Genomic DNA, 57,671 nt, shown 5'->3' with positions numbered 1-57,671 from the left:
GTGTAGGCGTGCAAGTCGGCGATCAGGCCTTCTGTGTCTACCGCAGCCCGGCTCAGCAGGTGCTGGAAGCGGTAGGGGCTGGGCTGGCCGACGTGTTCGGCCAAAGTCCAGCAGTTCTTGCGTGCCAGCGGCGCGAGCAGGCCGCGCAGGAGGTCGCCGGCGGTGTGCCGGGTCTCAGGGCGGGCCAAGCGGGGGCAGATGGTGTGGATCAGTTCGTTCAGCCGGTGCGGCCGGCGCTGGGCCGCTACGCTGAGTTCAGCGGCCACCGCGGGGCTCTTCGTTGTCTTCACAACCACCGATGATCACGCGGTGGCCGTCCGTGTGTCCGGCGAATCCCCAAATCAACGGCTTGCCGTGCTGCCATCTTCGGCAAATGGTTCCAGGTCACAACAAACCGGATCTACAACTGGAGTACTTTTCCCGCGGGGTGTCCTCACGCTCGATGGGGCCGGTGTGAGGACATCCGGCACCTCCCAACCTCATGGAAAACACGATGTTCCTTGATGCTCGTGCTGCCTGCCGTGACACCGACCCTGACGAGTTGTTCGTCTCTGGTGCGGAGCAGCACCGCGCCAAGCGCATATGCCGAGGCTGTCCGGTGCGCCTGCCCTGCCTGCGAGAAGCACTGGAGAACCGGATCCAGTTCGGTGTGTGGGGCGGCATGACCGAACGTGAACGTCGTGCTCTGCTACGCCGCCACCCCACCACCTGAGACCAGGTGCTCACCACCAACGTGATGACGGCAGGAAGCCGATGACCCGAACGCACGAGTTGCCCCTGGCCTTGGTCAACCTCAAGGACAGGCTCGCCAGCGGCACGAACCTGCACCTGCTCAACTCCATCATGGAGCCGGTCCGCGGTATCCGGCCCGCCATCATCGCGATCAACGAGGCCCGGTGGCGAATGCCCCGCGGCCGCCCGGAGAGACAAGCCGCCGCTTTGCTGTCGCAGCTGTGCAACGTCCGGTACGAGATCAGCGTCGGGCAGATCGAACGCTCCGACCACCCGCCCGCCTTGCTGTGGAACACCCAGCACTTGGACCTGGTGGAGTACTCCCTCGCCGACACCGACCCCAGTCGGTGGAAGCGCAACACCTGGACCGTGGCGGTGCGCGACTCACCCTCCTGTGCGGTGCGGGTGATCGTGCCGCACTTCGACTACGCCTCCGGTACCCGAAGGCTGATGGAGGCCGAGACACTGGCCTCCCAGGTCGGCGCCGCCCTCCCGGTCGTGGTCGCCGGCGACCTCAACTCCACCGTCTCGGGCCCTCACCTGCCGGATCGTGACTACACCCGGGTGCCTGCGCACAAACGCCGTCAGAAGGGCCGGTTGACCCCCGACGGGTGAGTGACCGACACCCGTGCCCTGGACACACCGATCGGACCGTGGGACCCGACCACGAACACCCGACGCCACCAGGACGGCGCCGGCCTGGTGGCGTTGGCCGAACGCGACTGGCAGCAACGCGACCGCCAGGGGGTTGGCGTCGACCACCGATATCGCCATCACCTCCGTCATGGTCCTGGACCAGGACGAGGCACTCGACTTCTACGTCGGCAAACTCGGCTTCCAGGTCACCAACGACGTCGACATGGGTTTCATGCGCTGGTTGACCGTGGCCCTGCCGGGGGACCCTCAACGCCAACTGCTGTTGGAGGTTCCAGGCCCGCCCTCGCTCAGCGAGCAGACCGCGGCGCAGGTCCGCGACCTGGTGACCAAGGGCGCGTTGGGAGCGGCCTGCATACTGAACACGGACGACTGCCGGGCCACCTACGACAAGCTCAGGGCCAGGGGTGTGGAGTTCACCCAGGACGTGGTCGAACAGCCCTACGGCATCGACTGCGCGCTACGCGACCCGTTCGGTAACCACATCCGCATCACCCAGCCCCTCGGCGGTGAGGTACGCGTCACCGACCAGGACCGGGAACGTTGGACGTGCGAGGCCGAGGACGAGCGGGTGTAGGGCCTCGCGTGCCGCCGTCTTCCGCCACGTCCGACACGAGGGGAGGCGGCGGCACGCCGTACCGGCTCTCATGCACGCTCCTGCTCGCCTTCGGCCGAGAGCTCCCCCTCCACCGCCCCCACGCCGGAAGTCCGTTCTCGACGCAGCGAGAGCAGTCCGCCCAGAGCGAGCGTGATGGACGTGCCGATGGCCGTGTACCAGGTGAACCCGACGAGCCCGGGTTGGAAGAGGAAGAGCCAGGACATGGTCGCCACCGCGACGCCGAAGGCGATGATCGCGTCCCGCTGACGCGCCCGGCGTACCCACAGTCCCAGGAAGAACGCGCCGAGCAGTCCACCGTAGGTCAGACTCGCCACCGACAGGCCGAGCTCGACCACAGGGTCGTCGGTGCCGGTGAACATCACGGCCGCCCCGATGAACACCAGTCCCCAGCCGAGGGTGAACAGTCGACCCAGCCGCAGCCCCTGGGCGTCGGTGAGGGGACGGGAGACGAACCGCTCGTACAGGTCCGCCATCGTCGAGGACGACAGCGCGGCCAACGACGAGGACAGGGTGCTCATGGCGCTGGCCATGATCCCGGCCAGAAGCAGGCCCGACAGTCCGGCGGGCAGCCCCTCGACGATGAACACCGGGAAGAGCTCGTCGGGGCCGGCCAGTCCCAGCTGCTCGATCGTGGCGGCCTCGAAGTAGGAGTACAGCGCCAGGCCGACGGTGAGGAAGAGGGCGAACTGCAAGAACACCACGGCGCCGCTGACGATCACCGCCTTCTGCGCGTCACGCAGGCTGCGACAACCCAACAGCCGCTGCACGATGATCTGGTCGGCGCCGTGGGAGGCCGTGGACAGCAGCGCACCGCCCAGCACCGCGGTCACCGTCGCGTACGGGGCCGAGATCGGATCGGACGTGAAGTCCACGAACCGGGTCTTGCCCTCCGCCGCCGCGACCTCCAGGAAGTTCACGTCCAGGCTGCTCACGATCAGACTCAGCGCGATCACGCCGCCGACCACGTACAGCGCCATCTGGACCACGTCGACCCAGACCACGGCTCGGATACCGCCGATGAAGGTGTACAGGACCGTCACCACGCCGAGCACGGCGATGATGCCGAAGTAGGACATTTCCAGCCCGTAGGCGTCCAGGACGATCTTCATCGGGATGGCCGCCGCGAACAGGCGCACCCCGTCGGCGAGCAGCCGGGTGAACAGGAACGTGACCGCGGCCGTGCTCTGCATACCGCGACCGAAGCGCAGCCCGAGGTAGGCGTAGGCCGTGGTCATCTCGCCCCGGTAGTACCGGGGCAGCAGCACGAAGGCGACGACCACGCGACCGATCATGTAGCCGACCGCGACCTGTAGGAAGGTGACGTCGCCGAGGTAGGCCACGCCGGGGATGCTGATCACGGTCAGGGCGCTGGTCTCGGTGGCCACCACCGACAGGCACACCGCCCACCAGGGCAGTCGCCGGTCACCGATGAAATAGTCCTTGGTGTCGCGTTGGCGGCCGGACAGCCGCAGCCCGAGCCATGCCGAGCACAGCAGGTACGCCGCGATGACCACGAGGTCGATGGGTTGCACTGTGGGCCTCTCTGGAACGGGGTGGGCGGAGGGTCAGGTCTCCGGAGCCTCCACGCGCAGGCGTCGTGGGAGGACGTCCACCGGTGCGGGGAGTCGCAGGGGTCTGATTCCGGGGGTGATGCGTCCTGCCGGCGACGCCCGGCGGGCTCCGGTGCACGCGGGCACGGAACCGGGGATCCCGTGCCAGGTCAGGAAGCCGATCAGGGCGAACAAATAGGCCTCCTTCGCCTCACCGTCCAGGCCAAGGGCGTCGAAGGTGTCCAGGCGCGCGGGGCGAAGACGTGCGGCGAGGCGCTCCATGAGGAAGAGGTTGCGGACGCCCCCGCCCGAGGCGAACACCTCGGCCACCCCGTGGGGGCGCAACGCGTCCGCGACGGAGACCGCGGTGAGTTCGACCAGGGTGGCCAACAGGTCGGCGGCGTCGGGTGTACCGGCCCGCCTCAACGCCGTGTCGAGGTGACCGGGACCGAACAGCTCCGGTCCGGTGCTCTTCGGCGGGGGCAGCCGGTAGTACGGCTCGGCGAGCAGGTGTTCCAAGAGCGTGGGGTCGATCCTGCCCGACCGGGCGAGCGTCCCGGCCGCGTCGAAGTCGGCGCGGCCGTTGGTCACCCGGCGCACCGCGGCGTCGATCAGTGCGTTGCCGGGTCCTGTGTCGAAGGCCTGCGGCGGGGCTCCGTCCCGCACGATGGTGGCGTTGGCCATGCCCCCGAGATTCAGCGCGGCGGCCGGTTCCGCCCGCCCATCGAGCAGGAGGGTGTCGAAAAGAGCGGCCAGGGGTGCACCGTGCCCGCCCGCGGCCACGTCGGCCGCCCTCAGGTCCGAGACGACGGGCAGGCCGGTGGCCTCGGCGATCCACGCGGGCTGTCCCATCTGTAGGGTGCCGTGCACCGTCGTGCCGTCGACCCAGTGGAACAGGGTCTGGCCGTGGGAGGCGACCAGGTCGGCCCTCCCTCCAGTGAGTTCCTCGTTCGCGGTCCGCGCCGCGTCGGCGAACTCACGGCCGATGCCGGTGTCGAGGCGGCACACTGCCTCCATCGTGACCGACCCGGGCGGCAGTGCGTCGCGGATCGCCCGCCGCAGTCGTGTCGAGTAGGGCACGGTGCGGTGTCCCAGCGGGGTCAGGAGCACCAGGGGGCCGTCCAGGTCGATGCGCGCGGCGGCGACGTCGATCCCGTCCACGGAGGTGCCGGAGGACAGACCGAGGACGATCACGTGGTCCCCGTCCCAGGCCGGTGAGGACGGTCGCCCGGAGGGCAGGGCGAGGACCGGCCCTTCGTTTCCCTCCGCGGTCTCCACAAGCGCGTGCGAACATACATGGACACCATGCACACCCCAGGTAGTCGACTCACTACCAGACGTACATCGCGCACGACGCCCCGCGCAATCCCCCTTTCCTTCGGGGTCGGTGATTCGTTGGCGTACGCACCCATCGGAGCGCCTTGAACCGGGGGCCGTTCCATGGAGAGAACACGCCAGCGGTCGGACAGGCGCCCAGGCGCCGCGGTCGGGCCCTCCGAGCACTGCCCCGAGGGCGTCGCGCCCCGGACGGGGGTGCGGGCATCGGCACGGTGACGTCGCCCGCCGCGGTGGACATGCGAAGAGCCCCTCGAATTGCATGCTCATTCATAGTGGCGCATACTTATTGCCATGTCCAAGGTACTCACTTCCCTTCCCGTCGGCGAGCGCGTCGGAATCGCCTTCTCCGGTGGCCTCGACACCTCGGTGGCGGTCGCGTGGATGCGCGACAAGGGCGCCGTTCCGTGCGCCTACACCGCCGACATCGGCCAGTACGACGAGCCCGACATCGCCTCGGTGCCCGGCCGCGCCGCCGCCTACGGCGCGGAGGTCGCCCGGCTCGTCGACTGCCGGGAGGCCCTGGTGGAGGAGGGGCTCGCGGCCCTGGCCTGTGGAGCGTTCCACATCCGCTCCGGTGGCCGCACCTACTTCAACACCACCCCCCTGGGGCGCGCCGTCACCGGGACCCTGCTGGTACGCGCCATGCTCGAGGACGGCGTGCAGATCTGGGGAGACGGGTCCACCTACAAGGGCAACGACATCGAGCGGTTCTACCGCTATGGCCTCCTCGCCAACCCCGCCCTGCGCATCTACAAGCCGTGGTTGGACGCCGAGTTCGTCAACGAGCTCGGCGGCCGCAAGGAGATGTCGGAGTGGCTGCTCGCCCACGACCTGCCCTACCGGGACAGCACGGAGAAGGCCTACTCCACCGACGCCAACATCTGGGGCGCCACGCACGAGGCCAAGGCGCTCGAACACCTCGACGTCGGCATCGAACTCGTCGAGCCCATCATGGGCGTACGGTTCTGGGACCCCGAGGTGGAGATCACCCCCGAGGACGTCACGATCGGCTTCGAGCAGGGCCGGCCGGTCACCATCAACGGCAAGACCTTCCCCTCCGCCGTGGACCTGGTGATGGAGGCCAACGCCATCGGCGGCCGTCACGGCATGGGCATGTCGGACCAGATCGAGAACCGGGTCATCGAGGCCAAGAGCCGGGGCATCTACGAGGCACCGGGCATGGCGCTGCTGCACGCGGCCTACGAGCGACTGGTCAACGCCATCCACAACGAGGACACCCTCGCCAATTACCACGACGACGGCCGGCGGCTCGGCAGGTTGATGTACGAGGGCCGGTGGTTGGAACCGCAGGCGTTGATGATGCGCGAGGCCCTACAGCGCTGGGTGGGCACGGCGATCACCGGCGAGGTGACCCTGCGACTGCGGCGCGGTGACGACTACTCCATCATGGACACCTCCGGACCGGCGTTCAGCTACCACCCGGACAAGCTGTCCATGGAGCGCACGGAGGACTCCGCGTTCGGGCCGAACGACCGCATCGGCCAGCTGACCATGCGCAACCTCGACATCGCCGACTCCCGGTCCAAGCTGGAGGAGTACTCCAGGCTCGGCATGGTCGGCAGCGACCGGCAGATCACGACCGGCGCCGCACAGGCGGCCTCGACCGGCCTGATCGGCTCGATGCCCGAGGGCGGAGCCGAGACGATCGCCTCCCGTGGCCAGGCCGCGGAGAGCGACCTGCTCGACCAGGCCGCCATCGAGTCCGGCAACGACTGAGCGGGCTCGGGGCGGCCGCGCCGACCGGGACCGCCCCCGTCCGTCTCGCTCCGCATCACGCACGACCGTCTCCGGGGGCACACCTTCCGGAGGCGGTCGTGGCCGTCAGTGTGACTTCCCCGGCTCCGAGGCGGTACGCACACGGGACTCGACGCCGTCCAGCAGCCACTCCAGCCCCTGGGCGAAGACCTCCTCGGGGTCGGGGCCGTCCGTGTCCAGACGTTCGATGGCTTGGTAACGGCCCGCCTCGCCCGCACGTGTGACCAGGAAGGCCTCCTGGACCGTGTTCCACGTCCGACCGTCGGGGGTCGTCCGTTCCCGGGACCGGTCGGCCCGGACCACCTTGGCGGCGTGCCCTCGGATGTACCCCTCCACGGTCTCCACGACGGTGAGCGCCTCGTGAGCGGTCAATCCGGTGTCCTCGAAGATCCTGAGCGCGGAGTCGGTCCAGGCGAAGGCGTGGGGCCCGACCGGCTGCCCGGTGGCGGTGAGCTCGATCAACCAGGGGTGTTCGCGGTAGGAACGCAGGTCCTCGTGCGCCCAGGACCGGACCTTCTCCCGCCAGGTCCCCGGACGGGTGTGCGGCAGGGGTGCCCGACCGATCATCGTGTCCACCATCAGCGCCAGCAACGCGGCCTTGCCGGGGACGTAAGTGTAAAGGGTGGCCGCGCCCACGCCGAGCAGGGAGGCGACCCCGCGCATGGACAGCGCACCGACCCCCTCCTCCTCCGCGACACGGGTGGCCGCGTCCACGATCTCCTCCACGGTGAGGTTGTGCCGTGGGCCGCGTCGAGGCCGTGTCGGCCCGTCCCACAGCAGAGCGAGCGTGGCCTCGGGGTCGTGCGCGCGGACCACCGTCGTCCCCTCCCTAGAACTCCGTACGTTGTTCGAAGTAAGATCGAACGCCGTACGGAGTTTACGTCGGAAAAAGGCCCATGCCCGATCGCCCGCCCGACCACCCGCCCGCTCCTGGCATGTCCCACCTCGGCCGTGCCCTGCTTATGGCCGCGTCCGTCACTCTCGTGGGCCTGCTCGCCTCCCTCGCCACCGGCTCACCGCCCGATGCGGCCGAAGCCCCCGGTTCACCCTGGGCCTTGTTGACGCGGGGCCTGCTCACCTTGGGGCCGGTGACGGCTCTGCTCTGGGCGGCGTGCCGTTTCCTGGACCGCCGACCGATGCGCACCCTCGTGCTCACCACCGCCTCTCCGGCCTGGGCGGGTCCGCTGACCGCCGCGCTCGCCGTCACGCTCGGCTCCTCCCTGGCCCTGGGCGGGGCCGACGTCGACAAGGACGTGCTCGCACAGGCCATGGCGACCGCCGCCGTCATGGTGCCGTTGCTGTTGGTGGCCCATGTGCTCCCCGAGGAACTGGTCTTTCGGGGTTATGTGCTCCACCTCCTGGGACGGAGTCTTTCCCGGTGGACGCTCGTCCTGGCCCAAGCCGCCCTGTTCACGGTCTCGGCCGCCCTGGTCGGCCGCTCCTCCGAAGACATGGCCGGACTGTTCCTCCTGGGCGTCTTCGCCGGCGTTCTGCGGACCACCACCGGCGAGGTCTGGACGGCCGTCGCAGCCCGCGCCGCCCTGACCGCCGTGGGCCTCCTGAGCGAGGGAATCGACCTCGGGTCGACCGGCGCACCCGGGCCGTGGGAGGCCCTGCTGTCCTTCGCGCCGGTGCCGGTCGTGCTCTGGGCCGTGCACCTCCTCGGCCCCCGCCTCCCCGGCACCGGCTCCGACCTGTCCGCCCACCCCGCGCCCAGGCCTCGCCGCGAACTCGTCCAGAAGGGGATCCTGTACGACGTCGGTTCCACGTACGCGCCCGGCCAGCACACCCGTGAGCGGTGGCGGACCGAGGTGGTGGACGAGGAGATGAGGGTGATCGGTGAGGACCTGCACTGCACCGCGGTGACCGTGTTCGGCCAGGACCCGGCGAGGTTGACGGAAGCGGCCCGTCTGGCCCTGGAGCGGGGACTGTTCGTGTGGTTGCAACCCCGGTCGGTCGACGCGGCCCCCACGGAACTCGTGTCCCTCCTGGACCGGACCGCCCAGGCGGCCGAACGGTTACGCCGGGAACACCCCGAACGGGTCGGCCTCAACGTCGGGTGCGAGCTCAGCCTCTTCGTCAGCGGAATCCTGCCCGGCCGCGACTTCTCACGGCGCACCCGGGCCCTGGGACTGCTCTTTCCTCTGCTCCCCCTGTTCAACGCACGCCTCGACCGACTGCTACGGAAACTGACGGGCACCGCCCGTGCCCGCTTCCACGGCCCGCTCACCTACGGTTCGGGTACCTGGGAGACCGTGGACTGGGAGCCGTTCGACGTCGTCGGCGTCGACTACTACCTGGACGCCTCCACCCGTGGCCGCTACCGCCAAGGGCTGCGTGGGCTCCGCGCCCACGGCAGGCCGATCGTGGTCACCGAGTTCGGCTGCTGCTCCTACCAGGGCGCCCGCGAAAAGGGCGGCGCGGGGGCGGACGTCCTGGACTGGAGCGACCTGGACGACCGACGCGTCAGGGGCGGGTACGTGCGCGACGAGCGTGTGCAGGCCGACTACATCGACGAGCTTTTGGACGTGTTCGAGACCGAGGACGTGCACGGGGCGTTCGTGTGCATGTTCATCGAGGGTGACTGCCGTTACTCCCCCGACCCCACCCGGGACTGTGACATGGCCTCCTTCGGGATCGTGCGTCCGCCCTCGCTGGAGTCGGGGCTCTCCCCCGACGACGGCCACTGGGAGCCCAAGGCGGCCTTCCACACCCTGGCCGAACGCTACGCCCGAACGTTCCCCGTCGAACCGGCTCCGAAGGATCGCCCCTCCTGAGACCGCCATCCGAGCCCACCGTCCACCGTGGTGGGCGACCGCGGGATCACGGAGCCTCATGGCGCGGTCGAGCCCGCGGGCATGCCGCGAACGCGCCCGAGCCCTCCACCCCGCTCGGGGAACGGGATGGCCGGAACCGACGAAGACCTCAGAGCGCCTCCCCCTCATCGGACGCGAACGCACATGTGCGGAGGGATCTCGCCATCGTTCCCCCGAAGGAACGGGGGTGAAACCCTGAAGGCAGATGCTCCGCCCACCCCAGCAGGACGAACAGAGCCGGAAGGAAGAACAGAAAATGATCGACGTCGCGTCAGCCGCATCCGACACCCCCGGATGTCAGGGGGACCACATCTTCCTGGACAGCGCGGGTTCGTCTCTTCCACCCAGGCAGGTGGTCGACACCGTCGTCGACCACCTTCGCCGAGAGGCGAAGGTCGGGGGATACCGGGCCGCCCAGGAGAAGGCCGAGGAGGTGGAGAGCGGCTACTCCGTCTTCGCCGACCTGTTGGGATGCGCCCCCGAGGAGATCGCGTTCAGCGACAGCGCCACGAGGTCCTGGCTCTCCGTGTTCCAGGCCATCCCGCTGACCGAGGGCGACCGCATCCTGATCACCGAGGTCGAGTACGCGGGTAACGCCATCCCGATCCTGCGCAGGGCGGAGTCCGTCGGGGCGAGCGTGGACATCGTTCCCTCACTCCCTTCGGGTGACGTCTCCCTGCCGGCTCTCGACCGCTTGCTCGACGAACGCGTCAGACTCGTCTCCCTCGTGCACGCACCGACCAACGGCGGTCTGCTCACCTCGGCACGGGAGGTGGCCAGGGCGGCACACGAGGTCGGCGCCTACGTCCTTTTGGACGCCTGTCAGTCCGTCGGCCAGGTCCCCTGTCGAGCGGACGACCTGGAGGTCGACTTCATGACGGGGACCGGCCGCAAATGGGTGCGCGGCCCTCGCGGAACCGGTTTCCTCTACGCCAAAAGGTCCACCCTGCACAACCTGATCAGGGACAACGTCGACCTCAGGGGCGGATCGTGGATCACCCAGGACCGCGTGGCCCTGCGCGACGACGCCAGGTCGTTCGAACTCTGGGAGCACAGTGTCGCGGACCGGCTGGGCCTCGTGGCGGCCGGACGATACATCCAGGAACTGGGGATGCGCGAGATCCACTCGGCCGTCCAGAACATCAGCGGTCGGCTCCGCGACGGTCTCTCGCAGATCCGGGGCGTACAGGTGCACGACCTGGGGGAACGGCATTCGGGGATCGTCTCCTTCAGTGTGGAGGGGACCCCGGCTTCCGAGGTGATGAGTCTCCTGCGACGAAGAAACGTCACGGTGACCGTGAGCCGGGCCCCGTCGACGCTGATCGACATGTCGCGCCGCGGGCTGGAAGAGGTCGTCCGAGCCTCCCCTCACTACTTCGTCGCGCCCGAGCAGGTGGACACCACAGTGGAGTTCGTCCAGGACATCCTGGACGGAAAGACACCCGCCGGATGACGGGACGAGCCGTGTTCTCCTCGCCGGAGCCGGAAAGTCGGTCCCACCGTGAGCGCGTCGTACCGCGCCGGATCGTCCGCCCCGGCGCTCCTGGTGAATGCGCGCCCCGCCCCCAGAGGCGGGGCGCGCTCGTGGAGGTCGCGCGACGTCCGAAGACCGAAGAGGTCATGACCTGGGGTGAACTCCATGTTCCGACACCGGGACAGGCCCTCTGAGAACCCCGCTCCGCCCCGGTGTGGACACCGAGGCCCCGCCCCGGGCCGGGACGATGCGCCCCTACGGGCGGGGACGCAAAGAGCACGGAGCGCCCTGGCGGGCCACCTCCAAGGCGACGTGGCGCCCTACGAGCCCGACCCGGGACGTGCGAACCCACACCCGATACGTCCTCGTGGTGACAGGGGCACCCGGGGCGACGGCCCCGCGGCGCCCTTGTCACCACAGATCCCATGGCCCTACCTTGTGCACTGTTCACGCACTACCGAGTGGGAGAGACATGAAGATCCTCGTCGTGGGAGCCGGAGCCGTCGGCGGCTATTTCGGCGCACACCTGGCCCGGGCCGGCCTCAACGTCGACTTCCTCGTGCGTCCCGCCCGCGCCGAATCGCTGCGTGAGCGCGGTCTGGTCGTCCGCGACGTGGACGGACGCTCCCATGCGGTACCGGTGTCGGCCCTCACCGCCGACCAGTTGGAGGCAGGCTACGACCTGATCCTCGTCACCGTGAAGTCGTACGGGTTCGACGCCGCGCTGAAGGACCTGACCCCGGCCGTGGGTCCGCGCACCGTGGTACTGCCCTTCCTCAACGGCATGCGCCACATCGATCTCCTGGTCGACCGCTTCGGCGCCGAACGGGTCTACGGCGGGGTCGCCATGGTGATGACACGGTTGGGCGCCGAGGGTGAGATCGTCGAGATCGGCACGATGGGCGAGCTGATCTTCGGCCCGGTGGGCGAGAGTCCCGTCCTCGCCCTGGAGGACGTGCGCGCCGCACTGGACACCGGGACCTACCAGGCCACGGCGGTCACCGACATCCGGCAGCAGCTGTGGAACAAGTGGGTGTTCCTGGCGACCTTGGGAGCGTGCACCTGCCTGATGCGCGCCCCCATCGGACGCGTCAACAGCGCCCCCGGAGGACAGGAGTTCACCTCCGGGATGTTCGAGGAGGCCATCGCCGTGGCGACCGCCTCGGGGTTTCCCCCCGACCAGGAGGCTCGGGAGCGGGCCAACGCCCTCGTCGCCACCACCACGGCCGCGACCACCACGTCCCTGTACTGGGACCTGACCCATGGCAACCCCGTGGAGGCCGAGCACGTCATCGGCGACCTCGTCGCCCGGGGTCGAGAACTGGGCGTGCCCACACCCCTGTTCTCCCTGGCCTACACCCACCTGTGCGTGTACGAGGCCGGGCGCGACTAGATGAGTGATTCCAAGGGGTGCGTGGTCTGAGCATGAAGCGAAGTGGGTGGCGTGGCAGGTGTCCCCTGACCCTGCGTGACGACAGTGGCCCCAGCGTCACTATGGGCCGTGGAAAGTGACGCTGGGAGCAAGATCATCGCCCCCACCGCATCCTGGCGCCGAGAGAGCGCACACCTGCGACCGGTGGGCCCGCGGGCCCGTCCTCGGTGCTCCGGTGTCCGTGGACACGGTGGTAGCTGGTGGATATCGTCCTGGCATCCGGGTAATGGCGAAGAGGCGGCCGAGCCCTGCGGGTACGCGGAGACCGAGCCCGCACCACCGACGGGTGGCGCACGGCCCCGCCGCCTCCGCAGCGTGCCCGGAACCGATGCCGAGAAAGGTGGGAACACATGGCCGACCAGCAGATCCCCTCCCCCAAGGTGGTGGTGGGCGTCGACGGTTCGGAGTCGGCGCACCGCGCCTTGGAGTGGGGCGCCACGGAGGCGGCGCGTACGGGCCTGCCTCTGTACATCGTGCACGCCCTGTCCATGCCACTGGTGATGTCGAGGTACGCCGGTGCCACCCGCTTCCCCCCGACCGAGGAGATGTCCGCCCAGGGGCGCGAACTCCTGGACGACGCCACCCGACACGTGCGCTCCTCCCACCCCGAACTGGAGGTGGAGACGGAACTGGCCTTGGAGGAACCTCCTTCGGCCCTGCTGCGCCGCATAGACCACGGGGACATGGTGGTCGTCGGTTCGCGCGGACTGGGACCGGTACGTTCGGCGCTGGCCGGCTCGGCGGGGACGCGCCTGGCCTCCAAGGCGATCTGCCCGGTCGTGGTCGTCCCCCACCGACAGGAAGGACCGATCTCGCACACGGGCCCGGAACGGATCGTGGTGGGTGTGGACGGTTCGGTGGACTCCCGGCGTGCACTGCGTTTCGCCCTGAGCCGGGCCGCCTCCCGCGGGGGCTCCTCGGTCGTGGCGGTGCACAGTTGGCGGACCCCTCCGACCTTCGCCGCCCGGTCGACGACCGCCGAGGGCTGGGCGTCGCCGCCCGACGACCTGCTGGACCGTCACTCCGAGGAGATGGTGTCGGGGATCCTCGCCGAGCTCATGGACGACACCGTCGAGGACGTGGACATCACCGTCGTGCGTACCGGGAACGATCCGGTGGACGCCTTGGTGGAGGCGGGCGGTCAAGCCGACCTGATCGTGGTCGGGTCGCGTGGCCGGGGCGGTGTCAGCGGCCTGCTGTTGGGGTCGGTCACCCAGGGTCTGCTGCACACCGCGACCATCCCCGTCGCGGTTCTGCCCCGGGGCTCGGAGGAGGACTGAGCACGGCGAGACCGTCCCCGCCGACATCGCGGTCACCGCGCCGTCGACCGCGCACCTTCCGAAAGGAGATCCGTGGACTCCGCAGACGAACGCCTCTCGCCGAGAGCGTCGGGGAGGACGCCCCGTCCGAGCAGGGAGGAGCTGGAGGCGGCGCGGGACAAGGTGGTCCCCGACATCCTGGCGGAAGGCCTCGACGTCCTCTTCTGCGGGATCAACCCCGGCCTGATCTCGGGAGCCGTCGGACACCACTTCGCCAATCCGGGCACCCGTTTTTGGCCCGCGCTGCACAGGTCCGGCTTCACCCCGCACCGACTGCGCCCCGAGCAGGAGGACGTACTCCTCGGTCTCGGCCTGGGGATCACCAACGTCGTCGCCCGGACCACCGCGCAGGCGAGCGGGCTGAGTCGGCCGGAGATCGTGGAGGGCGGCCGGGAACTGCGTCGTAAGGTACTGCGGTGGCGTCCTCGTTGGCTGGCGGTCCTGGGCGTCACCGTCTACCGGGAGGCCTTCGACGACCGCGGTGCGGCCGTGGGGCCTCAGACCATGCGGATCGGGGGCACACGGGTGTGGTTGTTGCCCAACCCCAGCGGTAGGAACGCGCACTGGCAGATGGGGCCCATGGCCGAGGAGTTCGCGCGCCTCCGACGGGCCGCCGGACTCCCCGACCGTTCCTCGACCCCGTGAACCCCTCCGGGAGGGGCCGGGGCGGACGAAGGGAGACCGCGACGTGGAGCACGTGCACGACGTGGTGGTGATCGGCGGCGGTCAGGCCGGTCTGGCCGCCGGGTACTACCTTCGACGGGCCGGTCTCGACTTCGTGATCCTGGACGGCAGGGAAGGGCCGGGCGGGTCGTGGGCGGAGTACTGGGACTCGCTGCGGCTGTTCTCTCCCGCCGAGCACAGCATGCTGCCCGGCTGGTGGATGCCCGCTGAGGAAGGGCACGAGTACCCCGGCGCACGGCACGTGACCTGGTACCTGAGCCAGTACGAGCGCCGTTACGGACTACCGGTGCGCCGCCCCGTCCACGTCGACCGAGTCGAACGCGCCGACGAAACGCTACGGGTGCTCTCACGGAAGGGCACCTGGACGGCCGGATACGTCATCAGCGCCACCGGAACCTGGCGTGCCCCCCACGTGCCCGACGTCCCCGGCCGCGACCTGTTCCAGGGCGGGCAACTGCACACCGTGGACTACCGCTCTCCGGAGGAGTTCGCCGGGCAGCGGGTGGTGGTCGTGGGCGGAGGGAACTCCGCGGCCCAGATCCTCGCCGAGCTCTCCAAGGTCGCCCAGACCACCTGGGCCGTTCGACGTCCTCCCCGGTTCCTCCCCGACCACCTGGACGGCCGCGCCCTGTTCGACATCGCCACCCGCCGTCAACGGGCCGAACAGAGCGGTGCCCGCGTCCCACCGGGTATCGGCGACCTGGGCGACATCGCGGTGGTGCCGCCCGTGCGCGAGGCCCGCGAACGAGGCGCGCTCAAGACCGAACCGATGTTCGAGCGGCTCACACGCACCGGTGTGGCCTGGGCGGACGGCTCCCGCATGGACTGCGACACGATCCTGTGGTGCACCGGCTTCCGTCCCGCCCTGGACCACCTCGCCCCGCTGGAACTCCGGGACGATCATGGTCGGATCGCGTTGGAGGGCACCCGGGCGGTCGACGAACCACGCCTGTTCCTGCTGGGCTACGGCGACTGGACCGGCCTGGCCTCGGCCACCCTCATCGGCGTCGGACGCACGGCCAAGGCCACGGTCGCCCAGATCACCGACTCCCTCGCCCACCGAAGGTAGGGCCCGTGGTACACCGTGGTCTTCGGCACGCCACGAAGCCGGTCCGTTCCCCGCGCCTTCTCCCGGCACCCCTCAGGTCTTCTCCGACCCGTCCTCCACGGCCGCCTCGGCCAGGGCGTCACGCCGGGTGGCCGGGGAGATCGGAGTACCCGCGAGGTAGCCCGCCCGGGCCATCGCGTTACCTCCCACGGCGGCCGTACCCAACTGCACGAGCAGGGCCAGACCGATCTTCAGGGCGTTCTCCCACGAGGGAAACCGCAACAACAGCCCCAGGAGGACCAAGGCCGTCCCCAGTCCCCCCGCGAGGGTGATCGCGCTCATGCGCGCGTAGAAGTCACGCAGCCGCAGCAGGCCGAAGGCCCCGGTGGCGAAGACGAACGCTCCCGCGATCACGCAGACCACACTGAGCGTCTCCAACACTGTGCTCATCGCTTTCCTCCGGCGACCAGACGGGCCAGGGACAGGGCGGACATGAAACCGACCAGCGTGCATACGAGCACGATGTCGACCACCAGTTCCGTGGTCAGCCGCAGACCGAGGACGCTGACGAAACTGACGAAACCGAAGAAGACCAGATCGGCGCCAGCCCCTCGGTCGGCCTTGGCCGGACCGGCGAGGATCCGATAGGTGGCCACGACCATCGACACCACGATGAGCGCCAAGGCCACATCGATGGGATTCATCGCGTCTCCCCCTCCCCGACATCGGGCCGCGGCGGAGGCCCCTTCCGTCGGGTCACGCCCAACAGACGGTCCTCCATCGCGTAGACGGTGTCACGGAAGGCCTCGTCGGTGGGGGCGTACATGCCGTGCACCCACAAGGTGGGCGGATCCATCCGGGTGGCGACGGTCACCGACCCGGGGGCCAAGGAGACCATGTTGGCGATCGTCGTGACCTCGAACGCGGTCCTGCAACGCAGCGGCACCTCGACGAAGGCCGGGGTGGAAGCGCTGCCCGGCGTGAGAACGTCCCAGGACATGCGAACCGAGGCGCTCACCACGTGCCCCGCGTAGGCGAAGGGGAACCACAGGGTGCGCGCTCCCCTGAGCAGAAGGGAGGTCATCGTCCCGTCACCGCCTCGACGTAGGCGGAGGTGTCCAACAGGTGAGCGGCGGCCTGCGCGCTCAGGGCCAACAGCACCTCGGCGCCCAACCCCACGCACAACGTCACGCCGGCCAGCACCACGGCCGGTAGCAGCACCGCCGTGGGCACCCTCGTTCGCACCGGGGACCCGGTGGTCAACGTCGTGGAGGCACCGGTACCCGACACGGGTTCCGGTTCGGGTTCGGGGGGCCGGCTCCAGAAGGCGCCACCCCAGATCTTGAGCATCGACATGAGCGTGATGAGGCTGACCGCGACGGCCACCGCCGCCACGAGCCACTGTCCGGCCTCGAACGCCGCCGCCACCAGGGTGAGCTTGGCGACGAACCCCGAGAACGGCGGCATCCCGGCCAGGGACAGCGCCGCCACCAGGAACGCCAGGGCGACGAGCGGCTCGCGCCGTGCTAGCTCGCCCAACCGGTCCAGCTCACCGGTACCGTACGTGTACTCCACGGCACCGGTGGACAGGAACAACGACGCCTTCACCACCATGTGGTGGACGAGGTAGAAGATCCCCGCCATGAGGCCCGCTTCGGTGAACAGGGCGACCCCGAGCAGGATGTAGCCGATCTGGCTGATCATGTGGAACACCAGGATCGAACGGGTGTCGTTCTCCCCCACCGCGCCCAGGACTCCGATCAGCATCGTCACGGTGAACGCCACCAGCCCCATCCACAGCAGCGAGGCGTCGCCGTCGAAGACCACCGCGTACAGGCGGTAGATCGCGTAGATCGCGACCTTGGTGTGCAGGCCCGAGAGCAGCGCCGTCACCGCGGGCGAGGGCGCCGTGTAGGCACGCGCCAGCCAACCGTGCATCGGGACCACGGCCGTCTTGATCGACAGCGCCAGCAGTACCACGCCCATGCCCACGGCCACCAGCGGCGACTGCCGGGCCGCCCCGGCCAACTCACCCACCTGCACCGTGCCGGCCACACCGTAGACCAACGCCACACCGGCCAGGAAGATCGTCGAGGTCAGCAGGTTGACCGTGACGTAGACCCGTCCGCCCAGCAGGCCCCGCACCGTGCCCGCGATCGCCAACAACCCGTAGGCGGGCAACAGCATGACCTCCACGAACACGAACAGGTTGAACAGGTCTCCGGTGAGCAGAGCCCCGTACACCCCTGCCGACAGCACCAGGACCAACGGCGGGAAGAGGCGTCGCGTGGTCTCGCCCGTGGCCACGGCGAAGAGCGAGCACACCAGCAACAGCAGGGCGGTGGTGGTCACCATCAGCGCGCTGAAGGTGTCGGCCACGAAGGGGATGGCCACCCCGTCCCGCCACAGTCCGAGATTGTGCGCGTGGACGCGGCCCCCACGGGTGAGCCAGGTCAGGAACACGCCCGCGGCCAGGGCACCGATGTTGGGACCCAGCAGCACGGCCCGGCCCAGCCACCGAGGCCGATCCACGACGATGAGCAGGGCGGCCCCCAGAAGCGGAACCGCGATCAACAGCGGTAGGAGCGCGGTGTTCACGGGGACCCCCCGGTGTCGTCGTCCTTGCCGGTGGCCGCGAGGGTGAGCATGTAGATGGTGATGGAGAAGGCGATGACGATGGCGGTCAACGCAAGGGCCTGCGGCAGGGGGTCCGCCGCCGACTCGGGCGAGACCACGCCCAGGAGCGGCTGTTCGCGCCGGAACGCGCCACCCGCCGACAGCAACAACAGGTTCACGCCATGGCTCAACAGCACGAACCCCAGGACCACACGGACCATGCCGCGTTGCAGGATCAGGTACACGGCTCCCGCGATCAGGACACCGATCGTGATGGCGAGGGTCATCGGGCGCCTCCCGCGGACGAACTGTCGTGGGTGGGTTCTCGGGGCTCGTCCTCCCTCCCCAGGTGCTCCCCCGAACTCTGGCCGGGAGGTTCCAGTCCCAACTGGTTGAGGGCGCTCAACAGCACACCGACCACCGCCAGGTACACGCCCACGTCGAAGACCAGGGCGGTGGTGAAGTGGAAGTGACCGCCCCAGGGCAGCGGGACGTCGGCGTGCAGCGGACGCAGGAACGAGCCGTCGACGTAACCGAGCAGCCCCGCCCCCACCGCCACGGCCACGCCCGCGGCGAGGGTGATCGTGTAGGACACCTGGATCCGAGCGACCGACGCGCTGGGCGCGGTGAGGTAGGCCAGGGCGAAGGCCGAACCTCCCACCAGTCCGGCGATGAACCCGCCTCCCGCCGCGTTGTGCCCCCGCAACAACAGGTAGGCCGACCACAGCACCAACAGCGGGATCAGCCAGCGTGCCACGGTGCGCATGATCACGGTGTTGTCGTCGGTGTCCCAGACCGGGTTCGTCCTTCGCACGCTCAGGCGTGCACCGCCCTTGGCGGTGAGTCCGGCGGAGTTCAGGACGGCGACGATGATCAGCCCGGCCGCGCCCAGGACCGTGAGCTCGCCCAGCGTGTCCATGGCCCGGTAGTCGACCAGGATGGTGTTGACCACGTTGGTCCCACCGGTGTCCTCTTGGGCGTTGGACAGGAAGTACTCGGAGACCGAGGACAGCTCCCTGCGGCCGGTGAACAGGTACGCGGCCGACCCCGCCGCGCAACCGGCCGCGACCGCGACCACGGCGGACGCCACCGTGCGCGAACGTCGGACCCGGTGGAACCCCCGGGGCAGGCGGCGCAGCACCAGCACCGCCACGACCACCGTCAACACCTCCACCAGGAACTGCGTCAGGGCCACGTCGAACGCACCGAGCAGAACGAACCACAGCGCGGTGGTGAAACCCGCGACCCCGACCAGGGCCAGGGCGGCCATGCGCGAGAGGGTCGTCACCGCGGCGACCACGGAGGCCGCCACCAACGCCACCAGGACCCAGTCCAGGGAGAGCGAGGCGGGCGCGGGTCGAGCCCCGTACTCCAGGCCGGAGAAGGACACCACCACGGACAGCAGGACGACCATCACCAGGGGTACGGCCAGATGGCGGGTGGGAGAGTCAGTACGCGTCAGGTCCCCCGTACGTACACCGAGGGCGACCACACCCGCGTGCAGCCTCTCGAAGACCGTGGTGCCCGGTACGGGGAAGAGCCGCCTGCCGGCCCATGTCCCACCCGCACGGGTACGCCAGGCCAGCAGGGCCCCGAGCAGGATCGTCATGGCCGACATCCCCAGCGCCGGATTGAGCCCGTGCCACAGCGCCAGGTGCGGCTCCGCCTCCACATGGGTGGCATCGGTCCCCACCCGTCCGGCCACCGGGTTCAGCGTGGTCACGAACAGACCCAGCACCAGTCCCGCGACGGAGGAGATCATCGGTGCGGCCAGGAAGGCCCACCCCGCCTCCTCCACGGGCGACTCACCGGTCCCGGCTCCCCCGTCGGGCCGGCCACCGAAGGTCAGATGGACGAAACGGAACGCGTAGGCGAAGGTCAGGGCGGCCGCGGCCACCGCGACCGCCCCCGCCACGGGCCCGGACCAGGCAGGCCCCGGGGTCTCCAGCATGGCTTCGAAGAGGTTCTCCTTCGTGACGAAACCCAACAGCGGCGGCACTCCGGCCATGGACAACGCGGCGAGCGCGCTCACCGCCGCGGTGACCGGCATGGCCCGGCGCAGACCGCCCAACTCACGTAGGTCACGGCTACCCGTCTGGTGTTCGACGACACCCACCACCATGAACAGCGCCGACTTGAACAGTGCGTGGGCCAAGGTGTGCACACCCGCGGCGATGAGCGCCTGCGGAGTACCCACGCCGATCACCGCCACCAACAGGCCCAACTGGCCGACGGTGGAGTAGGCGGTCAGTTCCTTCAGGTCGTGTTTTTGCAGGGCGAACACCGCGCCGAGCACGGCCGTGACCAGCCCCAGGCAGACCAGGACCGTGTTCCACACCGCCAGTTCGCCGAAGGCCGGCGAGAACCGCATCGCCAGGTACACACCCGCCTTGACCATCGCCGCGGCGTGCAGGTAGGCGCTCACCGGTGTGCTGGCGGCCATGGCGTCGGGCAGCCAGTAGTGGAAGGGGAACTGCGCCGACTTGGTCAGGACCGCGACGATGACCAGCAGCGCCACCACGGTGGTGAACCCCCCGTCCTGCGTCCAGGAGGTGTCGTCCAGCACCTCACTGACCCGGGTGGTTCCGGTACGCGTCCACAACAGCACCACGGCCGCGAGCAACGCCAGGCCGCCCATCGCGGTCAGCAGGTACGTACGTATCGCCGGTCTGCTCGCGTCGGGGCCCGACAGGCCGATCAGGTAGAAGGAGCAGATCGTGGTGAGCTCCCAGAAGACGAAGAGCAGGACGAGGTCGTCCGCCAGGACCAGCCCCGTCATCGTCATGGTGAAGAGGCTCATCAGGAAGAAGAACCCGGTACGACGCCCCGGCGGGAAGTAACGCGCGGAGTAGGCCATGACCAACGCCCCCACGCCGAGGACGATCACGCAGAACAACCAGGCCAGACCGTCCATGCGCAGGTACAGGCCCACCCCGATCGTGGGCATCCAGGGCAGGGCGCTCTCCAGGGTCTGCCCTTGGGCGAACAGTCGGTGTCCCTGTGACAGGACCAGTCCGGTCGACAGGGCGAACACGGCCGCCACCGGCCATCCGGTCGCGCGACCCAGCACCCGGTCCAGGAACGGGGTCGAGAGCGCGACCACGGTGAGTACGGCAAGGAGGGACAACAACACACCGCCGTCCTTTCGAGGTCCTGTCCGCCCCGCCCCGAACACGCGGGTGGGTCGAGGACGACCACGTCCGCCGTGACGGTGCGGTCGACGGCCGTCGGGTGGGGAGGAGAACGGGCACGATGCCCATGTTCCGGCCACCAAGGGCCGCTCGTCGGTCGGACACACCGCTGCGAGGGCGAGAACTCGAAGTTCCCGTACCCCAAGGCGCGACCGAGATGGGTTCGGCCGTCAAGGAACGGAGAGGGGTTCCCTGCCGAGGGGGTGGTCGGCCTGTCCGGGCGGGTGCCCGCCCGCCGTGAGCGTCGGCGCCCGTGGGAGGAGGACGCGGCACGGGAGTCCGTGGGCGCCCACGAAACGAGAACGGTCCATGACCGAGGGCGCGGGCCGGAAGAAGGAAGACCCGTCAGGGGCGTTCGAGGGAGGGTGCGTCGAAAGCGGGGCGGGACACGATCACGGCGGCTCCTCCGCACACGCGATCATAGAGGGGCCCGAGAACATCGATCGGTCACCGGGGCGGTCGCGGAGGGCGCCTTCCGGCCACGGCCGGGTGGCCCCTCGGCCACGCCCGTGCGAACCCCGCCGAGCCGCCGATATTCCAGTCGTCGCGCCTGAGGTCGTCACCCCTAGGAGAGGAGTCCGCCCTCAGGGACGACCGGTGGTCATCGCTCGGCCCAGACCCCCAACTCGTTGCCGTCGGGGTCGGCGAAGTGGAAACGGCGCCCGCCCGGAAAGGCGTAGGGCCCACGGACCACACGCCCTCCGGCGCGCTCCACGGCCTCGACCGAACGATCCAGGTCGGTCGAGTACAACAGCACGAAGGGACCACCGGGCCGGGGGTCCTCCTCCCCCAGGGCCAGACCTCCCACCTCCGGAGCGTCCGCTCCCCGCGGATTCTGGATCCCCGCGTACTGGGGCCCGTAGTCGTTGAACCGCCACCCGAAGGCCTCGGAGTAGAAGTTCCGCGCCCGGTCCAGGTCGGTGACGGTCAGTTCCAGGTAGTCGATGGCGTGGTGCTCGTGCGAGGTGTGGCTCATGTGTCGATGTTAGGGAGGGCACACGACATTCCGTCGACGTCGGCGAGGTGCTTCGGGAACTCGCGCGGAAGAGTTTCCTCGTGATCCTCTCGTCGCACCACAAGAGCACCTTTACGACGTAGATTTACTTTTACGGCAGAACGGACACGCGGATCACGGCCCCGCCCGGCCTCCGCCGAGGAACACCTCCCATGAAGGGGTGCCGCAGCGCCGCATCTCCCCTCCTGCAAGCGCTTGCGACGCCCCCGCCGAGCGGGGTGGCCAGTGGGGCGAGGGTGGCCGCCATCCGGACCGCGTGACCCTGCCCCACCCCTCAAAGCTCGTCCGACCCTGTTCTGGGTTACCGAGACAGCGGCGGGACAGCGGAGCGCGAGCGGACACGGGACCGGTTTCGCGGCACCGGCCTCCTCCGGGACCGTGCTCGGCCCGCGCACCGCAAGCGCTGGCGGAAACGTGCCGTCGATTCGGGAACAGGCACATTTCCACCCCCGCCCTCCTGTCGCCCGAAGGCGAGGTTGGTTAGGCTAACCTCAGATATCTCCCCCGCCCACGATCCACGGAGGAAGGGCTCCCTTGCGCGTCGAACAGCCCGGCCACCGCGCCATGATCCGCACCCGGGTGCTGCGGACCGAGCGCCTGACCAAGCACTTCGTCCTGGTGACCCTGGGCGGAGCCGAACTGACCGACTTCGAGTTCCTCGGCCGCGACCAGTTCGTGCGCCTCTTCCTGCCCCGCAGAGGACAGGACCGGTTGTACATGCCCGAGGCCGCGGACAGGCGGTGGGTGGAGCAGTTGTACGCGATGCCGCCGAGTCGTCAGCCGCACGTTCGCAACTACTCGGTCCGCCGTTTCGACCCCGAGGCGTTGGAGATGGACCTGGAGTTCGTGGACCACGGCGACGCCGGCCCGGCCTCGGCCTGGGCGAGCGCCGCCTGCCCCGGCGACGAGGTGGGGGTGCTCGCCGACGGCGTGTACTACCAGCCTCCCGAGGGCGTGGACCGGCATCTGCTGGTGGGCGACGAGAGCGCCGTGCCCGCGCTGCTGTCCATCCTGGAACAGGCCCCCGAGAACCTGCGCGGGCACGCCTACCTGGAGGTGCCCTCCGTCGACGACGTCCGCCCGGTCATCGCCCCGTCCGGTGTCCGGGTGCACTGGCTGCCCCGCGCCGACCCCCACACCGTCCCCGGACGGCTGGCCCTGGAGACCGTGAGCGCGGCACCTCTCCCCCAGGGACGCCCCTACTGTTTCGTCGCGGGGGAGAACGCCCTTCCCACCGGCCTGCGTCGGGTTCTCGTACGTGAACACGGCGTGCCCAAGGACGACATCACCTTCGTCGGCTACTGGCGCCACGGCAAGGCCGCCATGGACTGAACACGCCCGCCCCCACCTTCGAGGACCGGCGGGGCGCGGCCGTCCCGTTCCTCTCGGGGACGGCCGCGCCCGGTCAGCGGGCCAGGAGTTCTCCCTCCTCGTCGGGGCTGCCCCGCCAGTTGCGCCACAGGTCGGCGTAGCGTCCCCCGGCACCGACCAGGTCGGCGTGTGCACCCTGCTCGACGATCCGGCCCCCTTCCATGACCACCACCCGGTCGGCGGTCTGGGCCTGGGTGAGCCGATGCGCCACCACCAGGGTCGTGCGCCCGGCGGTGGCCGCGGCGGCGGCCTTCTCCAGCCTCCGGGCACCCGAGCTGCCCGCCTCGGCGGTGGCCTCGTCCAGGACGGCCACGTCGGGGTCGGCCAGCACCAGGCGGGCCAAGGCCAGGTGTTGGGCCTGTTCGGCCGTCAGGGCGTGCCCTCCCTCGCCGACCACCGTGTCCAGCCCCTCGGGCAGGGCTCGCACCCATTCCAGTGCGTCGACGGCCTCCAGGGCCGCTTCGACCTCTTCCTCCGTGGCTGCGGCCCGTGCCAGGCGCAGGTCCTCCACCAGCGTTCCGGCGAAGACGTGGGTCTCCTGGCTGATGAGGAAGACGTGTTCGCGCACCCGCCGCTCCCCCAGTTCGTCGAGGGGGATCCCGCCCAGGCGAACGGTCCCCGAGGTCGGCGTGCGCAGCCCGCTGATCAAGGAGGCCAGTGTGGTCTTGCCCGCTCCGCTGGCACCGACCAGGGCCACGCGCTCGCCCGGGGCGATGCTCAGCGAGACCCCGTCCAGGGCCGGCGGAGCGCCCGCGCCGTAGGAGTGGCTGACCGACTCCACCCGCACCGAGGGTCCCGCGGGGCCCTCCACGGCTCCCGGTTCCCGTTCCGTCGGCAGGTCGATCACCCCCGCCAGACGGGCCAGGCTGGCTCCCGCCGACTGGACCTCGTTGAAGTTCACGACCAGGAACATCATCGGTCCGAAGAGACGGTGGAAGTACAAGGCCGCGGCGGTGACCATGCCGACGGTCGCCAGGTCACCGCGTACCAACCAGAAACCGACCACCAGCACGGCGGTCAGTCCCACGCACTCGGCGCCGTTCAGGCGCGCGCCGAACCGGGTGAACAGGCGGAACACCGTGATCGTGATGTCCATGGCGGCGCGGGAGCGTTCCGAGACGCGCTTTTCGTGTTCGTCCTCCAGCCGGTAGGCGCGCACGGTGTCGCGTCCGCGCAGGGCGCCCATCATCGCGTGCGAGCGCTCGCCCATGGCCACCCGCTCGCGTGCGTAGTAGGGGCCCGAGCGCGGCAGGTACCAGCGCACCGCCAGCACGTAGACCGGCAGGGCCGCCATCCCGGCCAGGCCCAGGCGCCAGTCCAGGGCGGTCATGCCCGCGGCGGTGAGCAGCACGGTGGCCATGGCGACGACCACGTCGGGGCCGTTGCGGGCGATGCTCGTGGTGACCACCGCGACGTCGTCTCCCACGCGGGAGAGCAGGTCGCCGATACGGACCCGTTCCAGGCGTTCGGCGGGCATGCGCAGCACACGGTCCATGACGCGTTCGCGCAGGCCGGCCAGAATGGTCTCGCCGACCCTGCTGACCGACCAGCCGCCCAGGCCCACCAGCAGGCCGCCGATCACTCCCGAAGCGGCGATGAGCAGGGCGGAGGACAGGACCGCGTCCAGGCCTTTGCCCTGTGAGATGTCGTCGACCATCCGGCCCAACACCCACGGGGCGACCAGTCCGGCGGCGCTGCCCGCGAGCACGATGGCAAGGGCCAGCGGGGTGTTCCATCCGGTGCGGCGCACCCCTTCGCCGAGCACGGCCCAGGTGCGGCGCGCCGAGGCGGTGGGGAGCAGTTCGCCGTGCGCCCGCGCGGGCGCCTCGGCCTCCTCTGTTCGGTGTGGGGAAGTCACCGCAGAACCACCTCCCGGTAGTGCCGGTCCTGTTCGGTCAGCGTCGTGTGCGTGCCCGTGCGGTGGACCCGTCCCTCGACGATGACCACCACCCGGTCGGCTCGGGCCAGCAGCGCCGGGCTGCCGGCGATGACCAGGGTGGCCCGCGCCGGGTCACGGCCGGTACGGGCCGCGCGCACACCTTGGGCGATGGCCTCCTCGGTCACCGCGTCCACGGCCGTCGTGGGGTCGTGCAGCACCAGCACGGGCGGGTCGGCCAGCAGGGCGCGGGCCAGAGCCAGGCGTTGGCGCTGGCCTCCCGAGAGGTTGGCGGCGCGGTCGGCGACGGGCCGGTCCAGCCCGTCGTGGTGACCGCTCACCAGGTCCTGTGCGGCGGCGGACCGGAGCGCCTCCATGAGCCGCTCATCGTCCGCCTCCGCGCCGGTGACCAGGTTGGAGCGCAAAGTCCCCTCGAACAACGCCGAACCGTGGTCCTCCACCAGGACGGTGCCGCGCAGGGCCTCCAGGTCGAGCTCGTGCATGGGCACTCCGCCCAGGGTGAGGGTGCCGCTCATCCGTCCGGGTTCGGCGCGGCCGGAGAGCAGCTCCAGCAGGGCCTCGGCGTCGCGCGGGTCGGTGGTCAGGACTCCCACGAGCTCTCCGGGCCTGAGTTCGAGGTCCACCTCGCGCAGGGTGCGGTAACCCACCTCGGACAGGGTGAGGACCGGTTCGCCCTCGCAGGAGCGTTCGCCCGGGGTGAGGGCGTCGGGTGCGTTGAGCAGTCGCACCAGCCGCTGGGCCGAGGCCTTCGCGGTGGCGAACATCTGACCGACCATGCCCAGGCCCTGGACCGGTTCGGCGAGGAACTGGGCCAGTCCGATGACGATGACGAGTTCGCCCACGGTGAGGCGGCCGTTGAGCGCCATCCATCCGGCCACGCCCGCCACGCCGGCGAGGAAGACGGCACTGGCCGCGGTGACCAGACCCCGGTAGAGGCCGTTGCTGGCTGCCGCGCCGACCGACGCGTCCAGGGCGTCGGCGCTGGCCAGGCGGTAACGGTCGGCGGCGTCGGCCCGCGCCCCGATGCCCATCAGGACGCGCAGGCCGCCCACCAGGTCGCTCGCCAGGGCCGTGGCCCTGGCCGCCGTGGCCTGTTTGGCCTCGCTGCGTCGGGTGATGCGGGCCGCGGGGAAGCGCAGCAGGAACATGAGCAGGGGGACGCCGACGAGCACGCCGACGCCGAGGGGCACGTCGACGGCCAGGAGGGCGACGGTGGTGACGACGATGGCGGTCACCACCGCGATCGCCACGGACCATGCGCGTACGTACTGCGCCGCCTGTTCGGCGTCGGAGGTGGCCACCGTCAATACCTCGCCCACACGCAGACCGCTGCGCTCCCCTCGTGGGTCCAGGGCGCGTCGGGTGGCCTCCACCCGCAGGAGGTGAGCCTCGTTCTCCATGGCCCGCAGGGTGAAGCGGGCACCGGTGCGGTAAGCCAGGGCCAGGACGGTGAAGAGCAACCCCATGCCCACGACGCACACGGTCAAGGCCCGGGCGTCGCCGGGGACGACGGCCCAGTCGATGGTCAGGCCGATGGCCACCGGGACGAGGGCCTCGGCGACCTGGTGCAGGGAGAGCAGCGCGACACCGGCGGCCACGTGCGCGCGGTTGCGGCGCAAGGTGCGCCCTCGCAGGTCACGCACGGTGGTGGGGGTGTCGGAGAGCGGTCGGGGCCGCTCGGTGGGGGGAGCGCTCACGGCGAGGGTGCTCACTCGGCGCGTCCTCTCGCTGGGGGGCGCCCGGCCCCGTGTGGACGTGTACTCACCCGGTCTCCTCTCCCTGTCGTGCCCTGAGCCAGGACAGGGCACCGGTTAGGTTAGCCTTTCCTGCTCCGATGGGCACACCTTGGTCGGGGAAAGGCCGGTCCGAAAGCCGGCGAGCGCCCCGTTCCGGCCACCGAGCATCGGACTCCGTTCGGGGCTCCGGATCCGGGGGCCGGCCGCAGGGTGCGGGTGCGCGCAGTGGTGCGGCGCGGTGTCTCCCGCCGACCAGGACGGGTCCGCCGGCTGTCGGGAGAACGCACGGGAAGATGTGACTTCTGACACGGAAGATGCGGACATGGACCCAAAAAGCCCCGCAACGCCCGCCCCTTGACCTTTCGGCATTCCCCTGGACGCCTCTCCCCTGGCCAGAGCCGGGCTTGCGTGGAGGGGACGACTCCTCCACCATGTCCCTTGCTTAGGCAAGGCTAAGCTCAGTTCTCCCGATCGAATGAGGCTCCATGAATTCCGGTTCGCTGATCCCCGGCGGCTCGATCGCCGCCGCGGCGTCCCTGCTGCTGCTCACCGCCTGCGGTGGACCCGCCGGTTCCGAACCGGGGACCGCCGACCAGGAGAGCGCCGAGGGCTTCCCGGTCACCGTCCAGACGTTGTTCGGTGACGTGGAGATCCCCGACAGGCCGACCGAGGTCATCGCTCTGGGTTGGTCCGACGCCGAGACCGCTCTCGCTCTGGGTGTACAGCCGGTCGGTGTGTCCGACTGGCAGGGTTACGGCGGCACGGGAGTGGGCCCGTGGGCCTCCGACCTGTTCGACGAGGAGCCGACGCAGGTCGGCACCATGGAGCCCAACCTGGAGGCGATCGCCTCCCTGGACCCCGACGTCATCCTCGACACCCGCTCCGACAACAGCCGGGACCGCCACGACATGCTCGCTCCGCTGGCCCCCGTGGTGGGCCCGCCTCCCGGCGTGGACGTCACCTACGGCACCACGTGGCAGGAGCAGACCCGCCAGGTCGCCCAGGTGTTCGGCGAGGAGGAGCGCGGCGAGGAGATCATCGATGAGCTGGAGGAGCGTTTCGCCCGGATTCGCGAGGACAATCCCGAGTTCGCCGGGACGACCATGACCGTGGGCGCCTACTTCGACGGCCAGTACGGCGCCTACGTGCCCGGCGACGCCCGGGTGGACCTGCTCGGGGAGCTGGGCTTCGAGTACAAGGCCGAGGTTCGAAAGATGGCCGACGGCACCTTCTACACCGACCTGAGCCCGGAGCGGCTGGAGGTCATGGACGCGGACCTGACGGTCATGTTCCCCCTCGGTGACACCGCGGAGTTCCTGCACGGGGACCCGGTGCTCCAGGGCATCCCCTCGGCCGAGGACGGCCGCCTGATCATCGTGGACGACCTGGAACTGGCCAACGCCTTCTCCAGTGGTTCGGCACTGGGCATCTCCCACGCCCTTGACGAGCTCGTTCCCCTGATCCAGGAGACGCTGAAGGACTGACGCCCCTCCGGTCGCCTTCTCCCGGGCCTCGCGGAACCACCGCGGGGCCCGATCCCGTCCCGCCTGCTGGACCTCGCGCTCCTCCGCGCCGCCCCGATCTCGTGGGAGCGATCCCGAATTTCCCCCTCCACCCCTTGTCCGCACACGTCCGGGTACGTACAGTAACTTAACGCTTGTTCAGTCAGCGGGTGGGCCCCGCCCGCCCGAACCGTCCAGCCGTGGCCCGTGCGGAACCCGCTGATCCGCACACGTCACGGCGCCGGACACCCCTACCCCCGACTTCCGGAGCAGTCCATGACCAGCAGGAAGAACACCCGTCGCGGTACCGTCATCGCCACGTCGGTCATCGCTTCCGCCACCCTGGCCGCGGTCCTGACCGCGCCACAGTGGAGCGGAGGAGCCGTGAACGAGGCCAACGCCGACCTGAGCGCCGCGCCCGGAGACCTCGTCTGGTCCGACGAGTTCGACGGCGCCGCGGGCCAGGCCCCCGACCCCGCCCACTGGAACCACGAGACCGGCGACCACGGGTGGGGCAACAACGAACTACAGAACTACACCGACAGCAGGACCAACTCGGCCCTGGACGGTCGGGGCAACCTCGTCATCACGGCCCGTCAGGAGGCCGACGGTTCCTACACCTCGGCACGCATCACCACCCAGAACAAGGTCGAGCACGCCTTCGGCCGCATCGAGGCACGGATCAAGATCCCGACCGGACAAGGCGTGTGGCCCGCGTTCTGGATGCTGGGCGCGGACTTCCCCCGGACGCCCTGGCCCGAATCCGGCGAGATCGACGTCATGGAGAACGTCGGCCACGAGCCGGGCACCGTGCACGGCACCGTCCACGGTCCCGGTTACTCCGGAGGCGGCGGCATCGGCGCCTCCTACGACCACCCGACGGGTGGGGCCTTCACCGACGACTTCCACGTCTACGCGGTCGACTGGTCGCCCGGCTCCCTCACCTGGTCGGTGGACGGCGTTGCCTTCAACACCCTCACCGCCGCCGACGTGGGCGGCAACCCCTGGGTCTACGACCAGTCCTTCTTCATGATCCTCAACGTCGCGGTGGGAGGCGAGTGGCCCGGCCACCCCGACGGATCCACGCGCTTCCCCCAGGAGATGGTCGTCGACTACGTCCGCGTCTACGAGAACTAGGAGGTGGTCCGTCCCCGGCGACCGCGCCGGGGACGGTCGTCCGTGTCAGGGGGTGAAGACCACCTTGAACACCCCGTCCTGCTTCTTCTGGAACCTCTTGTAGGCCTGCGGTGCCAGGTCCAAGGGCACGTGGTGGGTGGCGAAGTCCTCCACACCCAGGCGGTCGTCCTCGTCCAACAGCGGCATGATCTCGGGGACCCAGCGGCGGACGTTGGCCTGCCCCATCCGCAGCTGGATCTGCTTGTCGAAGAGCTTCAGCATCGGCATCGGGTCGACCATGCCTCCGTACACACCGCTCAGCGACACGGTCCCGCCGCGCCGCACCAGGTCGATGGCGGTGTACAGCGCGGCCAGCCGGTCCACCCCCGCGGTCTCCATCATCTTGGCCGCGGCGCCCTTGGGCAGAAAGTTGACCATCCGCTGCGCGGCCTTGGCCGATACGTGTCCGGAGGCCTCCATCCCGACCGCGTCGATGACCGCGTCCGGGCCGCGCCCGTCGGTGCGGTCACGGATCGCCTCGACCAGCGCGTCGGTGCCCTGGGAGGAGTCGAACACCTCCGCTCCCCTGGCAGAGGCACGACCACGCCGCTCGGGCACCGGGTCCACCCCGAACACCTTCTCCGCCCCCAGGTGCCGGGCGACCCGGCAGCACATGTCACCGATCGGTCCCAGACCCAGGACGGCGACCGATCCGCCCTCGGGCACGTCGGCGTAGCGCACGGCCTGCCAGGCGGTCGCCAACACGTCCGACAGGTACAGGTAACGGTCGTCGGGTCCCTCGGAGGGCACGGGGATCGCCGTACCGTCGGCGTAGGGAACCCGCAGGTACTCCGCCTGCGCGCCGGGCACCCCACCGTAGAGGCGGCTGTAGCCGAACAGGGCGGCGCCCGTTCCCTCCTCCCGTACCTGGGTGGTCTCGCACTGGGTCTGCAAGCCACTCCGGCACATGGCGCACTCGCCGCAGGAGATCTGGAAGGGGACGACGACTCGCTGGCCGGGAACGAGGGAGGTCACCCCGTCCCCCACCTCCTCGACCACGCCCATGGGCTCGTGGCCCATGATGTCCCCCGGGGTCATGAAGGGTCCGAGCACCTCGTACAGATGCAGGTCGGAGCCGCACAGCCCCGAACTGGTGACCCGGATGACCGCGTCACGGGGCTGTTCGATCCGGGGATCGGGGACCTCCACGGTGCTGACGTCCCTCGTACCGTTCCACACCACTGCCTTCATGCTTCCCCCTGGTGTCACTCCGGTCGTGGCCGGTCCCCTCGGGCGCGACCGCCCTCCGGGACTGCCCCGCCCACTACCCGGCCCGCCGCCCTGAAAACGGACATATGCCACTATCGGGAAAGACCGGCCGGTTTTCGCTAACGTGGGTAGCGGATGCCTTGCGACCTTGCCGGCCCCGTTCCTTCAGGCCGGTTCCGCCGTCTTCCAGGGATGGGGGCATCGTGAACGCGAGGACCTTGGTCGGCGCCCTGCCGGCCTGTCTGGCGGCGCTGCTGCTCCTGAGCGGGTGCGTCGTCCCCACGGACCACACCGAGTCGGAGCAGCGCTCCTTCACCCCGCTCTCGGACCTGCTCACGATCGACGTGGACCACGGTGATCTGGAGGTCAGCCCGGCGAACGTGAACGAGATCCGCGTGGAGCGGTGGGTGTCGGGCCGTTCGGCCTTGGGTCGCCCCGGTGCCACCTGGGAGCTCAACGGGGAGATCCTGTCCCTGTCGTTCCGGTGCGACCAGCCCGAGTCCTGCCACATCCGTCACAAGGTGATCGTTCCCCAGGCCGTCTCTCTCACGGTGCAGAGCGTCGACGGCCACACCGAGGCCAAGGCCTTCGACAGGCCCCTGTCGATCAGCACCACCGAAGGATCGGTGTCGGTGAGCAGGATCTCCGGTCCGCTCATCCTCAACAGCGTGCACGGCGACATCCACGGTCGAGGGTTGCGTTCGAACGACTTCAAGGCCGGCACCCGTAGCGGGACGATCGACGTGTCCTTCGTCGAGCCCCCCAACGAGGCGCGCGTGAACACACAGAGCGGACTGGCGACCCTGGAGCTGCCCGAGGAGTTCTACGACGTGCACTCCTCCCAGAACACGGGCCGGATCGTCACCGAGGTGGACACCGACGACGACAGTCCCTACAAGATCTCCGCCCAGACCGACGGTGGGCTGATCCGGGTGGTCTCCCCCGAATGATCCCCGGTGTGGGAGCCTGGTCCGCATTCGGAACCGAACAAGAGAGCAGGGAGAACACGTGGAAGGCACGAGTCTGCCCGAACGGAGCCGCAGGGTGGCTGAGGCGCTGGAGGCCTTCGGCGCCCGGAACCGGGTGAGGGAACTCCCCGCCTCCACCCGTACCGCCGCGGAGGCGGCCCGGGCACTGGGCTGTGAGGTGGGCGCGATCGCCAACAGCCTGGTGTTCATGGCCGACGACGGCCCGCTGCTGGTGATGACCAGCGGCCGACATCGGGTGGACGTCGCACTGCTGGCCGAACGCCTGGGCAGGCGTCGGATCCGGCGGGCCGAGCCGGAGGAGGTGCGCGCCGCCACCGGCCAGGTCATCGGAGGAGTGGCCCCCGTCGGACATCCCGCGCCCGTGGAGACGGTGGTGGACACCGCCCTGGAGGAGTATCCGAGGCTGTGGGCCGCGGGCGGCACCCCCCACACCGTCTTTCCGACCGACTACGCCGAACTGCTGAAGATGACGGACGGCGTTCCCCTGGCGGTGAACTGAGCCGCGCACGGGGTCGGGAGTGCCGTGCGAGGGGGCGGGTCCGGCGCGGGGGTGTGCTTCGCCCCGCCGGGGTCTTGGTAGGAGGAACCCGCCCCCTCGTGGAGGCCGCGTACTCGCCCTGAAGGGGTTCTCCCAGACCAGGGAGTGTTCAGCGTGGAGGGAAGGTGTCAGAATGCCGTTGTGAGACAGCAGAACCCGGACGAACCGGACCCAGTGCAGGACTCCCCCACGATCGGCCCGCCCAAGAGCAGCGCCGCCGGACTTCCCGCGGTACTCAACAGCGTCCGCCATCTGGGCGAGCACACCGGTGTTCGCCGCGGCCTGCCCGCCATGCTCGCGATCAACCAGAAACGCGGATTCGACTGCCCTGGCTGCGCCTGGCCCGAAGGCGACGAGCGTCACCGCGCCGAGTTCTGTGAGAACGGCGCCAAGGCCATCGCGGAGGAGGCCACGGCCAAGGCCCTGACCGCGGAGTTCTTCGCCCGTCATTCCGTCGCCGACCTGGCCGAGCGCTCCGGTTACTGGCTGGGTCGACAGGGGCGTCTCACCGAGCCGATGTACCTGGCCGAGGGCGCCACCCACTATGAGCCGATCGGCTGGGACCGTGCCTTGGACCTGGTCGCGGAGGATCTGAAGGCCCTGGACTCCCCCGACGAGGCGGTCTTCTACACCTCCGGCCGCACCAGCAACGAGGCGGCGTTCTGCTACCAGTTGTTCGCCCGTGTCCTGGGGACGAACAACATGCCCGACTGCTCCAACCTCTGCCACGAGTCGTCCGGCTCCGCCCTGACCGAGACGCTGGGGGTCGGCAAGGGCAGTGTCTCCCTGGAGGACCTGGGCAAGGCCGACCTCATCATCGTCGCCGGACAGAACCCCGGTACCAACCACCCCCGTATGCTCACCGCCCTGGAGAGGGCCAAGAGGGGCGGAACGCGCATCGTCACCGTCAACCCGCTGCCCGAGGCGGGCATGCGCGAGTTCCGCAACCCCCAGCGCGCGAGCGGCCTGCTGGGGCGCGGCACCGAGTTGACCGACCTGTTCGCGCAGATCCGGCTGGGCGGCGACCTCGCGCTGTTCTCCGCCCTGAACCGGCTGCTCCTCCAGGCCGACGCGCGCGGTGAGAAGGTCCTGGACCGGGAGTTCGTCGCCACGCACACCCACGGCTTCGAGGAGTTCGCCAAGGCCCTGCTCGCCGAACCGGAGGAGGAGTTCTGGGCCCGGACCGAGCGTGACACCGGCCTGGAGCGGGCACTCGTCGAGCGGATCGCGGCGATGGTCACCGAGTCACGGAGCATCGTGGTGTGCTGGGCGATGGGTCTGACCCAGCACAAGCACTCGGTCCCCACCATCCGCGAGATCGTCAACTTCCTGCTCCTGCGCGGCAACGTGGGCCGCCCCGGCGCGGGCGTGTGTCCGGTACGCGGCCACTCCAACGTCCAGGGCGACCGCACGATGGGCATCGTCGAACGCCCCTCCGAGGGATTCCTCGACGCCTTGGGGACCGAGTTCGGTTTCGCGCCGCCGCGAGAACACGGATATGACACCGTCAACGCCATCCGGGCCATGGCGCGCGGTGAGGTACGGGTGTTCTTCGCGATGGGCGGCAACTTCGTGGCGGCCACCCCCGACACCCTGGTCACCGAGGAGGCCATGCGTCGGGTGGGGCTGACCGTGCACGTGTCCACCAAACTCAACCGCTCACACGTGGTCACCGGGGCCCGCGCGCTGATCCTGCCGGCCCTGGCCCGCAGCGACCGGGACCTGCTCGACGGCCGGGCCCGCTGGGTGACCGTCGAGGACTCCATGGGCAAGGTGCACGCCTCCCACGGGGTGCTGCCGCCACTGTCGCAGGGCATGCGTTCGGAGGTGGACATCATCTGCGACCTGGCCGGACGCGTCCTGGGTCAGAGCCCGGTGGACTGGTCGGAACTGACCGACTACGACCGGGTGCGCGACCACGTGGCGGCGGTCGTGCCGGGCTTCTTCGACTTCAACGCCCGTGTCCGCGAGCCCGGAGGGTTCACCCTGCCCCACGCGCCTCGCGACGAGCGACGCTTCCCCACCGCGACCGGGCTGGCCAACTTCACGGTGAACGGCACCTACGCACCGCAGATCCCGCCGGGACGGCTGCTGTTGCAGACCCTGCGCTCCCACGACCAGTACAACACCACGGTGTACGGCCTCGACGACCGCTACCGCGGTGTCACCGGCGGCCGCAGGGTCGTGCTGGTCAACCCCGAGGACGCCCGCGAACTCGGGCTGGTGGACGGCTCCCACACCGACATCGTGAGCGAGTGGCCGGACGGCCGGGAGCGGCGCGCCACGCGCTTTCGCGTGGTGCACTACCCGACCGCGCGGGGGTGCGCCGCCTCCTACTTCCCCGAGACGAACGTGCTGGTGCCGTTGGACTCCACGGCCGAGGTGAGCAACACCCCCACGTCGAAGTCGGTGGTGGTGCGCTTCGAGCCGAGCACGGAGCCCTGACCGGGCGCGGCCCCTCTGCGCGGGGCCGCGCCGCCGCCCGCCGACCGGGGGCCGTCCCCGCCCCGGTGCCCGGGTGCGCGTGGACCCACCCGTACGCTGATGCGATGCCGACCATCTATCTCATCCGCCACGGCAAGGCTTCTCCGGAGGCGGAGGACTACGACGAGTTGAGCCCCACCGGCTACGAACAGTCCCGACTGTTGGGCGTCGAACTCAAGCGACGCGACCTGCGGGTCGAACGTGTGGTGGCGGGAGCGCTGCGCCGTCAGCGCCAGACGGCCGCGGCGACCCTCGCCGCCGCGGGCCTGGACCTGGAAGCGGACACCGACGAGAGGTGGAACGAGTACGACCATCTCGGCCTGTTGAGTTCGGGGCCCGTACGGCAGGGCACGCTCCAGGAACGCCTCGACGCCTCCCTGGGCTCGTGGATCGAGGCGGGCGGCGAGGGCCCCGGCACCTGGGAGGGTTTCCGCACCGGGGTGCGGGGGGCGTTGGAGGACCTGGTCACCGGGTCGGGGAGGGGAGGGACGACCCTGGTGTTCACCTCCGCGGGGGTGATCGCGACGGTGTGCTCGACCCTGCTGGGTACGGGCCCCACCGGGTTCCTGGCCATGAACCGCGTGGTCGTCAACGGGTCGGTGACCAAGCTGGTGCACGGCCGCGGCGGCACGCGTCTGCTGTCCTTCAACGACCACGCCCACCTGGAACAAGGAGGTCCGGCGTTGATGACCTACCGCTGATCCGCCGTCGCGACGAACACGCGCCTCGGTCAAACCGACCGGTCGGTACCCTCCCTGGGGGTCCCGACCGGTCCCGTCATCCCGCCCGGGTGCCGTCCGAGACCTCCTCGCGCTCGGCGTCGCGCCGCAGCACCGCGCGCAGCGCCAGTTCGTAGCCGAAGACCCCGCACCCGGCGACGTAGCCCGCGGCCACCGGCGCGGTCACCGACGTGTGCCGGAAGCGCTCACGGGCGTACACGTTGGAGATGTGCACCTCCACCACGGGGACCTCGACCGCCTCGATGGCGTCGCGCAGCGCGATGCTGTAATGGGCGTAGGCGCCGGGGTTGAGCACCACACCGGCCCAACCGCGCGCGCCGTGGATCCGGTCCACCATCTCGCCCTCGCTGTTGCTCTGCGCGCACACCACCCGCACCCCCAACTCCCCGCCCAGGTCGGTCACGCGCCGTTCGACCTCCTCCAGGGTGGTGGTGCCGTACTGGGCGGGGTCACGGGTGCCCAACAGGTTGAGGTTGGGGCCGTTGAGCAACAGGACGGTGCGGGACCGGTCGGGCATCGAGGTCATACGGGTCAACGCTCCTTCTCGGGTCGGTGGCAGCAAGCTTAGAGGCCCCCACCCGAGCGGGCGCCGACCCGAGCCCGACCTTCGTCGGCGAGGACGACGGCCCGACCGCGTGCCCCTTTCCCGAAGCCGGTAGCATACCGACCAGTCGGTCCACGATTCCTAGGAGGCGACCCGTGGCGTCCACCCTGTTGTCCACGCGCGACCTGCACTTCCTGCTCTATGAGTGGCTCGACACCGAGGCGCTCACCGACCGTCCCCGCTACGCGGACCACTCCCGGGAGACCTTCGACGCCGCGCTGGAGCTGGCCGAACGCGTGGCCACCGACCACTTCGCGCCGCACAACAAGGCCAACGACGCCAACGAGCCCCGCTTCGACGGCGAACGCGTCCACGTGATCCCCGAGGTGAAGAAGGCCCTCCAGGTCTACGCCGAGACCGGCCTGAGCGCGGCGGCGATGCCCGCCTCGGTGGGCGGTGCCCAGATCCCCCACGTGCTCTCCAGTGCGTGCGGCGCCTTCTTCCAGGCCGCCAACCTGGGCACCTCCGCCTATCCCTTCCTCACCGCGGGCAACGCGCGCCTACTGCTGGCGCACGGCAGCCCCGAGCAGGTCGACACCTGGGTGCGTCCCATGGTGGAGGGCCGTTTCACCGGCACCATGTGCCTGTCCGAACCCCAGGCGGGAAGTTCCCTGGCCGACATCACCACCCGCGCCGAGGCCCAGCCGGACGGTACCTACCGACTGTTCGGCAACAAGATGTGGATCTCGGGCGGCGACCACGAACTGACCGAGAACATCGTGCACCTGGTGCTGGCCAAGATCCCCGGCGGCCCGCCCGGGGTCAAGGGCATCTCCCTGTTCGTCGTGCCCAAACACCTGGTGGAGGCCGACGGGTCGATCGGGGAGCGCAACGACGTCGTCCCCGCCGGGCTCAACCACAAGATGGGCTACCGCGGCACCGTCAACGCCCTGCTCAACTTCGGTGAGGGGCGCCACACCCCCGGCGGCAGGGCGGGCGCGGTCGGCTACCTGGTCGGCGAGCCGCACCAGGGCCTGAAGTACATGTTCCACATGATGAACAGCGCCCGGATCGGGGTGGGCGCGGGAGCCACCGCCGTCGGCTACACCGGCTACCTCAAGTCCCTGGCCTACGCCCGGGAACGCCTCCAGGGCCGGCCCCTGGGGGACAAGGACCCCACCCGGCCGCAGGTGCCCATCACCGAGCACACCGATGTGCGCCGGATGCTGCTCGCGCAGAAGAGCTACGTCGAGGGAGCCCTCGCCCTGGTGCTGTACTGCGCCCGTCTGGTGGACGAGACCGCCAGCGCAGAGGACGAGGAGTCCCGCCGTCGCGCCCACCTGCTGCTGGACGTGCTCACCCCCATCGTCAAGAGCTGGCCCTCCCAGTGGTGCGTGGAGGCCAACAGTCTGGCCATCCAGGTGCACGGCGGATACGGCTACACGCGTGAGTACGACGTGGAACAGCACTACCGGGACAACCGGCTCAACCCGATCCACGAGGGCACCCACGGCATCCAGGCCCTGGACCTGCTCGGACGCAAGGCCGTGATCGACGACGGCGTCCGGTTGAGGCTGCTGCTGGAGACGGCGCGTGGAACCGTGTCCCGTGCCCGCGAGCTGGGCGGCGCGGAGGCCGAGTACGCCGAGCTGCTCTCGGCGTCCCTGGACCGGACCGCGGAGACGGCCGCGGCGGCCTGGGCCGAGGGCGACCCGGCCGTGGCGCTGGCCAACGCCACCCCCTACCTGGAGGCGGTGGGGCACGTGGTGGTGGCCTGGCTGTGGTTGGAGCAGCTGGTGACCGCGCACGGCCGTGAGGGCGGTTTCTACGAGGGCAAGCGCGCCGCCGCGGCCTACTTCTTCCGGCACGAACTGCCGCGCACCGGCCCGCAGTTCGCCCTGGTGGCCTCACGCGACCGCACCGTCCTGGACGTCTCACCCGACGTCCTTTGACCCACCGGGGGCGGCGCCGTGGGACGCCGCCCCCGGTGTCGCGGTCGCGGCGAAAACCGCTACCGGGGAGGGTGCGGAGCGTGTCATGGTGTCCTCATGTCCGCATCCGTATCCCGTCGTGAACTGCTGCGATGGCAGTTCGACCTCACGTGGTCCCTGTGCGAGTACCACCTGGAACGTCTACGTCCCGAGGACCTGATGTGGGAACCGGGGCCCCTGTGCTGGACGGTGCGTCGGGACGGTGAGGGGCGCTGGGTCCCGGACTGGGCCGACACCGAACCCGACCCCGTGCCCGTTCCGACCGGCGCCTGGTCGACGTGGCACATGGACTGGTGGTGGTCGGTGGCCCTGGACCACCTGCGGGGACGTGCCCCACGCGACCGTCAGGAGGTGGTCTGGCCCGGACCGGAGAGGATCGTCGACCGGCTGCGTGATCTCAGGGCCCACTGGTCTCAGGTCCTGGAACGGCTCACGGAGGAGGACCTGGAGGCCCCCGCCCCGTTCCCGTGGCCGCCCGACTCGGGGATGACCGTCGCCCACACGGTGGCCTGGGTCAACGCCGAGCTGATGAAGAACGTCTCCGAGGTCGGGCAGCTGAGGTTGCTGCGCGCCTCACGGGACCCCGTGGACCGCGACCCCTCTCAGCCCACGTAGCGGCGGGCCTTGGACCGGCGTCGGGGACCTTCCAGGGCGCGCAGCCCCCGCTCCACCCGCGGCGGGACCGGCGCGCGTTCCCGAAGGACCCACGGCAGTCCGGCCAGGGCGTCGGCGAGGGCCAGCGCGCTGGTGCCGTCCTTTGGCACCGACCCCAGGACCGACCAGGTGTGCCGCCAGGCGCCGTCCAGCGGTCGGCGCAGCCAGGCGGTCCACAGGGTGTTGCGGATGCCCAGACGCCTGCGGCGGGACGGGTCGCGCACCGGGGAGGCCGCGTGGTGGGCCACGGTCCGCTCGTCCCAGCACATCCACCATCCCGCCGCCGCCAGGTCCAGGGCGAGCAGTTCCTCCTCCCCTCCCATCCACAGGCGTCCGGAGAAACCGCCGACCTGTGTGAAGGCCCGGACACGGAAGACCGTGACTCCGGCCAGCACCCCCAACAGGGCGGGACCGGGCAGCCAGTCCGGCGCGGGGACGGGTGAGTGGCGTAGCTCCGGCGTGAGCGGGTCCTCCTCTCCTCCGGGCTCCACGAGCAGGCGCGCCGTCACCGATCCCAGTCCGGGATGGTCGTCCAACAGGTCGGCGGCCCGCTCCAGGGAGCCCTCCTCCCACCAGGTGTCGTCGTCGCAGAAGGCGACGTAGGGGGTGTCCAGGGCCTCCACTCCGATGTTGCGGCCCACCGCGCCCAGGTTGGTCCCCGCCCGGATCAGCCGCACCCACGGGTGGTGTTCGGCCACGGCCTCGGCGGTTCCGTCACCGGAGGCGTTGTCCACCACGACGGTCGGCGGCGGTCCGGGCAGCCCTTCCAGACGGTCCAGGGTGCGCAACAGCTCCTGTCTGCGGTCACGGGTGATGACGACGATCCCGACACGCGCGTCCTGACTCATGCCTCCTCCAACAGGGACAGGTCCCGCTCCACCCGTGCGGGCACCGGGCGACGCCCGGCCACCACCGCGGGCAGTACCCGCAAAGCGCCGGTCAGCGCCCCGCGCGAGACCGGGTCACGCAGTGAGCGCCCGGCCACACGCGCGGTGCGCGCCAGGGCCAGGCCGGGGCGACGGCGCAGCCACACGGTCAGCAGCGCGTTGCGCTCCTCCAGCGTCCGTCGCCACCTCCCCGGCGGACGTGTCGAGGAGGGGTGGTGGTGCACGTGTACGTGGTCCAGATGGCACAGCTCCCATCCCGACGCCGCCAGGTCCTGGGCCAGGAGCGCCTCCTCACCGGCGAAGAACAGCAGCGGGCTGAAACCGCCCGCCTCCTCGAAGGCCTCGCGCCTGACCACGGCCGCGCACGCCAGGAAACCGAGGATCCGCGGTCCGGGCAGACCGTCGCCGTCGGGCAGCGGGCTGTGCGCCAGCGCCCTGTTGAGCGGGTCCGGCCGCTCCTCCTCACCGACGAACACGGACGCGGCCACCAGCCCCAGGCGAGGGTGGGCGTCCAGGGCGTCCGCCGCCGTCTCCAGGGCCCCAGGGGCCCACCAGGAGTCGTCGTCGCAGAAGGCGACGTAGGGCGTCCTGGCGCGTGCCGCCCCGATGTTGCGTGCGGCGCAACCGATGTTGTGCCGTTCGCGCAGCAGGAGCACTCCGGGGAACTCCGAGCGCACGGCCTCGGCGGTGCCGTCGGTGGAGGCGTTGTCCACGACCACCACGGGCGGCGCGGGTCGCAGCGCCTCAAGGCGCCGCAACGTGCGCAGCAGTTCCTCCCGGCGGTTCCGGGTCGCCACCACCACGGTGACCCGTGCGTGCTCCCGATCGCCCATCGCGATTCCTCCTTCGCCTCTCCTGGGCGCGAGGGCGCCCGCGCGGGATCGCCGAGACGTCCTCGCCCGTGACGACAGGGGACGCCGTTCGTCCCCCCGAAGACGTGGCCTCCTTGGTCCCAGACGGTCCGCGTCGAGGCCCCCGGTGCATTAGTTGGCCGGTGTGGCCCCCTCGGGAAGGCCGTCGTAGCGGGAGCGCTGCTCCACGAAGTAGGCGAGTGTTCGGCGCAGCCCCTCCTCCAGGCGTATGCGCGGACGCCAGTCCAGGGCCTCCTCGGCCAACCGGATGTCGGGCCTGCGGTAGCGCGGGTCGTCCTGCGGGCGTTCGATGAACGTGATCCCGCCGCGGGCCCCGGTCACGCTCAGTACGATACGGGCCAGGCTCAGCACGGACAGTTCCTCGTCGCTGCCGATGTTGACCGGTCCCGTCACGGCGCTGTCGGCCAGGGCGAGCAGGCCCCGCACGGTGTCCTCCACGTAGCACAGCGACCTGGTCTGGTGGCCGTCCCCGGCCACCGTCAGGGGTCGGCCCTCCAGGGCCTGGTTGAGGAAGGTGGGCACCATCCGGCCGTCGTCGGCGCGCATGCGCGGCCCGTAGCAGTTGAAGATCCTGGCGATGCCCACGCTGGTCCCCCGCGCACGGTGGTGGGCCATCGTCAACGACTCGGCGTAGCGTTTGGCCTCGTCGTAGACGCTGCGCGGCCCGATCGGGTTGACGTTGCCCCAGTAGGTCTCGCGTTGCGGGTACTCCAGTGGATCCCCGTAGATCTCACTGGTGGAGGCCAGGACCACGCGCGCACCGTGCTCACCCGCCAGTTCCAGGACGTTGCGGGTGCCCAGGCTGCCCACCTCCAACGTCTCCACCGGCAGGCGCAGGTAGTCCGGCGGTGACGCGGCCGAGGCCAGGTGGAAGACCGTGGTCACGGGTTCGTCCATCGTGAACGGCTCGGTGAGATCGGCCTCCCTCAGCTCGAACGAGGGGTGTCCGGCCAGGTGTCCCACGTTCTCCGCGCGGCCGGTCGCGAAGTTGTCCAGGCACACCACGCGTGCGCCCCTCTCCAGCAGCCGTTCGCACAGATGGGAGCCGATGAATCCGGCGCCACCGGTGACCAGGACAGTACCTCTCGGCGCGGGTTCCCTCATATCGCCCACCTCCAGGTCTCGCCGTCTTCCCAGGCAGTGTTCTTCCGGGGCTCCTGCTCTTCGAGGGTCCCGGGGGCGGTCTCCTTCGGAGCCGGGGGCGCCTCCGGAGCCCCGCCGACCCCCCGGCCGTGTGCTCCCCCGGCCTTCCGTCGCGTCGCGGCCCGTGTCGGGGCGGCGCGACTCCTCACCGGACGGTCCTCAGGGCCAGGAGGTCTCTTGGGAGGGGCAGACGACCATCTCCCGTACCTCGCAACCGGGTGGCTGACGCAGCGCGAAGAGCACCGTGCGGGCCACGTCCTCGGGCGCGTTGAGCTTGGCGTCCGGGCCGGGTTTGTACTGTTCCGGGCGGCCGTCGAAGAAGGACGTGCTCATGCCTCCGGGGATCAGGAGCGTCACCCCGACCTGGCCGGCGAGTTCGGCGGCCAGAGCCCGGGTGAAGCCCACGACCCCGAACTTGGAGGCGCAGTAGGCGGTGGCGTCGCTCAGAGCGCGCAGTCCGAGGGTGGAGGCGCAGTTGACGACCGTGCCCTGGGACGCGCGCAGGTGTGGAAGGGCCGCGCGGGTCACCGAGACGGTGCCGAGCAGGTTGACCTGGACGACCCGTTCCCAGTCCTCGGCGGACACGTCGGTGAGGGTGCCACAGGCGTCGGTCCCGGCCGCGTTGACCAGGGCGTCGATCCTTCCGTGCTCGACGCCGACCCGCCGCACGGCCCGTTCGACCGCCTCCCGGTCGGCCAGGTCGACCTGTTCGAAGGGCATGTCGTTACCGGGGTGCCGCCTGTCCAGGATGATCGGCCTTCCCCCTTCGGCGGCCACGGCCAGGGCCGTGGCCGCCCCCAGTCCCGAAGCGCCTCCGGTGATCAGCGTGTTTCCGAGTGGACGCATCTCTTCCCCCGTTCCTCAGATGGATGTCGGTGGCCGGCATTCGGCCTGCGGTCTGTCGGCGTCCGGTGCGGACGCGGCGGTCCTCACAGGACGGACACCCCGTCGCGTCCTCGGCCGCGGATCCGGGTGAGCAGCCCGGTCGTGGAGTGGCCCGGTACCAACGGCACGGTGACGACCTCTCCTCCGTTGCTTCTCACCACGGGTGTCTCGGGTAGGTCCTCCACGTCGTAGTCGCCGCCCTTGACCCACACGTCGGGCCGCAGCCGCGACAGGGCGCGTACGGGCGTGGTCTCGTCGAACACGATGACCTCGTCCACGCAGTCGAGCGCGGAGAGCACGCGGGCCCGGTCCTGCTCGCCCACGACCGGCCTGCCGCCGCCCTTGAGCGAGCGCACGGAGGAGTCGCTGTTGAGCAGCACCACGAGGCGGTCCCCCAGGGCCCGGGCCCGGCGCAGCAGGTCGACGTGCCCGGGATGCAGGACGTCGAAGCATCCGCCCGTGGCCACGACCCTCCGCCGTCTCTCCTTGCCCGCGACGCCGTCGATGGGTCGGGACTCCGCCGGTGTGTCCGGACGCGGGCGTGTGTGGGCCGAGGCTCCGCCCCGGGCCACGAAATCCGACGCCGTGGAGACCGCGTGGTGGACGGCCCGACGTACGTGCGTTCCGTCGGCCAGCGCCACGGCGCACGCGGCGGCGAAGGCGTCCCCCGCACCGCAGGTGTCCGTCGGTGTCTCCACGGGCTCCCCGGGCACCAGGACGGCCCGCCCGGAGGCGTCGGCCCACGCCGCGCCCCGGGCGCCGAGGGTGAGCGCCACGGAACGCGCGCCCCACGTCCTGGCCAGGGCGCTCGCCCGACGCAGGACGCGTTCGCCCCCGTCTTCGGCCACGCGCGCCTCGGTCGCGTTGGGTGTGACCAGCCACGCCCCCGGCAGGGGCGCCGCACCGCGCGGGTGCGGATCCCACACGAGCGGGACACCGGGGGCGTGTGCGGCCAGGGCCTCGCGTACGGTGTTCTGGCGGAGGAGTCCGTGTCCGTAGTCGGCGACCAGCACGGCCGAGGCCTCGGCCAGGGCCTCGCGTACGGCCTCACGGGAGGCGGTCCGCTCCACGCCGTCGCACCCCTGGTCCAGGCGGGCCACGGTGCGCCCGTTGGCCTGGAGTCGGGTCTTGGTGGGTGTGCGCTCCATCAGCGGCAGGCCCACCAGCGCGACCCTTCCCTCCAGGAGCCGGGCGAGGTCGTCCGCGGCCTCGTCGCGGCCGACAGCGGTCACCAGGACCACCTCGCGTCCGCCTTCTCCGGCACACAGGGCCGCCAGGGCGGCGCCGCCGGGGCGGTACCAGGCCTCGGTCTCCTCCAGTACGGGCGCGGGCGCGTCGGGGCAGTCGCGGTGGGACACCCCGCGCAGGTCCACGTCCAGCAGGGCGTCGCCGACCACCACCACGGGTCCGGCGCTCATGTGGCCGCCCTCCGCGCGGGCACGAACACTCCGGGCCCTTCCGCGGCCAACTCCCGGTCCACCGCCGCGCAGAACACGTGGACCAGCGCCAGGTGCACCTCCTGCACGGTCGAGGTGTGCGGCGCGGGAACCGTGACCGTCTCGTCGCTGAGCGACTCCAGGGCGTTGGGGCCGGGCCCGGTCATCGCCCAGCACAGGACCCCGAGTTCGTGCGCGGCCTTGGCCGCGGCGACGACGTTCTCGCTGCCACCGCTGGTGGACATGCACACCAGGAGGTCGCCCGGGCGGGCGTGTGCGCGTAGTTGACGCGCGTAGACCTGGTGGTAGCCGTAGTCGTTGGCGATGGCGGTGAGGCTGGAGGTGTCCGTGTGCAGCGCGATCGCCGACAGGGGCGCGCGTTCGCCCTCGAAGCGTCCCGTCAGTTCCGCGGTCAGGTGCTGGGCCTCGGCCGCGCTGCCGCCGTTGCCGCAGGCGAAGAGGCGCTGCCCCCGGCGCAGCTCCCGGGCGGCGCGGGCTCCCCACCGCTCGACGCGGGCCGCGTCCGTGCCCTCCAGGGCGGAGTTGAGCCTTCTCAGGTGCGTGTGCATCATTCCTCGCCCCCCATGGCCGTGGTGCCCACCGGCGTGCTGTGGTCCGCGCGCTGGGCCGGGATCCGTGCGCCGGCGACGCGGCTCAGGAAGCACTCCTCGGTACGTCGGGCCACCTCCGCCCAGGAGTAGTGTTCTCGGGCGCGCTCGGCCGCCGCCTCGGCGAAGGAGGTCCTGGTCGCCTCGTCCGAGAGCAGCCAGCGCACGGCCCGGCCCAGCCTCTCGGGGGAGCGTGGTGGTACGAGCAGCCCGGTCCGACCGTGGACGACGGTGTCCAGGTGGCCGCCCACACGCGAGGCCACCACCGGGACACCGCAGGCCATCGCCTCGACGGTGGAGATGCCGAACGGCTCGTACCAGGGCACGTTGACGGCGACGTCGACCGACCTGAGCAGCGCGGGGACCTCGTGGCGGTCGACGCATCCCAGGAAGTGGACCCGGTCGATCACGCCCATGCGCTCGGCGACCATGCGCAGCCGTACCGCCTCGGGCTGGGTCCACAGGCGTTCCCGGTCGGCTCCGCCGGCGATGACCAGTTCGGCCTCGGGCACCTCGGCCAGCGCGCGGATCACCGTGTCCACACCCTTGCGTTTGACCAGGCGACCCAGGCTGAGCAGGCGCGGCCGGTCGCCTCTGGAGGCGCGCGGCCCTTGGGGGGTGAAGCGTCCGGTGTCCACACCGCAGGGCACGACCGCGACACGGTCGGGCGGGACGCCCCACTCCCCCAGTTCTCGTCCTTCGTCCGTGGAGGTGGCCACGACCATGTCGCACTGGCGGGCCACCGCGCGCTCGGTCGGGATGCGCTCGATGGGGCTGGTGTCCTCCGTGCCCTGGTGTCGGCGCTTGACTGTGCCCAGAGCGTGGAAGGTCTGCAACACCGGCAGATCCAGGGTGTTGGCCGCGCGCAGCGAGGCGAAGCCGCTCATCCAGAAGTGGGCGTGGACGACGTCGGGCCTGTGGACGCGCCAGGCGGCCCGTAGCCGCTGCGCGAACTCGGGCATGTACCGGGGCAGTTCGTCCTTGCTGATCGTCGCGGCCGGACCTGCGCGCACGTGTTCCACGCGCACCCCCCGCCCCAGGGGCACGGTGTCGGGAAGCTCGGCGTCGGTGCGGCGCGTGTAGACGACGACCTCGTGTCCCCTGGCCGCCAACGCCGCGGCCAGTTCGGCCACGTGCACGTTCTGGCCGCCGGCGTCCTCCCCGCTGATCGCCGCCAGCGGGCTGGCGTGTTCGGAGACCATGGCGATCCTCATGACGTCACCTCCTGTAGCACCCGGTCCCACTCATCGAGGAACCTGGTGAGCCCGTAGCGGCGCAGCGCCGCCGCCCGTGCGGCCGTGCCGGTGCGCGAGGCCAGGGCGCCGTCCTGGTGGAAGGCGTGCAGCGCCTCGGCGAGTACTCGTGGGTCGGTCGAGACGACACCCGCCTCGGGCGGTACCGCCTCGTGGGCCTCGGTGGTCCCCAGGACGGCGACGGGAAGTCCGAGCATCATGGCCTCGATGAGGGACAGGCCGAGCGACGTCCAACGCAGGGGGTGGACGTAGGAGCGGCGGCGGGCGAGCTGCTCGTGCATGGCGCCCTGGGGCAGGTCCTCGTGGGCGCGCAGTCGGGCGGGGGGCAGTGCGAGGTGGTCGGGGACCCCCGCCACGTCCATCCCGAACAGGTCCAGCGGCACCCGACGGGCGAGCCCGGGCAGCAGGTCGGTTCCGGTGAAGCGCCAGCGCCGCAGGGGTTCGTTGAGCACCACGCCCGCGCGGGCGATCTCACCCGTGTAGCGGTGTCCGGGGTCGGGGACCCCGTGCTCGATCACGTGGGTGGGGGCGCGCCCGCAGTCCCAGAACAGATCGTTGAAGTAGGTGACGTGCACGACCGGGATGTCGGCGCGGTCCGCCACGGGGTGACGGGTGAGCGGAACGTCGCCGCGGGGGGTGTTGTGCTCGACGTAGAGGGCGGGCACGTCCCGGCCCAGGGTGCGGCCCAGGAGCCGCTCGGCCAGAGCGATCTCGTGCGGACGTTGGAGGATCACCAGGTCGGGCCCGCTTCCTCGCATCCGGTCCCACGGAAGTTCCACGGCGTTGGCCGGCCAGTCCCAGGTGCGCGCGCGGCCCCGCCCGTCCGGTCCGCGGTCGGGGGTCACCGGCAGCATGCAGGTGTGTCCCCCGTGGACGAACGCGGTCGTCCACGATCCGTGCACGTGCCATAGCAGGATCCTCAGGACGCGCGCGGGTGTGCGTGCCCGGCCCTGGGCCATGTCGGTCGGGGCGGTCGGCGCCGGGTTCTGGACGGTCATCGTTCCCCCAGGAGTTCGTCGACTGCGGTCAGGACGTCGTCGGAGGACACCGAGGCCAGACACGGGTGGCCCGGCACCGGACAGGTGCGGGCCCGCGTGTCGGCGCAGGGCGCCCGCTGGTCTCCCAGGACCCGGACCGGGGTTCCGTAGGGGGCCCAGGCCGAGGCGGGCACGACCGGGGAGAAGAGGGAGACCACGGGTGTGCCGACCGCGGCGGCCAGGTGGGCGGGACCGGTGTTGCCCGCGACCAGGACGGCGGCGCGGTCGAGCACGTCGGCCAACGCCGCGACGGTGGTACGCCCGGCCAGGTCCGTGCCACCGTGCGCGGCCACCTCGGCCGCCAGGTCCGCCTCGTCCGCCGAGCCGGTGACCAGGACCCGATGTCCGCGTTCGGTGAGCGCGGCGACGGTCTTGGCGGCCAGGTCGGGCGGCAGTTCCCTGGAGGGGGCGTCGGCGCCCACGTGGACCACCGCGTACCCGTCCGGTCCGGTCAACCAGCGGGTGTCGGGCAGGGGTCGGCGCACGGCCAGGCGTCCCGTCTCTCCCGGAGGTGGCGGGTACCCGGCCGCCTCCGCCAGGGAGAGCATCCGTTCGGACTCGGGGATGCCATGGGCCACGTGGTGGCGTACGTCGAGCAGACTGCCCGGGTAGTCCTCACTGACGGCGGAGATCCGGGGCACCCCCGCCATGCGCAGGAGCAGGGCCAGGGGCAGGGGCGACTGGTGGAAGGAGGTCAGCAGCACCGCGGCGTCCAGGCCGAGACCGGACAGGCGCCCGACCAGGTCGGTGACCTCCCTCCGGTCCACCGGCGGGGGGTCCGCGGCGATCCAGGGGGCGCACCAGGTCAGGATCCTGTCCACGCCGGGAAGCAGCGCGGCGGCCTCCGCTCCCCGAGGGCCCGCCAGGTAGACCACCCGGTCGGCCCCGTGGGCGACGGCGCGTACCGCGGGGCCGGACAGCAGGACGTCTCCCATGCTGTCCAGGCGTGCGATGAGCACGGTGCCACCGTTCACCGGGTGCCCCCTCCCAGGAGGCGTAGGACGGCCGCCTCCAGGTCGGGGGCGGTCTCGGGCGCGGCGCGGACCTCGACGTCCAGGGTCGCGGCGGTGGGGACGAGCACTCCCCGCGCGCCCGCCGCGCGCGCCGCCTCGACGTCGGAGCCGATGTCGCCGATCAGGGCGCACTGACAGGCGAGCACACCCAGTTCCTCGGCGGCGGAGTCGATCATGCCGGGCTCCGGTTTGCGGCAGGCACAGCCGTCCTCGTCCCCATGCGGGCACATCCGCCAGACGTCGAAGGGGCCGAGCAGCTCCTCCACCCGCCGATTGACCGCGTGGACCTGGGCCGGGGTGAGCAGCCCACGGGCGATGCCCGACTGGTTGGTGACCACGCCCACGGCGAGTCCGGAGCGGCGTGCCAGGTCCAGCGCCCGGGCGGCGGCGGGTGTGGGACGTACCTTGTCGGGGTCTCCGTTGTAGGGGACGTCCTCGACCAGGGTGCCGTCCCTGTCGAACAGGATCGCCCGTACGGCGGGGGCCGGTCGCGCCCGCAGGTGGCGGATCTCTCCGCGTACGCGCTGCCAGCAGGCCAGGGGCGGGATGAGCGCGCTGCTGACCGCCATGTCGGTGATCTCGGCGGCGGTCGCCGCTCCCCCCGCGATCCGTTCTCCGGCCAAACGGGCGGTGCGCACCGCCCACAGGGCGCCCAGAGCCGCCGATGCCGTCCGGTATCCGCCCAGTGCGGCCCCCGCGGCGCCCAGGAGCGCGGCCGTGGTCACGACGTGTCCGCGTAGTCCTCCGGGTCCTTCCCCGACCCGGCGGCGCCAGCCGCGCCCGTGCAGACGGTCCATCAGCGCGTTGTCGACGTTGCCTCGCTGGGCGGAGAGGCTGGCCAGACGGCCGCCCGAACGCAGGGGGTGCACGCACTCGCGTTCGCCTCCGACCAGGGTGTACCCGGCGTCCTCCACACGCAGTGCCAGGTCGGTGTCCTCCCTGTAGGCCCGTGGGAAGCGGGTGTCGAATCCGCCCACCTCCTCCAGGACGCTGCGGCGGTAGGCCATGTCGGCGGTGATCCAGGGGGCGCCCTGTAACGCCAGGACGACGCGCTCGGCGTCGGTCGGGCCGCGCCCTTGGGGCGGGGGCACCGTGATGCGGCCCTGGCTCGCCGCCACCTCGGCGGGCAGGGAGGCGAGGTCGGCGCACAGTTTCCGGGGCCAGTCCTCGGGTGGGGCGACGTCGTCGTCCAGGAAGGCGATCCACTCGCTACGACAGGAGTGCCATCCGGCCTGGCGTGCGGCGGCGGGTCCGCCGCCGCCGGTGCGCAGCACGCGTATCCGGGCGTGGTCCGTGCCGGGCAGGGGTTCCGTGCGGTCCGGGGGTCGGTCGTCGGCGACGACGATCTCCTCGGGGGCCGCTTCGGGCGGTGCGTTGATCAGGGGCCGGAGCACGCGGGGCAGGGTGTGGCGCCCCACGGTCGGCACGACGACCGCGTAGCGGGGCGCGTTCACCGCAGGGCCCCCTGACGCGAGTGGCGTCGGACGATGAACGGTCCCAGCGCCAGCAGGTCCACGGGCGCCGAGCCGAAACATTCCAGGGCGTCGCGCGGTGAGTCGACCATGGGGCGTCCCGCGGTGTTCAGGCTGGTGTTGACCAGCACGGGCGTGCCGCTGTGCTCCTCGAAGCGGTCCAGCAGGCGCGCGGTGAGGGGGTCGTCCTCGGCGGAGACGGTCTGTACTCGCGCGGTACCGTCCACATGGACCACGGCGGGCACGCGTTCGCGCCAGGCGGGGTGCACGTCGTGGACGAAGAGCATGTAGGGGCTGGGCAGGGGGCCTCCGGAGAAGATCTCCGCCGCCCTGCGCTCGGAGACCATCGGAGCGACGGGCCGGAACCGTTCGCGGCCCTTGACCCGGTTGAGTCGTTCGAGGTTGTCCGGATAGGCGGGGTTGGCGAGCAGGGAGCGGTGTCCCAGGGCGCGGGGCCCGTACTCCGAGGCGCCCTGGAACCAGGCCACCAGGGCGTTGTCGTTCAGCGCCCGGGCCACGGTGTCGGCCAGGTCCTCGGGGCGCTCGAACTCCACGTCCGCCTCGCGCAGCAGCTCCCACAGGTCGTCCTCGTCCCACGAACGGCCCAGGTCCGCACCGGGCATGGGAGCGACGCCGTCCTCCACCAGCGAGGCCAGGTGCAGGGCGCCGCCCAGGGCCGTGCCGGCGTCGCCGGAGGCCGGTTGCACCCAGACGTGTTCGAAGGGGCCCTCACGTACGATGCGGCTGTTGGCCACGCAGTTGAGCGCCACTCCCCCGGCCATCGTCAGGTGTGCGCGTCCCGTTCGCCGGTGCAGCCAGCCGAGCACGCCCAGCAGGGCCTCCTCCATCGCGGTCTGCACACTGGCGGCGAGGTCGGCGTGTTCCTTGGAGGGTTCCTGCCCGGGCGGGCACGGTGCGGCGAGGGACTTCCAGTCCACACCCGAGGCCCGGAGCAGGCCGTCCCCCTCGTAGCGGACGTGCTCACGGATCCGGTCGAGCATGGTGGGCTCACCGTAGGAGGCCAGGGCCATCACCTTGTACTCGTCGCTGGAGCGGTGGAAACCCACGTGCTCGGTGAGCTCCTCATAGACCAGACCGAGGGACTCGGGCAGTGGTTGGCGGGCCAGTACCTCCAGCTGCCCACCGGTGTAGACGCCCGCCAGGTGCGAGGTGCTCTCCCCCCGTCCGTCGGCCACGAACACCGCGCACTCGCCGCCTCCGGCCTCGGGTGGGGCGGCGAGTCCGGCGGAGGCCGCGTGTGCGACGTGGTGAGGTACGTAGCTGACCTTGGCCGGGTCCAGGCCCGGCAGGGCGGTGGCCAGGAAGTACGGTGCGCGTTCGACGTAGAACAGGCGCAGCCGCTCCCAGCCGCGGTCCTGTCCGGGTCCCTCGGGGTCGGCCAGCGATGGATCGTAGGAGTAGGTGACGGCGTCCAGGTCGGCGGGGCGCAGCCCAGCGTGCTCCAGGCACCAGCGCATCGACTGTACCGGTAGTTCCCAGGCCGAGAAGGGGACCGCCTCCTTGCCGTGCTTGCGTCGCGAGAAGCGTTCCTCCTCCGCGGCCGCGACCGTTCGCCCGTCCACGACGAGTGCCGCGGCTGGGTCATGGAAGACGGCGTTGACACCGAGGATGCGCATGTGACCGCTCCCTCCTGGTCGAGGTCTGGGCACTCAGACGCCGAGCGCACTCACTCGACTACCAGCCGCAGCGGGCGCTAAACATGGGCCCTGGGCGGTCACCGGCCGTCTACCTGGCCCGACTCGGGTGTGGGGGCGACCCCCTTCGCATGCGCGCCGGAACTTCCGGTGACGTCCCACAACGCCCCAAAGGCCATGTTTGCCACATGGGATGTGGGCTATGGGACGGGTGAGAGCGGGCGGTGTCCGCCCCCGTCCCGTGCCGGGATCGCCGGCTCCGCGGTCAGGGGCGCACGGCCCGGGCACGATCCGGGACGAAAGGAGCAGGACCATGGTGCGAAGCATCGACGAGGTGATGAGCAGCCCGGTCCGCACGGTCTCACCGGACACGTCACTGCACGAGGCTGCGGAGATCATGCGCGACGCGGACGTGGGCGACGTGGTCGTGACCCGCGACAACAGGATCATGGGCATCCTGACCGACCGCGACATCGTGGTGCGCTGTGTCGCCGAGGGCGGCGATCCCCGCGAGCACACCGCCGAGGAGGTCTGTAGCTCCGAGGTGGCCACCATCCCGCCCCAGAGCGGGATCCGCGACGCGGTGGACATGATGCGCACCAACGCCCTGCGTCGCCTTCCCGTCGTGGACGGCGACCGCGTCGTGGGCATGGTGACCATGGGAGACCTGGCCCAGGCGATCGACGACAAGTCGGCTCTGTCCGATGTCAGCTCGGCCGACCCCAACCGCTGAGCGCCTCGGCGCGCACGTGCGCCCCCTTCCACCCGAGCTGGAGGACCCGGGTGGAAGGGGGCCGTCCTTGCTGGTGGCACGCGCCCTGGGGCTCGGCGACTTCGCCACGGCCGTCCCCGCGCTGCGTGCGTTGGAGAGGGCGCTGCCCTCCTGGCACCGCGTCCTGGCGGGCCCCTCCTGGTACCGGCACCTGGTGTCCCTGGCCGGGCTGCGCTGGGAGGTGGTGCCGACCGAGCCCCTGTGCGCACCGGACGGTGTCCCCACCCCCGCGTTGGCGGTCAACCTGCACGGCCGCGGGCCGCAGAGCACGGCGGCGTTGGCCTCCTTGGCACCGAAGCGGTTGTGGACCCACGAGCACCCTGGCGCACCACGGTGGCCGGGGCCCGCCTGGCCTGGGCAGATGCACGACGTCGAGATCTGGTGTCGCCTGTTGCGCCTGCACGGCGTGGCCGCGGATCCCGACGACATCAGGTGGCCTTCTCCGGTCCGGGGCGGGAGGCAGGGCGGAACCGACATCGCGGGGACCGCGATCGTCCACCCCGGTGCCGCCTCGGAGTCACGCCGCTGGCCCGCCGAACGCTTCGCCCGGGTGGCCGCCCACCTGGCCTCGCGCGGGCTCCGGGTGCTGGTGACCGGTACGGAGGGCGAGACCGTTCTGGCCGCACGGGTGGCCGACACCGCCGGACTCGCCCCGGGGTCGGTCCTGGCCGGACGCACCTCCCTGCACCTGCTGGCACGCCTGGTGGCCGGGGCCCGTCTGGTGGTGTGCGGGGACACCGGAATCGGCCACCTGGCCACCGCCTACGGCACACCGTCGGTACGCCTGTTCGGTCCCGTCTCGCCCCGGCTGTGGGGGCCTCGGGTGGACCGGGAGATCCACCTGTGCCTGTGGGCGGGACTCCTCGGCGACCCCCACGCCTCGACCTTGGACCCGGGGTTGGAGGCGATCGGGGTCGAGGAGGCGCTCTTCGCGTGTGAGGAGCTGCTGGCGGCGACCTCCGTTCGGGAACGCGACGCCGTCGAACACGCCGACGGCCCCTGATTCCACACCCTCCCCATCGGCCACGGGATCGGTCCGGGCCGCTCTTGCCCCGAAAGCGGCGCACCGTACGGGTCGGCGATCTCCCACCCCAGGATGCACGACCGTCCCCCCCGGGGGGGGACGGTCGTCGACGCCCTGCCCGCGCTCGTTCCGCCGCCGGTCCGGGTCAGATCAACTCGCGACGCTGGAGGTGACTGAAGGCCGCCCAGCCCGGCAGGACCGGAAGCCAGAAGGTCAACAGGCGAAACAGCAGGACCGCGGGCAGCGCGACGGCCGCGGACACCCCCACGACGGCGGTCAGTCCGCCGATCAGTGCGGCCTCCACCGCTCCCAGACCGCCCGGTGTGGGCGCCGCCGAGCCGATCGCGTTGCCGGCCAGGAAGACCACCGCGACCGCGGCCAGACTCACCTCCGTCTCGGGGGTGGCGAAGGCCAGCACCGAAAAATGCAGACACAGCACGAACGCCACGGTCAACAGGAGCGTCCCCCCGAAACCGAGCACCAGGCTGGAGGGGCTCTGGAGCGTGTCCAACAACCGGGGCAGCACTCCGCGCAGGTAGGGGCGCACCCTGGCGGCGATGGCGTGCCTGAGTCGGGGCAGCAGCAGAACGACGCCCACCGCGACCGTTCCGGCGATACTGATCACCACGACGGTGGGGGACGGCGTGAACCTCGTCCAGTAGGAGGTGCCCGTCAGGTAGGCGCACACCAGCAACAGCGGCACGTGCACCAGGAAGCCGACCAGTTGGCTGAGGCCCACCGCAGACAGGGCCAGGGAGGTGGACACCCCGGCCCTGGTGACGAACCGGGTGTTGACCGCGATCGACCCCAGTCCCGCGGGCGCGGCGATGCGCACGAAGGACCCGGCGTACTGGACCATCAGGGTCCGCCACCACGGCAGTGGTACGGGAACGAAACCGATGAGGACCATCGCGGCGGAGACCGTGCACACCACGGACGCGGCGACCGCCGCCACCGCCCAGCCCGGTTCGGCCTGGCCGATCGTGCTGAAGTCCACCCCGGTGAGCTGGTACAGCAGGATCAGACCGACGGCGGTGGCGACGATGACGCTGACGATGGTGCGGGGCCGCATCCGTTCCAGGCGGGCCGGTTCCGAGGGCGCCTCCGGGGCGATGCCTCCCACGCTCTCCCGTAGTCGTCCCAGGAGCGAACGGTCCGCGCGCAGGCTCACGCGCAGCGTGTAGGGCAGCCCCGCGGGCTGGAGGAAGGGCAGGACCGCGGCCGTGGCCGGCACTCCCAGGGCGCGCACCGCCGAGTCCACCGCCCGTTCCGCCCCCACCCTCATCGCCAGGAGGGTGAGCATCGCGGCCTGGTCCAGGGCCGTCTGGAGCTGGGGTGCGGCCACGGCGCCTCGGTCCAGCCCGGTGAGCGCGGCGCGCTGCGGGGGGACGGCGCGTTCCCTGCCCAGGACCCCGACGGTGGCGCCGTCGAGGTTGCCGTGCGCCAGGCGGCGGCGGTGCAGCAGCCCCAGTTCCCTCCAGCACAGGTCGAGGAGGTCGTCGGTGAGTTCCTCGTCGTCCAGTTCGTCGAGGGAGCGTGAGTCCGGCAGTTCGCGGGCCAGGAGCACGGTGCCGGGTCCGAGTTCACCGACGGCCAACACGCGCGGGACCGCGGCTCCCGCCTGGTGCGCGGAGAAGCTCATCAGGGCGGCGTGCTCGGCGCGGCGGCGCACACCGTAGAGCATCCGGGGCGCGACGGGTCCTCGGAGGAACAATAGGTCGCGCAGGCGCCGCCAGAACCCGGCGGTGTTCTCCGAACTGAGCACGATGATCTCCGCCCGGCCTCCGTCGTCGAGTTCGGCCAGGTAGCGGGGGTTTCCGTCCTCGTCCTCCTCGGCACGGACCATGCCGGTGACGGTGAGTCCGAACCTGCGGAGCTCCTCGTGGAGGCGCCCGTCGGGCCGGATCGGTGCTCTGGCGCCGAGCGCGTACCGGACCAGTGCCGCGCAGGTCAGTCCGATCAGAACGGTGAGCAGGAGCCCCAGGAGGCTGGTGACCCCGGCCAGCAGGGCGCAGACGGCGACGGTGGTGTTGCCCGCCCACAGGATCGAGCGGATCCGGGGCAGGCCGGGGGGCATGGTGCGTACGAAGGCCAGGACGGCGGCCACGTAACCGAGGGCTGCGCTGGTGAAGACCTCGTCGGGGGCGAACGCGTTGGGCGGGCGCTCGGGTCCGATCAGGGTGATGAGGGCGGCGTTGATCAGTGAGGCGAGGGTGTAGGCGGCGATCCCCGCGGTGAGCGGGCGGACGAGGGAGCGCGGCCCCGACGCGAACAGCGTGCGCAGCACGACGTAGCTGAGCAGGACGATGAGCAGCAGGTTGGCGCCGACCGCGACGAGCAGGAGCGGTCCGACGGGCAACAGGACACGCAGTCGGTCCGGGTCGGTGACCTCCACTCCGTCGGTGACCATGCGGACGATGATCATGGTCGCCGCCACCACGAACAGGCCGGCGGTGCCCGCGAGGAGGTCCACGGGTCTGCGTGGGGCACGCTCGGGACGGGAGGAGAGGGTGGGATCGATTCCGGTTGTCACGCTCTCAGACTGCCCGACCCCTGGGAATTCAGACACCAGGGGTACGGGTGTTTCGTACGACCGGTTCTCGGCCTCGGTCGGGGACGGCGTGCGACCGTTCCTGCGGCGAACGGCCGTGTCCCACTGCGGGCGCGGAGGCCCGGTCGTGGGAGCGGTGGGAAGGGCCGGCCGGTGCGTACGGACCGGGTTCCGCGGTCGGCGGTGGAGGACACGCCCACCGTCCGACCCGCGTCGACCGGTTCTCTCAGTCCTTGCGCCGGTAACGACGCTGGAAGCGCTCCACACGACCCGCGGTGTCCACCACACGGCTCTGTCCCGTGTAGAAGGGGTGGCTCGCGCTGGAGATCTCCACGTCGATCAGCGGATAGGTGCGGCCGTCGCTCCACTCGATGGTCCTGTCGCTGGTGGCCGTGGACCTGGTGAGGAAGGCGAAGTCGGCGGCGCGGTCGCGGAAGACGACCGGGTGGTAGTCGGGGTGGATTCCGGGTTTCATGTGTCCCCCTCATGGAAGTCGGTCGGCGGTGACGGCCCGTCAGCGCTCTTCGCGGAAGTCGACGTGCCGGCGGACGCTCGGATCGTATTTGCGCAGTGTGAGCCTGTCAGGAGTGTTGCGCCGGTTCTTGCGGGTGACGTAGGTGTGACCGGTACGCGCGGTGGACCGGAGTCTGACGACCGGTCGGTTCTCGGTACGTGCCATGGATACCTCCTCCGGTTTCCATGCACTACAAGCCGACGACAACAGTTTTCATTCCCGACCGAGGGAGGGACATTCCCCCGGCCTTTCGCCTGGGGGCGGTGTCATGGGTTCCGAGTCCGGGAAACGACGGCGCCGGTGCCGCCGCGATGTCGCGGCGGCACCGGCGCACGCGCACGGGGGAGGCCGGGCCGGGGGCTAGACGGTGGCCTCGTCACGGGCGCGTCGGCGTTGGGCGCGTAGGTGTCGGGCCTGGTCCGGATCCAACACCGGCGCGGCCGTCAACAACCCCCGCGTGTACTCACTACGCGGATTCTCATACACCGCGTCGCTATCGCCCATCTCCACGATCTGCCCCTGACGCATCACCGCCACCCGATCACTGACCTGCCGCACCACCGCCAGATCATGCGCCACGAAGATATAGGTCAACCCGAAATCGTCCTGCAACTCCGACAACAACCGCAACACCTGATCCTGCGTCGACACATCCAACGCCGACACCGGCTCATCACAAATGATCAACTTCGGCTTGAGGATCAACGCCCGCGCGATCGCGATCCGCTGCCGCTGACCCCCCGAGAACGCGTGCGGGAACCGGTTGTAATGCCGCGGCTCCAACCCCACCCGCTCCAACAACTCCTGCACCCGCAACCGGATCTTGGCGGCATCGCGTTCCCCCTGCACCCGCAACGCCGTCCCGATCGCCTCCCCCACCGTCACCCGCGGATTCAACGACGAATACGGATTCTGAAACACCATCTGCACATCCCGCCGCAACGGCCGCAACCGCCGCTCGGGCAGATGCGTGATATCGCGCCCCTGGAACACCACCCGCCCCCGAGTGGGCTCCAACAACCGCATCACCATCCGCGACAACGTGCTCTTACCCGACCCCGACTCGCCCACGATGCCCAGCGTCTCTCCCCGGTACAGATCGAAGGAGACCCCCTTGACCGCCCAAAAATCGGTGGAGCGCCCCCACAACCCCCCACGCACCCCAAAACGCTGCGCCACATCCTCCACCCGCAACAGGGGGGTCTCCTCCGTGGAGCCCTCGGAAGGGGTGGACGGGGTGAAGGCGGCGAACTCGCCCGCCTCGGTGACCTTGCCCTGACGCTTCTCCCGCTCGATACGGTCGGCCCGGTCCCGAGCCCGCCTTTGGGCGCGGGAGACCTCCACCCGCGGCACCGCCGCCAACAACCCCCGGGTGTAGGGGTGCTCGGGCGCCGACAGGACCGTGCGCACCTCACCCCGCTCCACCGCCACACCGTGGCGCATCACCACGACCT

General features: G+C 70.8%; 50 protein-coding genes and 1 pseudogene (1 of these 51 running past the window's edge). 21 read left to right on the top strand and 30 right to left on the bottom strand.

The window, feature by feature from the left end; translation table 11 throughout:
• A protein-coding gene (locus PFX91_RS07845) for an IS701 family transposase (protein ID WP_502888280.1) crosses the window boundary here: on the bottom strand, window positions 1–266 show its 5' end (the start). Its footprint begins 1,027 nt before the window's first position; 266 of the gene's 1,293 nt are visible here — the first part of the coding sequence; it begins with the start codon at window positions 264–266; the stop codon falls past the left edge of the window.
• Between the two features lie 227 nt (window positions 267–493).
• Between PFX91_RS07845 and PFX91_RS07840 the strand changes: the two are divergent.
• From PFX91_RS07840 to PFX91_RS07830, 3 genes and pseudogenes are all read left to right on the top strand, one after another.
• Window positions 494–703: pseudogene (locus PFX91_RS07840) on the top strand (WhiB family transcriptional regulator); the annotation flags it as partial.
• Between the two features lie 50 nt (window positions 704–753).
• Window positions 754–1,347, top strand: coding sequence for an exonuclease/endonuclease/phosphatase family protein (locus tag PFX91_RS07835; RefSeq protein ID WP_285730542.1), 594 nt, complete (start codon window positions 754–756; stop codon window positions 1,345–1,347).
• A gap of 133 nt (window positions 1,348–1,480) precedes the next feature.
• On the top strand, window positions 1,481–1,963 hold the full coding sequence (locus PFX91_RS07830) for a VOC family protein (protein ID WP_285730541.1): 483 nt from the start codon (window positions 1,481–1,483) through the stop codon (window positions 1,961–1,963).
• A 68-nt stretch (window positions 1,964–2,031) separates the two neighbouring features.
• On the opposite strand, the gene PFX91_RS07825 is transcribed toward PFX91_RS07830, so the two are convergent.
• Entirely contained in the window at window positions 2,032–3,537 is a 1,506-nt protein-coding gene (locus PFX91_RS07825) for a sodium:solute symporter (RefSeq protein ID WP_285730540.1), read from the bottom strand.
• A gap of 33 nt (window positions 3,538–3,570) precedes the next feature.
• Complete coding sequence (locus PFX91_RS07820) at window positions 3,571–4,749, bottom strand: anhydro-N-acetylmuramic acid kinase (RefSeq protein WP_285730777.1); 1,179 nt, start codon at window positions 4,747–4,749, stop codon at window positions 3,571–3,573.
• A 435-nt stretch (window positions 4,750–5,184) separates the two neighbouring features.
• On the opposite strand from PFX91_RS07820, the gene argG reads away from it, so the two are divergent.
• Entirely contained in the window at window positions 5,185–6,630 is a 1,446-nt protein-coding gene (argG, locus tag PFX91_RS07815; RefSeq protein ID WP_285730538.1) for an argininosuccinate synthase, read from the top strand.
• A 105-nt stretch (window positions 6,631–6,735) separates the two neighbouring features.
• Here the strand turns inward: argG and PFX91_RS07810 are convergent, their stop codons facing one another.
• On the bottom strand, window positions 6,736–7,485 hold the full coding sequence (locus tag PFX91_RS07810) for a TetR/AcrR family transcriptional regulator (protein ID WP_285730537.1): 750 nt from the start codon (window positions 7,483–7,485) through the stop codon (window positions 6,736–6,738).
• 119 nt (window positions 7,486–7,604) lie between these two features.
• On the opposite strand from PFX91_RS07810, the gene PFX91_RS07805 reads away from it, so the two are divergent.
• The 6 genes from PFX91_RS07805 to PFX91_RS07780 all read left to right on the top strand — a co-directional run bounded on the left by PFX91_RS07805 (window position 7,605) and on the right by PFX91_RS07780 (window position 15,463).
• The gene (locus PFX91_RS07805) at window positions 7,605–9,446 is read left to right on the top strand and encodes a CPBP family glutamic-type intramembrane protease (RefSeq protein ID WP_285730536.1); all 1,842 of its coding nucleotides are present in this window, start codon (window positions 7,605–7,607) and stop codon (window positions 9,444–9,446) included.
• A gap of 295 nt (window positions 9,447–9,741) precedes the next feature.
• A complete protein-coding gene (locus tag PFX91_RS07800) occupies window positions 9,742–10,938 on the top strand; it encodes an aminotransferase class V-fold PLP-dependent enzyme (protein ID WP_285730535.1) in 1,197 nt (398 codons plus the stop codon).
• A 493-nt stretch (window positions 10,939–11,431) separates the two neighbouring features.
• Window positions 11,432–12,352, top strand: a complete 921-nt coding sequence (locus PFX91_RS07795) for a ketopantoate reductase family protein (RefSeq protein ID WP_285730534.1) — start codon at window positions 11,432–11,434, stop codon at window positions 12,350–12,352.
• Between the two features lie 389 nt (window positions 12,353–12,741).
• On the top strand, window positions 12,742–13,671 hold the full coding sequence (locus PFX91_RS07790; RefSeq protein ID WP_285730533.1) for a universal stress protein: 930 nt from the start codon (window positions 12,742–12,744) through the stop codon (window positions 13,669–13,671).
• 141 nt (window positions 13,672–13,812) lie between these two features.
• A complete protein-coding gene (gene mug, locus PFX91_RS07785; protein ID WP_352231642.1) occupies window positions 13,813–14,355 on the top strand; it encodes a G/U mismatch-specific DNA glycosylase in 543 nt (180 codons plus the stop codon).
• 43 nt (window positions 14,356–14,398) lie between these two features.
• Window positions 14,399–15,463 carry an ArsO family NAD(P)H-dependent flavin-containing monooxygenase gene (locus tag PFX91_RS07780; protein WP_285730531.1) on the top strand — a complete coding sequence of 355 codons (1,065 nt, stop codon included), beginning with the start codon at window positions 14,399–14,401 and terminating at the stop codon, window positions 15,461–15,463.
• Between the two features lie 72 nt (window positions 15,464–15,535).
• Here PFX91_RS07780 and PFX91_RS07775 read toward each other — a convergent pair whose 3' ends face one another.
• The 7 genes from PFX91_RS07775 to PFX91_RS07745 form a co-directional block, all read right to left on the bottom strand.
• The gene (locus tag PFX91_RS07775) at window positions 15,536–15,892 is read right to left on the bottom strand and encodes a cation:proton antiporter (RefSeq protein WP_285730530.1); all 357 of its coding nucleotides are present in this window, start codon (window positions 15,890–15,892) and stop codon (window positions 15,536–15,538) included.
• Window positions 15,889–16,146 (bottom strand): MrpF/PhaF family protein, encoded by a 258-nt coding sequence (locus tag PFX91_RS07770; protein WP_285730528.1) that lies wholly within the window; start codon window positions 16,144–16,146, stop codon window positions 15,889–15,891. The genes PFX91_RS07775 and PFX91_RS07770 overlap by 4 nt, the downstream gene beginning before the upstream one ends.
• A complete protein-coding gene (locus PFX91_RS07765; RefSeq protein ID WP_285730527.1) occupies window positions 16,143–16,526 on the bottom strand; it encodes a Na+/H+ antiporter subunit E in 384 nt (127 codons plus the stop codon). Before PFX91_RS07765 ends, PFX91_RS07770 begins: the two co-directional genes overlap by 4 nt.
• Window positions 16,523–18,040: a monovalent cation/H+ antiporter subunit D family protein gene (locus PFX91_RS07760; RefSeq protein WP_285730526.1), complete on the bottom strand. Its 1,518-nt coding sequence runs from the start codon at window positions 18,038–18,040 to the stop codon at window positions 16,523–16,525. Before PFX91_RS07760 ends, PFX91_RS07765 begins: the two co-directional genes overlap by 4 nt.
• The gene (locus tag PFX91_RS07755; protein WP_285730525.1) at window positions 18,037–18,345 is read right to left on the bottom strand and encodes a sodium:proton antiporter; all 309 of its coding nucleotides are present in this window, start codon (window positions 18,343–18,345) and stop codon (window positions 18,037–18,039) included. The genes PFX91_RS07760 and PFX91_RS07755 overlap by 4 nt, the downstream gene beginning before the upstream one ends.
• Window positions 18,342–21,191, bottom strand: coding sequence for a DUF4040 family protein (locus PFX91_RS07750; RefSeq protein WP_285730523.1), 2,850 nt, complete (start codon window positions 21,189–21,191; stop codon window positions 18,342–18,344). The genes PFX91_RS07755 and PFX91_RS07750 overlap by 4 nt, the downstream gene beginning before the upstream one ends.
• A gap of 659 nt (window positions 21,192–21,850) precedes the next feature.
• Window positions 21,851–22,225 (bottom strand): VOC family protein, encoded by a 375-nt coding sequence (locus tag PFX91_RS07745; protein ID WP_285730522.1) that lies wholly within the window; start codon window positions 22,223–22,225, stop codon window positions 21,851–21,853.
• Between the two features lie 603 nt (window positions 22,226–22,828).
• Here PFX91_RS07745 and PFX91_RS07740 point away from each other — a divergent pair.
• Complete coding sequence (locus PFX91_RS07740) at window positions 22,829–23,596, top strand: siderophore-interacting protein (RefSeq protein WP_502888279.1); 768 nt, start codon at window positions 22,829–22,831, stop codon at window positions 23,594–23,596.
• Between the two features lie 73 nt (window positions 23,597–23,669).
• Here the strand turns inward: PFX91_RS07740 and PFX91_RS07735 are convergent, their stop codons facing one another.
• Together PFX91_RS07735 and PFX91_RS07730 are read right to left on the bottom strand one after the other, a co-directional pair.
• The gene (locus tag PFX91_RS07735; protein ID WP_285730518.1) at window positions 23,670–25,493 is read right to left on the bottom strand and encodes an ABC transporter ATP-binding protein; all 1,824 of its coding nucleotides are present in this window, start codon (window positions 25,491–25,493) and stop codon (window positions 23,670–23,672) included.
• On the bottom strand, window positions 25,490–27,244 hold the full coding sequence (locus PFX91_RS07730) for an ABC transporter ATP-binding protein (RefSeq protein ID WP_285730516.1): 1,755 nt from the start codon (window positions 27,242–27,244) through the stop codon (window positions 25,490–25,492). The genes PFX91_RS07735 and PFX91_RS07730 overlap by 4 nt, the downstream gene beginning before the upstream one ends.
• A gap of 509 nt (window positions 27,245–27,753) precedes the next feature.
• On the opposite strand from PFX91_RS07730, the gene PFX91_RS07725 reads away from it, so the two are divergent.
• Entirely contained in the window at window positions 27,754–28,752 is a 999-nt protein-coding gene (locus PFX91_RS07725) for an ABC transporter substrate-binding protein (RefSeq protein WP_285730515.1), read from the top strand.
• 294 nt (window positions 28,753–29,046) lie between these two features.
• Entirely contained in the window at window positions 29,047–29,907 is an 861-nt protein-coding gene (locus PFX91_RS07720) for a glycoside hydrolase family 16 protein (RefSeq protein WP_285730513.1), read from the top strand.
• A 45-nt stretch (window positions 29,908–29,952) separates the two neighbouring features.
• Here the strand turns inward: PFX91_RS07720 and PFX91_RS07715 are convergent, their stop codons facing one another.
• The gene (locus tag PFX91_RS07715; RefSeq protein WP_285730511.1) at window positions 29,953–31,137 is read right to left on the bottom strand and encodes an alcohol dehydrogenase catalytic domain-containing protein; all 1,185 of its coding nucleotides are present in this window, start codon (window positions 31,135–31,137) and stop codon (window positions 29,953–29,955) included.
• A 221-nt stretch (window positions 31,138–31,358) separates the two neighbouring features.
• Between PFX91_RS07715 and PFX91_RS07710 the strand changes: the two genes are divergently transcribed.
• From PFX91_RS07710 to PFX91_RS07695, 4 genes are all read left to right on the top strand, one after another.
• Window positions 31,359–32,105 (top strand): DUF4097 family beta strand repeat-containing protein, encoded by a 747-nt coding sequence (locus PFX91_RS07710; RefSeq protein WP_285730508.1) that lies wholly within the window; start codon window positions 31,359–31,361, stop codon window positions 32,103–32,105.
• 58 nt (window positions 32,106–32,163) lie between these two features.
• Window positions 32,164–32,643, top strand: a complete 480-nt coding sequence (locus PFX91_RS07705; RefSeq protein ID WP_285730507.1) for a YbaK/EbsC family protein — start codon at window positions 32,164–32,166, stop codon at window positions 32,641–32,643.
• Window positions 32,644–32,823: 180 nt separating this feature from the next.
• Window positions 32,824–35,127, top strand: a complete 2,304-nt coding sequence (locus tag PFX91_RS07700; protein ID WP_285730506.1) for an FdhF/YdeP family oxidoreductase — start codon at window positions 32,824–32,826, stop codon at window positions 35,125–35,127.
• 104 nt (window positions 35,128–35,231) lie between these two features.
• Window positions 35,232–35,867, top strand: coding sequence for a histidine phosphatase family protein (locus tag PFX91_RS07695; RefSeq protein ID WP_285730505.1), 636 nt, complete (start codon window positions 35,232–35,234; stop codon window positions 35,865–35,867).
• A gap of 76 nt (window positions 35,868–35,943) precedes the next feature.
• On the opposite strand, the gene aroQ is transcribed toward PFX91_RS07695, so the two are convergent.
• Window positions 35,944–36,423: a type II 3-dehydroquinate dehydratase gene (aroQ, locus tag PFX91_RS07690; RefSeq protein WP_502888278.1), complete on the bottom strand. Its 480-nt coding sequence runs from the start codon at window positions 36,421–36,423 to the stop codon at window positions 35,944–35,946.
• A 182-nt stretch (window positions 36,424–36,605) separates the two neighbouring features.
• Here aroQ and PFX91_RS07685 point away from each other — a divergent pair, with 182 nt between their 5' ends.
• Together PFX91_RS07685 and PFX91_RS07680 are read left to right on the top strand one after the other, a co-directional pair.
• Window positions 36,606–38,402, top strand: a complete 1,797-nt coding sequence (locus tag PFX91_RS07685; RefSeq protein WP_285730502.1) for an acyl-CoA dehydrogenase — start codon at window positions 36,606–36,608, stop codon at window positions 38,400–38,402.
• A 96-nt stretch (window positions 38,403–38,498) separates the two neighbouring features.
• A complete protein-coding gene (locus tag PFX91_RS07680; RefSeq protein WP_285730501.1) occupies window positions 38,499–39,056 on the top strand; it encodes a DinB family protein in 558 nt (185 codons plus the stop codon).
• Here the strand turns inward: PFX91_RS07680 and PFX91_RS07675 are convergent.
• The 11 genes from PFX91_RS07675 to PFX91_RS07625 all read right to left on the bottom strand — a co-directional run bounded on the left by PFX91_RS07675 (window position 39,044) and on the right by PFX91_RS07625 (window position 51,338).
• A complete protein-coding gene (locus tag PFX91_RS07675) occupies window positions 39,044–39,943 on the bottom strand; it encodes a glycosyltransferase family 2 protein (protein ID WP_285730499.1) in 900 nt (299 codons plus the stop codon). The two genes, PFX91_RS07680 and PFX91_RS07675, sit on opposite strands and share 13 nt — an antisense overlap.
• Window positions 39,940–40,815, bottom strand: a complete 876-nt coding sequence (locus PFX91_RS07670; protein ID WP_285730498.1) for a glycosyltransferase family 2 protein — start codon at window positions 40,813–40,815, stop codon at window positions 39,940–39,942. Before PFX91_RS07670 ends, PFX91_RS07675 begins: the two co-directional genes overlap by 4 nt.
• A 150-nt stretch (window positions 40,816–40,965) precedes the next feature.
• The gene (locus tag PFX91_RS07665) at window positions 40,966–41,958 is read right to left on the bottom strand and encodes an NAD-dependent epimerase/dehydratase family protein (RefSeq protein WP_285730496.1); all 993 of its coding nucleotides are present in this window, start codon (window positions 41,956–41,958) and stop codon (window positions 40,966–40,968) included.
• Between the two features lie 198 nt (window positions 41,959–42,156).
• The gene (locus tag PFX91_RS07660) at window positions 42,157–42,843 is read right to left on the bottom strand and encodes an SDR family oxidoreductase (RefSeq protein ID WP_285730494.1); all 687 of its coding nucleotides are present in this window, start codon (window positions 42,841–42,843) and stop codon (window positions 42,157–42,159) included.
• 83 nt (window positions 42,844–42,926) lie between these two features.
• The gene (gene rfaE2, locus PFX91_RS07655) at window positions 42,927–44,300 is read right to left on the bottom strand and encodes a D-glycero-beta-D-manno-heptose 1-phosphate adenylyltransferase (protein WP_285730492.1); all 1,374 of its coding nucleotides are present in this window, start codon (window positions 44,298–44,300) and stop codon (window positions 42,927–42,929) included.
• Window positions 44,297–44,887, bottom strand: a complete 591-nt coding sequence (locus PFX91_RS07650; protein ID WP_285730776.1) for a D-sedoheptulose-7-phosphate isomerase — start codon at window positions 44,885–44,887, stop codon at window positions 44,297–44,299. Before PFX91_RS07650 ends, rfaE2 begins: the two co-directional genes overlap by 4 nt.
• Window positions 44,887–46,140 (bottom strand): glycosyltransferase, encoded by a 1,254-nt coding sequence (locus PFX91_RS07645; protein WP_285730490.1) that lies wholly within the window; start codon window positions 46,138–46,140, stop codon window positions 44,887–44,889. Before PFX91_RS07645 ends, PFX91_RS07650 begins: the two co-directional genes overlap by 1 nt.
• Window positions 46,137–47,177, bottom strand: coding sequence for a glycosyltransferase (locus PFX91_RS07640; protein WP_285730489.1), 1,041 nt, complete (start codon window positions 47,175–47,177; stop codon window positions 46,137–46,139). The genes PFX91_RS07645 and PFX91_RS07640 overlap by 4 nt, the downstream gene beginning before the upstream one ends.
• On the bottom strand, window positions 47,174–48,190 hold the full coding sequence (locus tag PFX91_RS07635) for a glycosyltransferase family 9 protein (RefSeq protein ID WP_285730488.1): 1,017 nt from the start codon (window positions 48,188–48,190) through the stop codon (window positions 47,174–47,176). Before PFX91_RS07635 ends, PFX91_RS07640 begins: the two co-directional genes overlap by 4 nt.
• Window positions 48,187–49,683, bottom strand: a complete 1,497-nt coding sequence (locus PFX91_RS07630) for an HAD-IIIA family hydrolase (RefSeq protein ID WP_285730487.1) — start codon at window positions 49,681–49,683, stop codon at window positions 48,187–48,189. The genes PFX91_RS07635 and PFX91_RS07630 overlap by 4 nt, the downstream gene beginning before the upstream one ends.
• Window positions 49,680–51,338: a carbamoyltransferase family protein gene (locus PFX91_RS07625; RefSeq protein WP_285730486.1), complete on the bottom strand. Its 1,659-nt coding sequence runs from the start codon at window positions 51,336–51,338 to the stop codon at window positions 49,680–49,682. The genes PFX91_RS07630 and PFX91_RS07625 overlap by 4 nt, the downstream gene beginning before the upstream one ends.
• 331 nt (window positions 51,339–51,669) lie before the next feature.
• Between PFX91_RS07625 and PFX91_RS07620 the strand changes: the two genes are divergently transcribed.
• Window positions 51,670–52,089, top strand: a complete 420-nt coding sequence (locus tag PFX91_RS07620) for a CBS domain-containing protein (RefSeq protein WP_285730485.1) — start codon at window positions 51,670–51,672, stop codon at window positions 52,087–52,089.
• 70 nt (window positions 52,090–52,159) lie between these two features.
• Complete coding sequence (locus PFX91_RS07615; RefSeq protein WP_285730775.1) at window positions 52,160–53,131, top strand: glycosyltransferase family 9 protein; 972 nt, start codon at window positions 52,160–52,162, stop codon at window positions 53,129–53,131.
• A gap of 166 nt (window positions 53,132–53,297) precedes the next feature.
• On the opposite strand, the gene PFX91_RS07610 is transcribed toward PFX91_RS07615, so the two are convergent.
• The 4 genes from PFX91_RS07610 to PFX91_RS07595 all read right to left on the bottom strand — a co-directional run.
• Window positions 53,298–55,577 carry a lysylphosphatidylglycerol synthase transmembrane domain-containing protein gene (locus PFX91_RS07610; protein WP_285730774.1) on the bottom strand — a complete coding sequence of 760 codons (2,280 nt, stop codon included), beginning with the start codon at window positions 55,575–55,577 and terminating at the stop codon, window positions 53,298–53,300.
• 352 nt (window positions 55,578–55,929) lie between these two features.
• A complete protein-coding gene (locus tag PFX91_RS07605) occupies window positions 55,930–56,178 on the bottom strand; it encodes a type B 50S ribosomal protein L31 (protein ID WP_285730484.1) in 249 nt (82 codons plus the stop codon).
• Window positions 56,179–56,217: 39 nt separating this feature from the next.
• Window positions 56,218–56,382, bottom strand: a complete 165-nt coding sequence (rpmG, locus tag PFX91_RS07600; protein WP_285730482.1) for a 50S ribosomal protein L33 — start codon at window positions 56,380–56,382, stop codon at window positions 56,218–56,220.
• A 195-nt stretch (window positions 56,383–56,577) separates the two neighbouring features.
• The coding region (locus PFX91_RS07595) for an ATP-binding cassette domain-containing protein (protein WP_285730481.1) at window positions 56,578–57,671 on the bottom strand (1,094 nt) is incomplete at its 5' end.

The organism is Nocardiopsis sp. ATB16-24, from assembly GCF_030271535.1.
GTDB lineage: Bacteria > Actinomycetota > Actinomycetes > Streptosporangiales > Streptosporangiaceae > Nocardiopsis.
Note: the sequence above shows the minus strand (reverse complement) of the source record. Positions and strands in the feature narration are given on the sequence as shown.

What these genes read in the sequence shown, in the direction of transcription:
- PFX91_RS07720 (WP_285730513.1), top strand. Translation starts at nt 29,047, where the DNA reads ATGACCAGCAGGAAGAACACCCGTCGCGGTACCGTCATCGCCACGTCG.
- PFX91_RS07765 (WP_285730527.1), bottom strand. Translation starts at nt 16,526, where the DNA reads ATGACCTCCCTTCTGCTCAGGGGAGCGCGCACCCTGTGGTTCCCCTTC.
- PFX91_RS07790 (WP_285730533.1), top strand. Translation starts at nt 12,742, where the DNA reads ATGGCCGACCAGCAGATCCCCTCCCCCAAGGTGGTGGTGGGCGTCGAC.
- PFX91_RS07795 (WP_285730534.1), top strand. Translation starts at nt 11,432, where the DNA reads ATGAAGATCCTCGTCGTGGGAGCCGGAGCCGTCGGCGGCTATTTCGGC.
- PFX91_RS07625 (WP_285730486.1), bottom strand. Translation starts at nt 51,338, where the DNA reads ATGCGCATCCTCGGTGTCAACGCCGTCTTCCATGACCCAGCCGCGGCA.
- PFX91_RS07740 (WP_502888279.1), top strand. Translation starts at nt 22,829, where the DNA reads ATGATCCGCACCCGGGTGCTGCGGACCGAGCGCCTGACCAAGCACTTC.
- PFX91_RS07805 (WP_285730536.1), top strand. Translation starts at nt 7,605, where the DNA reads ATGTCCCACCTCGGCCGTGCCCTGCTTATGGCCGCGTCCGTCACTCTC.
- PFX91_RS07620 (WP_285730485.1), top strand. Translation starts at nt 51,670, where the DNA reads ATGGTGCGAAGCATCGACGAGGTGATGAGCAGCCCGGTCCGCACGGTC.
- PFX91_RS07745 (WP_285730522.1), bottom strand. Translation starts at nt 22,225, where the DNA reads ATGAGCCACACCTCGCACGAGCACCACGCCATCGACTACCTGGAACTG.
- PFX91_RS07665 (WP_285730496.1), bottom strand. Translation starts at nt 41,958, where the DNA reads ATGAGGGAACCCGCGCCGAGAGGTACTGTCCTGGTCACCGGTGGCGCC.
- PFX91_RS07675 (WP_285730499.1), bottom strand. Translation starts at nt 39,943, where the DNA reads ATGAGTCAGGACGCGCGTGTCGGGATCGTCGTCATCACCCGTGACCGC.
- argG (WP_285730538.1), top strand. Translation starts at nt 5,185, where the DNA reads ATGTCCAAGGTACTCACTTCCCTTCCCGTCGGCGAGCGCGTCGGAATC.
- PFX91_RS07670 (WP_285730498.1), bottom strand. Translation starts at nt 40,815, where the DNA reads ATGGGCGATCGGGAGCACGCACGGGTCACCGTGGTGGTGGCGACCCGG.
- rfaE2 (WP_285730492.1), bottom strand. Translation starts at nt 44,300, where the DNA reads ATGAGCGCCGGACCCGTGGTGGTGGTCGGCGACGCCCTGCTGGACGTG.
- PFX91_RS07770 (WP_285730528.1), bottom strand. Translation starts at nt 16,146, where the DNA reads ATGAATCCCATCGATGTGGCCTTGGCGCTCATCGTGGTGTCGATGGTC.
- PFX91_RS07605 (WP_285730484.1), bottom strand. Translation starts at nt 56,178, where the DNA reads ATGAAACCCGGAATCCACCCCGACTACCACCCGGTCGTCTTCCGCGAC.
- PFX91_RS07660 (WP_285730494.1), bottom strand. Translation starts at nt 42,843, where the DNA reads ATGCGTCCACTCGGAAACACGCTGATCACCGGAGGCGCTTCGGGACTG.
- PFX91_RS07800 (WP_285730535.1), top strand. Translation starts at nt 9,742, where the DNA reads ATGATCGACGTCGCGTCAGCCGCATCCGACACCCCCGGATGTCAGGGG.
- PFX91_RS07640 (WP_285730489.1), bottom strand. Translation starts at nt 47,177, where the DNA reads ATGACCGTCCAGAACCCGGCGCCGACCGCCCCGACCGACATGGCCCAG.
- PFX91_RS07715 (WP_285730511.1), bottom strand. Translation starts at nt 31,137, where the DNA reads ATGAAGGCAGTGGTGTGGAACGGTACGAGGGACGTCAGCACCGTGGAG.
- rpmG (WP_285730482.1), bottom strand. Translation starts at nt 56,382, where the DNA reads ATGGCACGTACCGAGAACCGACCGGTCGTCAGACTCCGGTCCACCGCG.
- PFX91_RS07610 (WP_285730774.1), bottom strand. Translation starts at nt 55,577, where the DNA reads ATGATCATCGTCCGCATGGTCACCGACGGAGTGGAGGTCACCGACCCG.
- PFX91_RS07725 (WP_285730515.1), top strand. Translation starts at nt 27,754, where the DNA reads ATGAATTCCGGTTCGCTGATCCCCGGCGGCTCGATCGCCGCCGCGGCG.
- PFX91_RS07680 (WP_285730501.1), top strand. Translation starts at nt 38,499, where the DNA reads ATGTCCGCATCCGTATCCCGTCGTGAACTGCTGCGATGGCAGTTCGAC.
- PFX91_RS07835 (WP_285730542.1), top strand. Translation starts at nt 754, where the DNA reads ATGACCCGAACGCACGAGTTGCCCCTGGCCTTGGTCAACCTCAAGGAC.
- PFX91_RS07755 (WP_285730525.1), bottom strand. Translation starts at nt 18,345, where the DNA reads ATGACCCTCGCCATCACGATCGGTGTCCTGATCGCGGGAGCCGTGTAC.
- PFX91_RS07650 (WP_285730776.1), bottom strand. Translation starts at nt 44,887, where the DNA reads ATGCACACGCACCTGAGAAGGCTCAACTCCGCCCTGGAGGGCACGGAC.
- PFX91_RS07645 (WP_285730490.1), bottom strand. Translation starts at nt 46,140, where the DNA reads ATGAGGATCGCCATGGTCTCCGAACACGCCAGCCCGCTGGCGGCGATC.
- PFX91_RS07695 (WP_285730505.1), top strand. Translation starts at nt 35,232, where the DNA reads ATGCCGACCATCTATCTCATCCGCCACGGCAAGGCTTCTCCGGAGGCG.
- aroQ (WP_502888278.1), bottom strand. Translation starts at nt 36,423, where the DNA reads ATGCCCGACCGGTCCCGCACCGTCCTGTTGCTCAACGGCCCCAACCTC.
- PFX91_RS07775 (WP_285730530.1), bottom strand. Translation starts at nt 15,892, where the DNA reads ATGAGCACAGTGTTGGAGACGCTCAGTGTGGTCTGCGTGATCGCGGGA.